The sequence below is a fragment of the Microcoleus sp. genome, from assembly GCF_041354475.1.
Classification (GTDB): Bacteria; Cyanobacteriota; Cyanobacteriia; order Cyanobacteriales; family Microcoleaceae; genus Microcoleus.
Genome location: NZ_JBGJZU010000039.1, coordinates 1 through 54955, shown reverse-complemented (window position 1 = coordinate 54955; position 54955 = coordinate 1). Strand labels below are relative to the sequence as shown.

General features: G+C 43.6%; 48 protein-coding genes and 4 tRNA genes. 26 read left to right on the top strand and 26 right to left on the bottom strand.

The window, feature by feature from the left end:
* The first annotated feature begins 544 nt into the window (after positions 1-544).
* The 4 genes from rsfS (at position 545) to ACBR23_RS15945 (ending at position 3101) form a co-directional block, all read left to right on the top strand.
* Complete coding sequence (gene rsfS, locus ACBR23_RS15960; RefSeq protein WP_371116442.1) at positions 545-970, top strand: ribosome silencing factor; 426 nt, start codon at positions 545-547, stop codon at positions 968-970.
* Between the two features lie 326 nt (positions 971-1296).
* A complete protein-coding gene (locus tag ACBR23_RS15955; RefSeq protein WP_371116441.1) occupies positions 1297-1797 on the top strand; it encodes a CGLD27 family protein in 501 nt (166 codons plus the stop codon).
* Between the two features lie 158 nt (positions 1798-1955).
* Positions 1956-2909, top strand: a complete 954-nt coding sequence (locus ACBR23_RS15950; protein WP_341736090.1) for an asparaginase — start codon at positions 1956-1958, stop codon at positions 2907-2909.
* A gap of 115 nt (positions 2910-3024) precedes the next feature.
* Positions 3025-3101: transfer RNA gene (locus ACBR23_RS15945), tRNA-Met, on the top strand.
* A 74-nt stretch (positions 3102-3175) separates the two neighbouring features.
* On the opposite strand, the gene ACBR23_RS15940 is transcribed toward ACBR23_RS15945, so the two are convergent.
* Both ACBR23_RS15940 and ACBR23_RS15935 read right to left on the bottom strand, forming a co-directional pair.
* Positions 3176-3364, bottom strand: a complete 189-nt coding sequence (locus ACBR23_RS15940) for a DUF2949 domain-containing protein (RefSeq protein WP_371119910.1) — start codon at positions 3362-3364, stop codon at positions 3176-3178.
* Positions 3365-3553: 189 nt separating this feature from the next.
* A complete protein-coding gene (locus tag ACBR23_RS15935; protein ID WP_371116439.1) occupies positions 3554-3958 on the bottom strand; it encodes a hypothetical protein in 405 nt (134 codons plus the stop codon).
* A 401-nt stretch (positions 3959-4359) separates the two neighbouring features.
* Between ACBR23_RS15935 and ACBR23_RS15930 the strand changes: the two genes are divergently transcribed.
* Positions 4360-7212 carry a PAS domain S-box protein gene (locus tag ACBR23_RS15930; RefSeq protein WP_371119909.1) on the top strand — a complete coding sequence of 951 codons (2853 nt, stop codon included), beginning with the start codon at positions 4360-4362 and terminating at the stop codon, positions 7210-7212.
* 21 nt (positions 7213-7233) lie between these two features.
* Here the strand turns inward: ACBR23_RS15930 and ACBR23_RS15925 are convergent, their stop codons facing one another.
* Positions 7234-7827: a rhomboid family intramembrane serine protease gene (locus ACBR23_RS15925; protein ID WP_340519656.1), complete on the bottom strand. Its 594-nt coding sequence runs from the start codon at positions 7825-7827 to the stop codon at positions 7234-7236.
* 271 nt (positions 7828-8098) lie between these two features.
* Here ACBR23_RS15925 and ACBR23_RS15920 point away from each other — a divergent pair, with 271 nt between their 5' ends.
* Complete coding sequence (locus ACBR23_RS15920) at positions 8099-8293, top strand: hypothetical protein (RefSeq protein ID WP_371119908.1); 195 nt, start codon at positions 8099-8101, stop codon at positions 8291-8293.
* A 116-nt stretch (positions 8294-8409) separates the two neighbouring features.
* On the top strand, positions 8410-8787 hold the full coding sequence (locus ACBR23_RS15915; RefSeq protein ID WP_371116436.1) for a Mo-dependent nitrogenase C-terminal domain-containing protein: 378 nt from the start codon (positions 8410-8412) through the stop codon (positions 8785-8787).
* A 212-nt stretch (positions 8788-8999) separates the two neighbouring features.
* Here the strand turns inward: ACBR23_RS15915 and ACBR23_RS15910 are convergent, their stop codons facing one another.
* From ACBR23_RS15910 to ACBR23_RS15900, 3 genes are all read right to left on the bottom strand, one after another.
* Complete coding sequence (locus tag ACBR23_RS15910; RefSeq protein ID WP_371119907.1) at positions 9000-9458, bottom strand: hypothetical protein; 459 nt, start codon at positions 9456-9458, stop codon at positions 9000-9002.
* 469 nt (positions 9459-9927) lie between these two features.
* Positions 9928-10146, bottom strand: a complete 219-nt coding sequence (locus ACBR23_RS15905; protein ID WP_371116434.1) for a hypothetical protein — start codon at positions 10144-10146, stop codon at positions 9928-9930.
* Positions 10147-10177: 31 nt separating this feature from the next.
* A complete protein-coding gene (locus ACBR23_RS15900) occupies positions 10178-10399 on the bottom strand; it encodes a helix-turn-helix transcriptional regulator (RefSeq protein WP_340519645.1) in 222 nt (73 codons plus the stop codon).
* 216 nt (positions 10400-10615) lie between these two features.
* On the opposite strand from ACBR23_RS15900, the gene ACBR23_RS15895 reads away from it, so the two are divergent.
* Together ACBR23_RS15895 and ACBR23_RS15890 are read left to right on the top strand one after the other, a co-directional pair.
* On the top strand, positions 10616-10789 hold the full coding sequence (locus ACBR23_RS15895; RefSeq protein ID WP_371116432.1) for a hypothetical protein: 174 nt from the start codon (positions 10616-10618) through the stop codon (positions 10787-10789).
* A 199-nt stretch (positions 10790-10988) separates the two neighbouring features.
* The gene (locus ACBR23_RS15890; RefSeq protein WP_371116431.1) at positions 10989-11630 is read left to right on the top strand and encodes a Uma2 family endonuclease; all 642 of its coding nucleotides are present in this window, start codon (positions 10989-10991) and stop codon (positions 11628-11630) included.
* A gap of 42 nt (positions 11631-11672) precedes the next feature.
* Here the strand turns inward: ACBR23_RS15890 and ACBR23_RS15885 are convergent, their stop codons facing one another.
* Genes ACBR23_RS15885 through ACBR23_RS15875 form a run of 3 tightly spaced genes read right to left on the bottom strand, consistent with a single transcriptional unit; the run spans position 11673 to position 12634 of the window.
* Positions 11673-11852: a hypothetical protein gene (locus ACBR23_RS15885; protein ID WP_371119906.1), complete on the bottom strand. Its 180-nt coding sequence runs from the start codon at positions 11850-11852 to the stop codon at positions 11673-11675.
* Between the two features lie 14 nt (positions 11853-11866).
* Complete coding sequence (locus ACBR23_RS15880) at positions 11867-12178, bottom strand: hypothetical protein (RefSeq protein ID WP_371119905.1); 312 nt, start codon at positions 12176-12178, stop codon at positions 11867-11869.
* A 3-nt stretch (positions 12179-12181) separates the two neighbouring features.
* Positions 12182-12634: a DUF1778 domain-containing protein gene (locus ACBR23_RS15875; RefSeq protein WP_371116429.1), complete on the bottom strand. Its 453-nt coding sequence runs from the start codon at positions 12632-12634 to the stop codon at positions 12182-12184.
* 79 nt (positions 12635-12713) lie between these two features.
* Here ACBR23_RS15875 and ACBR23_RS15870 point away from each other — a divergent pair, with 79 nt between their 5' ends.
* On the top strand, positions 12714-12974 hold the full coding sequence (locus ACBR23_RS15870; RefSeq protein ID WP_371116428.1) for a DUF433 domain-containing protein: 261 nt from the start codon (positions 12714-12716) through the stop codon (positions 12972-12974).
* Between the two features lie 246 nt (positions 12975-13220).
* Here ACBR23_RS15870 and bchB read toward each other — a convergent pair whose 3' ends face one another.
* Complete coding sequence (gene bchB / locus ACBR23_RS15865; protein ID WP_371119904.1) at positions 13221-14747, bottom strand: ferredoxin:protochlorophyllide reductase (ATP-dependent) subunit B; 1527 nt, start codon at positions 14745-14747, stop codon at positions 13221-13223.
* A gap of 687 nt (positions 14748-15434) precedes the next feature.
* Between bchB and ACBR23_RS15860 the strand changes: the two genes are divergently transcribed.
* The 4 genes from ACBR23_RS15860 to ACBR23_RS15845 all read left to right on the top strand — a co-directional run bounded on the left by ACBR23_RS15860 (position 15435) and on the right by ACBR23_RS15845 (position 23650).
* A complete protein-coding gene (locus tag ACBR23_RS15860) occupies positions 15435-20951 on the top strand; it encodes an AAA family ATPase (protein ID WP_371119903.1) in 5517 nt (1838 codons plus the stop codon).
* Between the two features lie 360 nt (positions 20952-21311).
* Positions 21312-23132, top strand: a complete 1821-nt coding sequence (locus tag ACBR23_RS15855; protein ID WP_341736077.1) for an ABC transporter ATP-binding protein — start codon at positions 21312-21314, stop codon at positions 23130-23132.
* Between the two features lie 297 nt (positions 23133-23429).
* Positions 23430-23514 (top strand) — tRNA-Tyr (locus ACBR23_RS15850).
* Between the two features lie 64 nt (positions 23515-23578).
* Positions 23579-23650, top strand: a tRNA-Thr gene (locus ACBR23_RS15845).
* Between the two features lie 128 nt (positions 23651-23778).
* Here ACBR23_RS15845 and ACBR23_RS15840 read toward each other — a convergent pair.
* The 3 genes from ACBR23_RS15840 to ACBR23_RS15830 all read right to left on the bottom strand — a co-directional run bounded on the left by ACBR23_RS15840 (position 23779) and on the right by ACBR23_RS15830 (position 27433).
* Positions 23779-25026, bottom strand: a complete 1248-nt coding sequence (locus ACBR23_RS15840; RefSeq protein WP_371116425.1) for a URC4/urg3 family protein — start codon at positions 25024-25026, stop codon at positions 23779-23781.
* Positions 25023-26105: an adenylate/guanylate cyclase domain-containing protein gene (locus ACBR23_RS15835; RefSeq protein WP_341736075.1), complete on the bottom strand. Its 1083-nt coding sequence runs from the start codon at positions 26103-26105 to the stop codon at positions 25023-25025. The genes ACBR23_RS15840 and ACBR23_RS15835 overlap by 4 nt, the downstream gene beginning before the upstream one ends.
* Positions 26106-26185: 80 nt before the next feature.
* Positions 26186-27433 (bottom strand): GTP cyclohydrolase II, encoded by a 1248-nt coding sequence (locus ACBR23_RS15830; RefSeq protein ID WP_371116424.1) that lies wholly within the window; start codon positions 27431-27433, stop codon positions 26186-26188.
* Positions 27434-27765: 332 nt separating this feature from the next.
* Between ACBR23_RS15830 and ACBR23_RS15825 the strand changes: the two genes are divergently transcribed.
* Both ACBR23_RS15825 and queC read left to right on the top strand, forming a co-directional pair.
* Positions 27766-29100, top strand: coding sequence for a cytosine deaminase (locus ACBR23_RS15825; RefSeq protein WP_371119902.1), 1335 nt, complete (start codon positions 27766-27768; stop codon positions 29098-29100).
* A 154-nt stretch (positions 29101-29254) separates the two neighbouring features.
* Positions 29255-29929, top strand: a complete 675-nt coding sequence (gene queC, locus ACBR23_RS15820) for a 7-cyano-7-deazaguanine synthase QueC (protein ID WP_371119901.1) — start codon at positions 29255-29257, stop codon at positions 29927-29929.
* Positions 29930-30248: 319 nt separating this feature from the next.
* Here queC and ACBR23_RS15815 read toward each other — a convergent pair whose 3' ends face one another.
* Together ACBR23_RS15815 and ACBR23_RS15810 are read right to left on the bottom strand one after the other, a co-directional pair.
* Complete coding sequence (locus tag ACBR23_RS15815) at positions 30249-31712, bottom strand: hemolysin family protein (RefSeq protein WP_371119900.1); 1464 nt, start codon at positions 31710-31712, stop codon at positions 30249-30251.
* 192 nt (positions 31713-31904) lie between these two features.
* Positions 31905-32597 carry a hypothetical protein gene (locus ACBR23_RS15810; RefSeq protein ID WP_371119899.1) on the bottom strand — a complete coding sequence of 231 codons (693 nt, stop codon included), beginning with the start codon at positions 32595-32597 and terminating at the stop codon, positions 31905-31907.
* A 181-nt stretch (positions 32598-32778) separates the two neighbouring features.
* Here ACBR23_RS15810 and ACBR23_RS15805 point away from each other — a divergent pair.
* Positions 32779-32851 (top strand) — tRNA-Ile (locus tag ACBR23_RS15805).
* A gap of 257 nt (positions 32852-33108) precedes the next feature.
* Here ACBR23_RS15805 and pyrR read toward each other — a convergent pair.
* From pyrR to ACBR23_RS15785, 4 genes are all read right to left on the bottom strand, one after another.
* Positions 33109-33642, bottom strand: a complete 534-nt coding sequence (pyrR, locus tag ACBR23_RS15800; RefSeq protein WP_341736069.1) for a bifunctional pyr operon transcriptional regulator/uracil phosphoribosyltransferase PyrR — start codon at positions 33640-33642, stop codon at positions 33109-33111.
* Between the two features lie 41 nt (positions 33643-33683).
* Positions 33684-34769, bottom strand: coding sequence for an adenosylcobinamide-phosphate synthase CbiB (gene cbiB / locus ACBR23_RS15795; RefSeq protein WP_371119898.1), 1086 nt, complete (start codon positions 34767-34769; stop codon positions 33684-33686).
* Between the two features lie 22 nt (positions 34770-34791).
* Positions 34792-35187: a GFA family protein gene (locus ACBR23_RS15790; protein ID WP_371116416.1), complete on the bottom strand. Its 396-nt coding sequence runs from the start codon at positions 35185-35187 to the stop codon at positions 34792-34794.
* A 115-nt stretch (positions 35188-35302) separates the two neighbouring features.
* Positions 35303-35746 carry an RrF2 family transcriptional regulator gene (locus ACBR23_RS15785; protein ID WP_371116415.1) on the bottom strand — a complete coding sequence of 148 codons (444 nt, stop codon included), beginning with the start codon at positions 35744-35746 and terminating at the stop codon, positions 35303-35305.
* A 264-nt stretch (positions 35747-36010) separates the two neighbouring features.
* Here ACBR23_RS15785 and ACBR23_RS15780 point away from each other — a divergent pair, with 264 nt between their 5' ends.
* On the top strand, positions 36011-36400 hold the full coding sequence (locus ACBR23_RS15780) for an AbrB family transcriptional regulator (protein WP_096832251.1): 390 nt from the start codon (positions 36011-36013) through the stop codon (positions 36398-36400).
* Between the two features lie 301 nt (positions 36401-36701).
* Here the strand turns inward: ACBR23_RS15780 and ACBR23_RS15775 are convergent, their stop codons facing one another.
* The 4 genes from ACBR23_RS15775 to ACBR23_RS15760 form a co-directional block, all read right to left on the bottom strand.
* Positions 36702-37805 carry a site-2 protease family protein gene (locus ACBR23_RS15775; RefSeq protein WP_371119897.1) on the bottom strand — a complete coding sequence of 368 codons (1104 nt, stop codon included), beginning with the start codon at positions 37803-37805 and terminating at the stop codon, positions 36702-36704.
* Between the two features lie 200 nt (positions 37806-38005).
* Entirely contained in the window at positions 38006-39226 is a 1221-nt protein-coding gene (locus tag ACBR23_RS15770; protein WP_371119896.1) for a flagellar assembly protein H, read from the bottom strand.
* A gap of 102 nt (positions 39227-39328) precedes the next feature.
* Entirely contained in the window at positions 39329-40906 is a 1578-nt protein-coding gene (locus ACBR23_RS15765; protein WP_371119895.1) for an AAA family ATPase, read from the bottom strand.
* Positions 40907-41048: 142 nt separating this feature from the next.
* Positions 41049-41333 (bottom strand): DUF2470 domain-containing protein, encoded by a 285-nt coding sequence (locus ACBR23_RS15760; RefSeq protein ID WP_371119894.1) that lies wholly within the window; start codon positions 41331-41333, stop codon positions 41049-41051.
* Between the two features lie 108 nt (positions 41334-41441).
* Between ACBR23_RS15760 and ACBR23_RS15755 the strand changes: the two genes are divergently transcribed.
* Positions 41442-42866, top strand: a complete 1425-nt coding sequence (locus ACBR23_RS15755) for a GUN4 domain-containing protein (RefSeq protein WP_371119893.1) — start codon at positions 41442-41444, stop codon at positions 42864-42866.
* Between the two features lie 278 nt (positions 42867-43144).
* A complete protein-coding gene (locus ACBR23_RS15750; protein WP_371119892.1) occupies positions 43145-43357 on the top strand; it encodes a type II toxin-antitoxin system HicB family antitoxin in 213 nt (70 codons plus the stop codon).
* Positions 43358-43501: 144 nt separating this feature from the next.
* Here the strand turns inward: ACBR23_RS15750 and ACBR23_RS15745 are convergent, their stop codons facing one another.
* Together ACBR23_RS15745 and ACBR23_RS15740 are read right to left on the bottom strand one after the other, a co-directional pair.
* Positions 43502-43903 carry an HNH endonuclease gene (locus tag ACBR23_RS15745; RefSeq protein ID WP_341731950.1) on the bottom strand — a complete coding sequence of 134 codons (402 nt, stop codon included), beginning with the start codon at positions 43901-43903 and terminating at the stop codon, positions 43502-43504.
* A complete protein-coding gene (locus tag ACBR23_RS15740; RefSeq protein WP_371119891.1) occupies positions 43903-44262 on the bottom strand; it encodes a hypothetical protein in 360 nt (119 codons plus the stop codon). The genes ACBR23_RS15745 and ACBR23_RS15740 overlap by 1 nt, the downstream gene beginning before the upstream one ends.
* Positions 44263-44545: 283 nt before the next feature.
* On the opposite strand from ACBR23_RS15740, the gene ACBR23_RS15735 reads away from it, so the two are divergent.
* A complete protein-coding gene (locus tag ACBR23_RS15735; protein ID WP_371119890.1) occupies positions 44546-44833 on the top strand; it encodes a DUF433 domain-containing protein in 288 nt (95 codons plus the stop codon).
* Between the two features lie 2 nt (positions 44834-44835).
* A complete protein-coding gene (locus ACBR23_RS15730) occupies positions 44836-45198 on the top strand; it encodes a DUF5615 family PIN-like protein (RefSeq protein WP_371119889.1) in 363 nt (120 codons plus the stop codon).
* A gap of 72 nt (positions 45199-45270) precedes the next feature.
* Here ACBR23_RS15730 and ACBR23_RS15725 read toward each other — a convergent pair whose 3' ends face one another.
* On the bottom strand, positions 45271-47445 hold the full coding sequence (locus ACBR23_RS15725; protein ID WP_371119888.1) for an SPFH domain-containing protein: 2175 nt from the start codon (positions 47443-47445) through the stop codon (positions 45271-45273).
* A gap of 867 nt (positions 47446-48312) precedes the next feature.
* Here ACBR23_RS15725 and ACBR23_RS15720 point away from each other — a divergent pair.
* Genes ACBR23_RS15720 through ACBR23_RS15705 form a run of 4 tightly spaced genes read left to right on the top strand, consistent with a single transcriptional unit; the run spans position 48313 to position 54624 of the window.
* Positions 48313-49977, top strand: a complete 1665-nt coding sequence (locus tag ACBR23_RS15720; protein WP_371116403.1) for a sigma factor-like helix-turn-helix DNA-binding protein — start codon at positions 48313-48315, stop codon at positions 49975-49977.
* 4 nt (positions 49978-49981) lie between these two features.
* Complete coding sequence (locus tag ACBR23_RS15715; protein WP_371119887.1) at positions 49982-51433, top strand: DUF1822 family protein; 1452 nt, start codon at positions 49982-49984, stop codon at positions 51431-51433.
* A 28-nt stretch (positions 51434-51461) separates the two neighbouring features.
* Complete coding sequence (locus ACBR23_RS15710; RefSeq protein WP_371119886.1) at positions 51462-53843, top strand: CHASE2 domain-containing protein; 2382 nt, start codon at positions 51462-51464, stop codon at positions 53841-53843.
* A gap of 34 nt (positions 53844-53877) precedes the next feature.
* Positions 53878-54624 carry a DUF928 domain-containing protein gene (locus ACBR23_RS15705; protein ID WP_371119885.1) on the top strand — a complete coding sequence of 249 codons (747 nt, stop codon included), beginning with the start codon at positions 53878-53880 and terminating at the stop codon, positions 54622-54624.
* The last annotated feature ends 331 nt before the right edge of the window (positions 54625-54955 follow it).

Here is a 54955-nt window from a genome sequence, read left to right as displayed (position 1 = left end):
ATTTGAATGCAGCCATTAATTTATCGCGGTTGGCTAAACCGTGAAAGCTTGCCCAGGGATAGCCGCTCCCATGCTCCCAATGAAGCAAGAAGCAAATGTCTAGACTTGTCTAGGATTTGTATAGCAGCGAAAGAAACAAGAAATTTGACGGGGGAGTCGATCGCACCAATCACAAGTTAAAAGCAAAATTTACAAATTGAAGCTGACAGGTAGTTGCAGCTTAACACCAGCTTTCAATTTTTGGTGACTGATTGTCTATTATAATAAGTAGCAATTATCTCAAAAAACGACTACCCAAGACAGTCTAATGCTCAAAGGTCAAAAAATACTCTGTCCCCAAAAAGATCTGTGAGCGTTAACAGAATCTACCAAAATCATCGTAGAACAACTGCTGCAATTATCAAACAACCTGTTGAAAGTTGTCACCTATGAGACCCACAGAAATAATTTACTGATGGTCATCCACTCAAATCAAGAAATCGAAAGTTTCATCAAACTCAAGGGAGATCGTCAATTAGCCCTTACTTAGGAACTTAAACACTGAATGTCAGATAGAACCCAACTCGAATATACCTTGGCTCAGTCTACAGCCACTCCAGGTGCATCCCCAGACCCAACCCGCCCCCTAGCTTTGACCATTGCCCGTGCTGCCGAAGACCGCAAAGGGGATGATATTGTCTTGCTTCGGGTATCAGAAGTGTGCTACTTAGCAGATTACTTTGCGATCGTCACCGGATTTTCCAACGTGCAGGTACGAGCTATCTCCCAAGCGATCGCCGACCAAGTAGAAGCAGAATGGGATCGCTTGCCACTGCGCATAGAAGGGCAATCAGATGCCAGTTGGGTAGTGATGGACTACGGCGACGCGATCGTACACATCTTGAAACCTCAAGAGCGTGAATTCTACAATTTAGAAGCGTTCTGGGGACACGCCGAACGCATTGACTTTTCTGTCGCGCCGAGAGGTTGATTAACAGTAAGACTTTTTCTGACATTTGGTAACAATCACTTACATTTGCCCAAGGTCTTGATGTCATGTAGAATGAATTTAGCCGCTCGGATTTAGGTGAAAAACCTTGGTAGTAAGCAACCTCTATCTAAATAAGTTGCCTCTACAGTATCAAAGCAAATAATCAAAGTGGCTAAATGCGGTCACGCGAAAACCAAGCTGAACGCTCATAGTACAAGTGCTTGTAGAGATTTCTACGGGCATTGGTTGATACGCCTTAGTTGAGAACTGATCTCAACTTATGTATTTGTTAGCAAACGTTAGCAAAAAAGTATCGGATAGCTAATGTGAAAGACACTTCTGTTTCTATTTGTCCTGTTCCCCAAGAACAGCGACCACTCAATGAATACCAAGAACTCAAAGAGTCCTGGTTTTTTAGTTGGGCAACCCTGAGTTGGCGGCAGTATTTGACAAAACTGGCTTGGGTGTGGGGTTGGAGTTGCTTGGTATCCGGGCCGATAGCTGCTGCTAGTTTTGTTCCGGTCAAGTATCCAGTTCAGTTTGCCCTTAGTGGTGCCGCTGGTGCCACTTTTATTCTAGGATTAGCTTTGCTGCGACTGTACTTGGGTTGGTTTTATGTGCGATCGCGCCTTTCTAACCCCACAGTCGTCTACGAAGAATCCGGCTGGTATGACGGTCAATCCTGGGTGAAAACTCCTGAAGTCTTGCTTCAAGACCAGTTAATTGTCAACTACCAGCTAGAACCTATTCTGAAGCGTCTGCGGCAGACATTTTATGGTTTGACGGTATTCCTGGTTGCCGGGGGAGTAATTTGGAGTTTTTTGTAATCGGCAATGGGTTCTGGGGGATTATTGAGTTGTGAGCGATCGGTTTTGGCTGCAAGATCCAATTTGTAACTGACAAATCGCAACTGATAAATTACACTCACAATTCATAAATTCCTCAAGCCCAATCTAAAATCTAAACTCTAAAATCTAAAATTGATATGACAAGGGGAAAACGAACCCAAGCTCCAGAACTGGAAGTCAGACTGCTGCGCGAAGGTATTGTGGAATCTAAGCACCGAGTCCAGGCTGCTGTCTGCGACAATCGCGGCCGCGTTCTGTCCGTTGCTGGTAACTCGGAAACGGCAACCTTTGTCCGTTCTTCACTCAAACCTTTTCAAGCTTTGGCGGTGACAGCGACCGGTACTTTAGAACGCTACGAACTCACGGATCGAGACTTAGCGATTATGTGCAGTTCTCATCAAGGTACGATCGAGCAATCACGACAGGTGTTTAACGTCCTATGGCGCTGCGACATTGACCCTTCTAAACTGCAATGCCCGATTCCTGAAGGTAAAAAGAGTTCCCTGCAATACAACTGTTCCGGCAAACACGCCGGAATGCTGGCAGTGTGTCAGCAACTGCACTGGCCGCTGGAAACTTATTTGCGGCGCAAACATCCCGTCCAGCAGCTTATTTTGGGCAAGGTGGCTGACTTACTGGCAATGCCAGCCGAAGAGTTTATCAGCGCTCGCGACGACTGTGGCGCTCCTACCTATTTATTGCAGTTGGGGCAAATGGCTGCTCTCTACGCTAAGTTGGCCAGTGGTGACAATGTGGATATGGAGCGGATTGTTCGCGCTATGACTCACCACCCGATGATGGTGGCTGGTGAGGGCAAATTTGACACGGAACTGATGCGCTTGACTCAAGGGGAGTTGGTGAGCAAGTCCGGTGCCGAGGGCGTGCAGTGCATTGGCCGGGTTGGCGAAGGTATGGGTTTGGCAATTAAGGTAACAGATGGGGCAAAGCGGGCTAAATATGCTGTGGCGATTCACTTGCTCAAGCAGTTGGGGTGGATCACCGCGGCGATCGCCGAAACTCTTTCGGAAACTTACATGACTCTGAGTGAATTCAAGCGCTTGGAGGTAGTCGGGGAAGTTTCCATGCTCTAAAAGTGCTGATGGCAAGCCGATTTGAGCAACCCCACCCACCCTCTCAAAAGTTTTTTTGATTTAGGGGTTGCTATTTTCCTAAAGGTATGTTTATATTAGAGAAGAGACAAAGCGACGCGGGATAGAGCAGCCTGGTAGCTCGTCGGGCTCATAACCCGAAGGTCAGTGGTTCAAATCCACTTCCCGCCACCAAATTAAATAAAACAATCCCCTATAACCCAAAAGGTTATGGGGGTTTTGTTGAATGAGACAAATAAATTCGATCGCTAAATCTGCTGGGCTTGCTGCCAATCAAAAATCAGGTTGAGTTGTTCTAGTGTAACCAGCCCGTACTGCCACAGAACCAGAGGCAGTTGACCGGCATCTTGTTCGCCGTGTCGCAGAGCTAGTGCGATCGCCGAATGGGATATCGCCAACTCCCCCTGCAAATAATCGATCAGTTGAGCCTTTCCCATCACCTTCACCGCCAGTTTTATACGCTTTTTGTAAATATATGTACCTAATCGGGCTGAATCAGAGATTTAGTTATCCTGATTCTCGGTGGATCGAGGGGAGTTTGGTGTGATGAGAAGTGCCTATAAATTGTGATATAAATGGTCACAAAAGGCGATCGCTATCACCAAAAATCAAATTATTGCAAATTCCTACAATCCTAGCTGAATCTGAACTCCCCCTCCAGTACCAGTGTCACTAGGTTTGGGAGGTAAAGGATTTGCTTGGCGCTCGGCATCGGAAGGAGTGGCGATCGAGTCCAATTGGCGATCGCTTTTGATCCGAAAAGTGTTGCTCCAGCGACTAGCTCTGATACCCAAATTACCCACGGTTTGTGGTTCACCAATCCACTGTTGGTAGTCAGAGTCAAGGGTTCTATCTTCCACCGTCCTCAGCGAATCTCCCGATAAAGTCGTTTCTGAATTTTGTGGCACTATTCGGGGTCTTTGTTGGGCTAGAACCGGCAGAGTCATACCGATTAACATGGAGCTCAGTCCCACAACAGTGCCAAGAGTAGCCATAATTACATTCACGATCGCTCCTTGTGCTAGTTGCATCCTATTATTCTGATTATATCCAGTTTAAAAAAATTCATAAACTGTCGAATTAACCAGCATCAGCCAGAAAGCCAAGCTCATAGTCCGCGGGGGGAAGCTATCCTGAAGGCGCGCCTTCTGGAAGGGTAGTCAGAAATCGCCCCTGTTGCGAAAGCGGGCGATCGGGTTAAGATAATGGTGACATAAGTAGCAAGGGTGCATCTCAATTTTGCAAATATATTCCTAGGGGCGAATTTAATCCGTGGTGCAAAAATATGAGTTTTTAACAGCAAATTACCCGAAAAAACTCTTTCAATTTCAAAATCTACCCTACTTAGGTTGCAGTTTACCGAAACATTGTGGGTTATTAAAAATTTAGCTTCATCATGCCAATCAGATATCTGACCAACCAGATTGTAACAATGTTGGGCAAAGTACCAATTCGGATCGTCCTGGTTGTGCCTTTTGCCCTCCAGACTTTTGCTGCTGTAGGTCTAACTGGGTGGCTATCGCTGCGGAACGGGCGCATAGCAGTCAACGATGTGGCTGCACAACTGCGGGCAGAAGTTACATCGCGTATCCAGCAACATATTAATAGTTATATTGCCACGCCACACCAAATCAATCAGCTAAATATTGATGCCATCCGTCTCGGTATTTTAAAAGTAGATGATTCCGCTAGTTTGCAGAAATACTTTACCAAACAAATCCAAGCCTTCGATAAAATTAGCTATATTGAATTCGGCTCAGAAAAAAAAGATTTTATTGGAGTAGAACGCCTCGCTGATGGTAATTTACAATTTCAGATTTCTAACAAATCTACTGCCTATCACTTTCAGAGCTACGCAGCATCGGAGTTAGGGACACCAAGCAAGCTGTTAAAAAGTAGTCCCAACTACGACCCTCGCATCCGCCCCTGGTACACAGCACCATTGGAAACTGGCAAACCGACTTGGAGCAAAATTTATACTTATTTTGACTCACCAAAACTAGCGATTACGGCGGCTGCACCGGTTTACGGCGAAGGGGGCGAACTGATTGGAGTAGTGGGTTCAGACTTGATACTTTCCCATATCAATAAATTCTTGAATCATCTAAAAATAGGTAAATCTGGAGAGACTTTTATTGTAGAAAGGTCTGGAGAATTGGTGGCAAATTCCACTCAGGAACCGCCATTTATTGTTAGTAATGGTGTGGCAAAACGGATTAGGGCAACGAGCAGCAATAATCCTTTGATTCGATCGACTGCTCGCTATTTGACCAAGCGCTTCGGGGATTTGAGGAAGATTAATGACACTTACCAGCTAGATTTTGCCATCGACGGGGAACGGCAATTTCTACAAGTAACGCCGCTTGCTGATGAGAGAGGGCTCGACTGGCTGATTGTGGTGGCGGTTCCTGAAGCCGATTTTATGGAAAAGATTCACAGCAACACTCGCGACACTGTGTGGCTGTGTTTCGGTGCTTTGGTGGTGGCGATCGCGATTGGTGGCTTAACTTCGAGGTGGATTGTGGTCCCAATTCAGCGTCTGAGTAAGGCTGCGGAGGATTTGTCGCGGGGAGAATGGGACTCGACGGCACTAGAACGGCAGTTGATGGCATCTGTCAAGCGCGAGGATGAGGTGGGTGTTCTGGCGCGTTCTTTTCATCGGATGGCGGGTCAGTTGGAAGAGTCTTTTACTACTCTAGAAGATCGGGTGGAATCGGCGATCGCGGACAAAACTCAATTAATTAGCTCTCTCAAAAACTCGCAGCAAAAACTCGCTATTCACCTGCATCAAACTCCTTTAGGGGCTATTGAATGGAATCTCAATTTTGAAGTAGCGGAATGGAATTTATCAGCCGAAAGAATTTTTGGCTACAACCGTTTGGAAGCTATGGGAAGTCACGGAGTCGATCTGATCGTTCCTGAAAGTGCTAAGGAGTACGTCAGGCAATTATCTATCACTTTGTTAACTAATCAAGGAGGAGTTAGTAGCATCAACGAGAACGTCAGAAAAGATGGTAAAGTTATTCTTTGCGAGTGGTACAATACTACTTTGGTGGATACTGATGGTTGTATAATCGGAGTAGCATCGCTGGTTCAAGATGTGAGTGATTTTCACAATGCTATGGCGCAGTTGCGGGCTAGCGAGGAGCGGTTTCGTCAGTTGGCAGAAAATATTCACGAGGTATTTTGGATTAGAGAACCAAATCACCAGCAGATAGTTTATGTGAGTCCAGCTTGTGAGAAAATATGGAATCGGAGCAGTCAGATTTTGTATTCTGAACCCACATCTTTTTGGGATGCGATTCATCCAGACGATCGCGATCGCATCTATGCTGCTTTTGAGAAACAGGTGCGGGGCGATTATGATGAGGAATATCGAGTAGTGCGATCGTCCGGCTCAGTCTGTTGGGTACGCGATCGGGCTTTTCCAGTACGAAATGAAACAGGAGAAATTTACCGCATCGTCGGCATTGCTGAAGACATTACCCAGCGCAAATTAGCAGAAGAATTCCAAAAAGTCGCTCAAACTGCTCAAGCAGCCAACCAAGCAAAAAGCGCATTTTTAGCCAATATGAGCCACGAATTACGAACTCCCCTCAACGCGATTATCGGCTACAGCGATCTACTCAAAGAAGATGCTGAAGACTTGGGTTGCGAAGATTTTATCCCTGACTTGTTGAAAATTCAAACTGCTGGGAAACACTTGCTATCTTTAATTAGTGACATTCTGGATATTTCTAAGATAGAAGCAGGGCGAATGGAACTATATTTAGAAACTTTCAGCCCTGCTCATTTAATTGATGAGGTAGTTTCGACAGTCGATTCCTTGGTACAGAAAAATTCTAATAAGTTTGAAGTAGATTGCGATCAAGAGTTGGGAGTGATGTATGCTGATATTACCAAAACTAGGCAAATATTACTCAACTTGCTGAGCAATGCAGCCAAATTCACTAAAGGTGGCAAGATTAAAATCAGCGTTGAAAGAGTGAAAAACCAAAGCTCAAAGCTAAACAAACAAGAAGACTCTAGCGAATGGATAGTTTTCCGCGTAGCTGATACAGGTATTGGTATTCCCCCGGAACAATTACAGCATTTATTTCAAGCTTTTATACAGGGCGATGCCTCCACCACGCGCCAGTATGGCGGCACAGGTTTAGGATTAACCATTAGTCGTCACTTTTGCCTGATGATGGGTGGGGATATTCAAGTCGAAAGTCAGTTAGGTTGCGGTTCTATTTTTACAGTGCGCTTGCCCGATCGCGTTACATTAAAAAGAGAGAGTTAAAGTCATGACTACCAAAGGATTTTAATTTTTAATTTGAGGTTTTTGTCGCCCCAAAAGTTGGGCGGTTAATACACCCCCGACAAACCCAAAAAAATGGGCTTGCCATGAAACTCCTGGCTGAGATGGTAATACTCCCCAAATTAAACTGCCGTAGAAGAAACCAACAATTAAAGATAGTAAAATTGAAGTAAAGCTACGCTCAAAGTAGCCTCGCAGCAGCAAAAAGCCGAAGTAACCAAAGATTAATCCGCTGGCGCCAATATGAACGGAATTGGGCGCGCCGGTTAACCAAACTCCCAATCCGCTAACTAGCATAGTGACGCCACTGACGACAAAAAAATCGCTAACTTCTCGTAGCATAATCAACCAACCCAATGTCACAAAAGGAACGGTATTGGCGGCTAAGTGGGCAAAACTGCCGTGTAGAAAAGGCATTAACAGGATGCCTTGAAGTCCGTCAAGGTTGCGGGGGCGCACTCCGTAGGAATTGAGCGCGCCTCGGAAGACAAATACATCGACAATCTCTATCATCCAGAAGAGGGCGACGCAGCCACCGAGAATGGCGACATGACTTTGCAATTCCCTGGTGATAGTTTTGGTATTTGGGTTGCTCATGGTTGGTGAGGGTGATGATTGACGGCTATCTATAATTGTAGGATTTTTTGAGCGATCGCTCCAGGAATAGTTAAGGCTGGGTTTCAAAGAATTTTGTAGCCAGACTCATTTGTAACTCTTATCACTTTTATCTAAAATTCCGCATTTTCACGTATGGAATAATTCACAGAAATCAGTCAGAATTAAAAGAGAACTACAAAAAGTGAGTCAACCGAATGTAGAAAGTAAAACATCAAAGGCAGAATTTCTAGCCCATAGATGAATCCTTGGTGTGGAAGTAAGGACACTTATTCGATCGCACACTCTGTCTGAAAAAAGTATTGTATTAGACAATACAACGCAATGGTCAGCAAGCCGAGCCCAAATTTTTCCTGCTACTTTCAGCATAACTGCTTTGGTGCGATCGCCCGTACCTGCAACTAGCTCTAAAATTCAAGGAACTAATTTTTTAGCCAAAAGTCATTAATTCAAGAAGTTCAATCCGGTAAAGCAAAACGGGATGCTGTAGATACTGATTGTAGATAATCTCCTAACTCTACAGAGAGTTCTTGGCACCTCGTTGTAAAAGAGGAACAGATCAAAATGAATGTATTTCAGCATACAGTACCCCACCGCACTCTGCCAATTTGGGTATGGGTTGGTAAACAAGAAACCGCCGTTAGTGTCGCTACAAATCCTCAACCTTACGGTAAAAAACCGCGCTTTGACTTATGGCATCCGCTGAAACAGTGGCTGGATAGCACCGAAATTAAAAGTCAAAAATTGGCTCGATTGTTGTGTAAGTTTATTCCGTCCCAGTGTCCCTTTGAGCGAGAAATCAAAGTTGGCGATCGCACTTTATTTCGCATTCCGCCGATGTGCAAGTTAAACCCCCTTTACGAACAAGTGGTGGGGATGCGGTTTCGAGCTTTGTGTTATTTGGCTGATGAGTGTGGCGAGGATGTGACTCCCTATTGTTAATTGTGTAACAGCGTCAATTTCTAACTCTATTTTATTTTTACTCTCCCTATTCCTTGTTGGGGAGGTTTTTTTTATTTTAAGTTTTTTTATTTTCAGATTATTCGGCGATTGAAATCGCTACTACACAAACAAAGTCGGCCTACGCCGACTAAGAGATAGATCCCCGACAACTTCTGGGAAGTCGGGGATCTAACATATCTCGCGTTTATCTACTAAAAGGAGCGAATCACTCGTTGTTCGAGAAAGAGTTTGCCATTTTTATAGACACTGAGGCTGGCTCCTGTAACAATGTAATCGTAAGCGCCATTTTTTGCCACGTAACCAGTCCCCTCTTCACTACGAGCACGCAGGGCGATCGTGCTGCCGTTACTCTTTTTCACGCCGTAGTAATATAGTTGATTTGCTTTGTTGTAGCACAGATAAATGCGAAAGTTGCTCGTCTCGTAATAGTGTTCCACTTTCTGTCCTTTGCGAACACAGAAATCGCTCACCAGTTTTTGTGGAGTGGATGCGTTAGCTATTTGTATTGTTTCAATTGGAGACTGAGTGTGAGACGCTGTTGGTGCGGTGGGATTGTTCGATTGTCCGAGAGCAAAAGTGGCCGCGGGATTGCTGGCAAATAACATTAAACCAAGTAAGCTGGTTTGTGTGACTCTTGCTGTGAAGTTCATAAGTCATTGCTTTAAAATATGTTGATGGGTCTACCCTAGATAAGTTGGATTGATTTGCGCGATCGCACATTACAGTTTTCACAATTGGCCTAAAGGAGGAAATGCCTTGATGTAATTTCTGTTTTCGCTGAGATATTGCACGATTCTCAATAAGTTTTCAAGGGCGAGTTAGAATCCCACGGTATTCGAGGAGGGAACGTATAGTGGAAATGGTCGAAAAGCCCGTTTTTGAGAATGGTGTTCTGCTGTGAGTTTCCCCACAACCGACTAGCGGGTGGACAATTTGATAACTGGCACTGCTTAATTTAAGGTGGCTGTGGCTGGGATGATTAATCGAAAGGCGATCGCCCGAACCAAGCAGAGAAGTGTTTTAAATATTGTGCGCCAACTGCGGGCGCAGATGCTAATTTCTATGAATTTCGATAAGTGCGATCGTCCGCCACGCACCCGCAACCCACGAGGGAACTGTTTACGTGTCGTTTTTGGGCTTTTCCGGCCCAGAAGGTAGATCTCCCTTTTTTTTGGCTTCTAACACCGCTGTTTCAACGATAAAAGCTATCAAACTAGCTGTGGGTCTACCTTGTCGATCGGCCCACAGTTCTAAGGATTCATATATGTAGTCGGGGAGTGTGATGTGAACGCGCTTGCTCACTGTGAATACTTGCTTTTTGCTAACGCTCCCAATCATACAAGTTTACGCCGATCGTACAAATTATATTTCAGGTTCGATCGGGATTGTCCTCTTCGTAATCCATTAAGTCTCCGGGCTTGCAATTTAGTGATTTGCAGAGAACGTTTAACGTTGCTGCGTCTATTCTGGTCAGGTAACGGCGAGTTTTGAGCCGAGAAATAGACCTGGGATTCATGCCCGTGAGGAGGGCCAGTTCTTTGTTACTGATATTCCGATCGGCCATGACAACTGCTAATCTCCACCGAATCACTGTTTAATTGCTCACAACCTTTGCAAGGCAGATGCTAGCACCTTGTAGGTCAAATTTTTTGCTGTATAGACTGTTACAGTTGTATAATAGACCGCTGCGGTTGTCAAATTGTTTTATTTGGATTAAACTAAGTATGCAAAAGTCAAAAGCCAGTCCGATGCTTTCCGAGGGCTCAGGACTGGCTATGGCTCCCATTAACAAGGAGATAAATCTATTATGCGGTATGAAAAACGTCTCAAGCCGTGGATCGTGGTTCGTTTGCTTCCGAACCTACAAAGAATCGTTATCGGTCGCTTTCGCAGTTGGTCAGATGCAGAGGGTCATTTGCGAGTTCTCAAACAACTGCTTCCTGCTGCTCGATTGACCTTAGTTTTCGATCCGATCGATTAATTTTGGTTGGGAGTTATTGAAGCGCGATCGCCCGCTTATTTGAAAAGGGCGATCGTAGATGTTGGAATCTGATCGAGAACAGGCAAGATGCCTGTTCCACAAAAAATGGTTTTTGTTGTGGGGTGGGCATCCTGCCCGCCCGTACTTTCGGGCAATGTTAAACTAGACACAAGATATGAATTGAGTTGAGGAAAAAACCGTGGTAGCTATTCTACAAGTAACAGAACAGCCAACAGCACAACGCTACTTCACTCCAGAAGAATATCTAGCCCTGGAAGAAGCAGCAGAGTACAAAAGTGAATATCGCGACGGAGTAATTATTCCCATGACAGGTGGAACTACAAATCACAATCAAATCGGTGGAAATATTTATATCGCATTAAGTCTGGGTCTCAAAAAACAGGACTATCGAGTTTTCTTCGGTGACGTGCGTCTGTGGATGACAAAAAAGCGAATTTATACTTATCCCGATGTGATGGTAATTCCGGGTAAACCTGAGTATTTCAATAATCGCAAGGATATTGTGATGAATCCTCAAGTGATTATTGAGGTTTTATCGAAATCTACGAAGGCTTACGATCGCACTGACAAGTTTAAGTTGTATCAAACGATTCCCACATTTCAAGAGTATATTCTGATTGACCAATCCCAGGTTTATGTAGAACAGTATTGCAAGTTGGCAAACAAACGGTGGTCGTATAGTCAGTATGATGAGGAAGATGCGGCGCTAGTTTTTAGTTCTTTTCAGGTTGAAGTAGCGCTGGCTGATGTTTATGAAAAGGTGGATTTTGAGGCAGAAAAGGAGCCAGAACATGAGTCTGAAGAGAGTGGGGAGGCATAAGTGCGATCGCGCTTCGTTTGAAAAGGGCGATCGCTCGCTTGTTTATTCAAGCACTTTGATGATGGTGGCGATCGGGATAAACAGTGAAAGTTCATCATCCTCTAAAGGTATGAAACCGTATTTCAAATAAAAATCTTTAGCTTGCTGATTTTTACTATCGACTATCACCGCAAATATCCCCACCTCAGAGGAGAGGCGAACTGAAGAGCGAAATGACTCCATTAACAGTTCTCTTCCTAATCCTCTCCCTGCATTGAGATAGCCACAGCAAGTTTGCCTAGACGTATTGCTGGTACTGGATAGCGAGGTAATCCTCTGCGATAATTTTCAGGTAAAGATTCGCGTTTAATTTCAGCCGTACTGACCGAATAATAGCCGGCTACATCTCCAGTTTCATCTTCTGGAATTGCCGCAAAAGTTTTAGCAATTCCTCTTTTATCATTCTGTCGGGCATATTTTTTGAGGTACTCATTTAACTCCGGTATTCCGCAGTCAAAAGCTTCTCTTTTTAGTCGGCTATCATCTATTGTACAAAAAATCCATTTCATTGTTTACCAGTTCCCGTACTTTTCCTGATGCTCTTTGATAGCTGCTTTGAGGGCGGGGTTGGGTTCCGGTGGATTTTCGATCGCAGATGCAAAGATTTCCCAATCGCGATCGCTCAACACAATTTGCTCTACTTCTATAGGTGGCTGTTTGGCTGCATTTAGAGCGATTTCTAGGAGATATTCGCCTAGACTCATAGACTTGGCGGCGGCTGCTTTTTCTAGGATTTCTTTGTGTGTTTGACTGAGGGTTAACTCTATTTTTGTTGGTGTATCGGTTGGTGTTGACATTGTTTTGTTACCAAATAGCGATCGACTAATTTTAGTGTAGCAATATCGGTCGGAGTAAGATTGCCTGATCTGATATTCTAGCAAATGGGGAAGCGATCGCGCTTGCTTGGAAAAGGGCGATCGCTCCGACAAGAGTGTTAAACTGAATCTAGCGGTCGTGTTAAGCAAGGAAAAAATAGCCGTGATGCCTATACAATAAAAAAATGTTGCTCAAATGAATAAATAATTAATATCTAATTGAAAAGACATGACTCAAAATAATTTACTGTCTCGCATTTCAATCGACTCGAATATCTGCTTTGGCAAACCCTGTATTCGCGGCCATCGCATCTGGGTTTCTCTGATTCTTGACTTTCTTGCTAGCGGCATGACTTTGGAAGAATTGCTTGAGGAATATCCGGGAATTGAACGAGAAGATGTTTTGGCTTGCATTGCTTATGGGGCTGAGTTGGCAAGAGATTGTTATGTCGAAATTCCTCTGGCTGAAAAAAAGGTAGTTTTAAAGTGAAGTTAAAACTTGATGAAAATTTGGGCAGCATCCGCGTTGTTTCGATTATATCGTTTACGATTGGATCGGAATGATTTAACCGCAGAGAGCGCAGAGGACACAGAGGAAGAGAAGAGAGAAATGAATAATTCCGATACTAGCGAACTAAGATAATTCATCCGTTACATCCGTTACAAAATCCGTTGCCGAACTTCCTTCTGCTATAAGCAAGGGCATCCACAAGAGATGCCCTCACCGCAATCCAAACTACGCCCCGACAGCTTCCTTCGCCGCGTAAAGCACCTCAGCATTAATCTTCTCAATCCCTCGTTCGCGCGCAAACTTCTCAGTATTCCGCTTCACTTTTCCGCGCACAAAACCAGGGATTTTATTCAACTCAGCTTGTCCATCCTTCGTCCAAGCCATATCAGAATCAGCCGAAATTCCCTTAGTAATCACTTCCTTCGTATCGTGGCCACCGAAGATTTCCAGCAAGTGATCTTCCATGCCCAAAGTAAAGGAATTGTAGACCAAATCTACGCACTGATTTGTGCCTTCGTAACCCAAAAATGGCTTGTAGCCGATCGGGAAATTTTGAACGTGAATCGGCGCAGCAATTACGCCGCAGGGAATATCCAACCGCTTACCGACGTGGCGTTCCATTTGGGTACCGAAAATTGCCGAAGGTTCCGCTTTGGCGATCGCATCTCCGATCGCCCCGTGATCGTCGGTAACAATCACCTCATCGCAATACTCGCTTACCTGTTCCCGGAACCAATCAGCATCGTGTTTGCAGTAGGTTCCTGCCCACACAACGTGGATTCCCATCTCGCGAGCCAAAATCTTCGTCATGGCTGCTGCGTGGGTATTATCGCCAAATACAACGGCTTTTTTGCCTGTTAAGTTTTGACAGTCGATCGACCTGGAAAACCAAGCAGCCTGAGACACAAATCTTGTTTGTTGATCGATGAAATTTTCGTAATCAACATCGGCACCTTGGGCATTCAATACTTGCTGAATTTTGCGAATACAACGGGCCGTTTCTACCACACCCATGGGGGTAATATCCACCATCGGCGTGCCGAATTCTGTTTGCAAATACTCTCCGGCCATCATCCCTAATTCGCGATAGGGAACCAGGTTAAACCATGCCCGCGGCAGTCTTTTTAAGTTATGAACTGAAGCGCCTTCGGGAATAACTTCGTTGACTTCGATGCCCAAATCTGTCATCAAACGCTTCAACTCGGTGCAGTCGTGCTGGTTGTGGAAACCCAGGGTTGACATTCCGATGATGTTGACTGATGGTTTTTCGCTTTTGGTTTCTACTAAATCGCCTTTTTTGCGGGCTTTGCTGATGTAAAATTTGACGATTTGTTCTAAAGTGCGATCGGCTGCTTGGAGTTCGTTTACCCGATAGTGGTTAACATCAGCCAACAACACATCGCCTTTGGCTTCCAATTGAGCTCGCTCCACGAAGTTTTCTAAGTCTTCTTGCAGAATGCTGGAGGTGCAAGTGGGAGTCAAAACGATTAAATCTGGGTGTTCTTCTCTGTCTTTACGGGTGATATTGTCCACCACTCGTTCCTGGGAACCGCGGGCGAGTACGTGTCTGTCAACGACGCTGGTGGTGACTGGGGTGAAGTCCCGTTCTCTTTCTAGCATGGAACGCATGACGTTGAAGTAATCGTCTCCGATGGGTGCGTGCATGATTGCATGGACGTTTTTGAAGGAACTAGCAACGCGCAGGGTGCCAATGTGGGCTGGGCCTGCGTACATCCAATAAGCCAATTTCATAGGTATTTTTCCTTGTGCTGGTTGAGAGTTGCTCGATCGGGCGATTACTGCTAAATTTTAGGGTTGTTTTCGATTCTCTCACCGAATGAATCCTTTAGAAATAGTGAGTTTCTCTAGATTTGTTGATTTGGGCGATCGGTCAAACCCTCTTCCTGCTAAGGATTTGACCCCTAAATAAAATAACTTTGCTCGGCTTTTATTGCAATAATTCTTAATGTTTTGTCAATTTTCGTTAACAGCTAGGCAAATTCAATTCCTATAACCTAGATATTAAATGCTTACATGATTCCTCACAGCTAGATATTAATCAATTTAATTGATTTTTTAGAGCCTACTATAAATACTATTAATATAGTAAAATACGCATTTATTTGAAAATTTCTTCCATACTGACGCAAAAGCTGCAAGTCTTGTGATTAATCATACAAATTCCTGAAAAATCCGGTTGGGGCGGGGAAGTCCAGAATCATTGTGCAGCGAGTATACAGCAATAATTTCATTCTTTAATCTAAAATACTATGAACTCTCTATGGCTGACTCCTGTGGATGCCAAAATCCCTACGGTGGGAGGCTACCGGTAGTGGTTTGCTGTCAAGGCCCACTTTCCCACGCATCCCAAAAAACAGCTCTTGAGTGATAATGGAGAGTAATATTAACTTAGCACACCTAATTTCAGAGAACCCAACTATGATGGCAATTCCCGGCGTTGCAGTTCTCGCTCTCATTTATGAAAGCAGCACATCCCTGGTTTACCGCGGCCGGGATGAGCAGAACAATCAGCCTGTTATTATAAAACTTATCAAAGAAGACTATCCGACTCCAGAAGAGCTGAATAGATATCGGCGCGAATATCAAATTACTGCCAGCTTAAAGTTAGACGGAGTGGTAACAGTCCACAAGTTGCTATCTGTGAGAAATAGTTTGGCAATGATTTTAGAAGATTTTGGCGGCGAATCTTTGAGAATCTTCATGGCTTCCCAAAAATTCACAATTTTAGGATTTTTAACTACGGCTATCAAAATTGCTGAAACCTTGGGAGAAATTCACGCTAAAAATGTAATTCACAAAGATATTAACCCCGGTAATATTGTTTTTAACTCAGCTACTGGCAAAGTCAAACTCATAGATTTTAGTATTTCCACTGCCAGCGAATTGGATAACATTCCCAATAAAGACCCTAATTTTTTAGAAGGTACTTTAGCCTATATGTCGCCGGAACAAACCGGTAGAATGAACCGGGTAATAGATTATCGCACCGACTTCTATTCCTTGGGTGTCACCTTCTATGAAATTCTGGCAGGACAACTCCCTTTTAACACAGCCGATCCCATGGAGTTGGTTCATTGTCATATCGCTAAACAGCCAGTACCTCTTAAGGAAATTGCACCGGAAATCCCTCAAGCTGTTTCAGATATTGTGATGAAATTGTTAGCCAAAACTGCTGATGAACGCTATCAAAGCGCCTGGGGACTGAAAGCAGATTTGGAATCTTGTCTGTTTCAGTTGCAGACATCGGGGTTGATTTCTGAGTTTACTCTCGGTAGTCAAGATATTTCTGATAAATTTAAAATTCCTCAAAAACTCTACGGTAGACAGCGAGAAGTAGAAACTCTTTTAGCAGCATTTGAACGGGTGGCAGCCACAAATTATCGCTCTTCCCGTCGCACCGAACATTCTCAAATTGCTGTGATTAATAAAGATGTAAAATCCACAGCAGAAACTTCTCAATTATTGCTAACCCGAAGAGAATATCATAAATCCCGCAGCGAGATGATGTTAATTGCTGGTTATTCCGGTATTGGCAAGTCCGCCATGGTGAAAATTTTAGAAAAACCGATTACTTGCAGACATGGATATTTTATCTGGGGTAAGTTTGACCAGTACAAACGGACGATTCCTTACTCGGCGGTTGTGATCGCTTTTTCAGAATTGGTGCGACAGCTTTTAACTGAAAGTGAAACCCAGTTAGCAGTGTGGCGGGAAAAACTTCGCAGCGCTTTCGGCCAAAATGGGCAAATTATTATTGATGTCATTCCCGAAGTAGAACTGATTGTGGGACCTCAGTCTCCTGTAGTTGAATTAGGGCCAACGGAGTCTCTAAATCGCTTTAATCTGGTTTTTCAAAATTTTATTCGCGTATTTTGTCAGCCAGAACATCCCCTGGTAATTTTTCTGGACGATTTGCAGTGGGCTGATTCGGCGACTCTCAAGTTGATCGAGTTGATGATGACAGATGAGGCTACGCAATATCTGTTTTTAATTGGGGCTTATCGCGATAATGAAGTCAGTCCCACTCATCCTTTAATGATGACTGTCGAGACGCTGCGAAATCAAGAAGCAATTGTCAATCAGATTGCTTTATTGCCACTGGGAGTGGATAATATAACTCATTTAATTGCAGAGACTTTGCATAGCGATCGAGAATCTGTCAAACCTTTAGCTGAACTTGTTGTCAGCAAAACTGATGGCAATCCTTTTTTTGTAAATCAATTTTTACACACATTATATCAGGAAGACTTGCTGGTTTTTCATCCGCCTCTGTCGGGAAATAAAGGCGGCTGGCATTGGGACATAAATCAAATAGAGCAGTGCGCCATCACTGATAATGTGGTAGATTTGATGGTGCAAAAGTTAAGAAAACTGCCTAGTTCCACTCAGCAAGTTTTGCGTTTAGTAGCTTGTTTGGGTAATGAATTTGACTTAAACACCCTGTCTTTAATTAATGAAAAAGAAGCTTCAGAAACTTTTTCCCATTTGTTACCAGCTATTAAGTCGGGATTGATTTTGCCAAGTTCGGAGTTGGAAAGTAAGTCCTTAGATTATGTGATGTTTCCGCTGTTGATTCTCAATTATAAATTTTTACATGACCGGGTACAACAAGCAGCCTATGCTTTAATTGATGATTCGGAAAAAAAAGCTGTTCACCTGAAAATAGGTAGGCAAATATTAGAAAATACTCCCACTGAATATCGGGCTGACAGAATTTTTGAATTGGTAGATCACTTGAATGTGGCTCGAACTTTAATCGGGGAAGATAAAGAATTAATTGAACTGGCGACGTTGAATTTAGATGCGGCGAGGCGAGCCAAAGATGCCACAGCTTATGTTTCAGCTTTGCAGTATTTAACCGCAGGTATGGACGGCTTGACGGAGGATATTTGGGATTCCCACTATGACTTAGCCTTTGCTTTGCATATGGAACGAGCAAATGTTGAGTATTTAAACGGTTATTTTGAAAAATCCGAAGGGTTTATCAATATAACTTTACAAAAAGCCCGATCGCCTTTAGAGAAAGTAGAAATTTACAACCTACTGATCGTACAGTACACCCTGCGCGCCAAGTACGAGGATGCAGTCAAAGCGGGCATCAAAGCCTTGAACTTGCTGGGTATCGATTTGCCCCTAGATGGGCTGCAAACCGTGATTTCTGAAGAATTTGAGGCAGCCAAGAGCATTTTGGGCGATCGCGAAATTGCTTCATTGATTGACGCCCCGGAAATGACTATCCCAGAAAAAAAAGTTGCCGTTAAATTAATCACAAATTTACTAACATCAGCCTACCTCAACAATCCAGATTTGTGGAAAGTCAGCGTTTTAAAAGGACTAAATCTTTCTCTCAAATACGGTTTAGTTCCCGAAGCATCTCTTTGTTACGCAGGTTATGGTATGTTTTTGAATGCGGTTTCAGGAGATTACAAAACCGCCTATCAATTTGCCATGCTGTCGCTGAATTTGAGCGAAAAATCTGGGAACTTGGGTCTAAAATGTCGAGCCTGTTCATCCCTAGTCAGTATTTTTCATTACTGGTTCAATCATATCAAAGAAGCTTACGCAATTAGTAATGAAGGATATCAAGCAGCCTTAGAATCTGGGGATTTAGAATATGCAGGTTATATTCTGTCTAACCGCATCGCCAATTATTTCTTTCAAGGCAGAGATATTGCCCAAGTGCTCGCAGATACCAAAGGATATTTGCAATTTAGCCAAAAAACCAAAAATCAACTGGTAACTGATACATTATTAGGAGTTGAGTTAATCCTCTGTAACCTCAGCAAACTCACTACTGACAAACTGGTTTTTGAGAACGAAGAAATTACCGAGCTTGAGTATGTATACAATTGTCAAGCCCATCAAAATTTGTACTCGCTGTGCTTGTATCAAATTCGTAAATGCCAGGTATTGTACTTGTATGGTAACTACAAGGAAGCATTACAATTAGCTTTGGAAGTAGAAAAGCAGCTTTCCTTTATTACAGGAGCTATACCCGCCACCGAATGGAATTTTTACTTTTCGTTAGTGCTAATCGCTGTCTATCCCAATGTTTCTAAGTCAGAGCAAACGCTGTATTTAGAGAAGTTAGAAAAGAATCAAAGAGAGATGAAAATTTGGGCAGATAACTGTCCAGAAAATTTTCTCCACAAGCACGTTTTAGTGCAAGCAGAAATAGCCAGAATTTCCAAAAAAGACTCAGAAGCTGTCGAATTGTACGACTTCGCCATCACTTTAGCTCAAGACAATGAGTTTGTCCAAAATGAAGCCTTGGCTAATGAACTAGCAGCCAAATATTGGTTAAATAAAGGCAAATATCAATATGCTAAAATTCACTTACGGGATGCTCATTCCTGCTACCAACGCTGGGGTGCCGCGCGAAAAGTAGATGATTTAGAACAAAAATATCCCCAGTTGCGGGAAATGACACCTCTCAACGGCAATTTTGCCCTCAACCAAACTACCACAACTATTCATACTTCTACTGGTAGCGATGCGAGGGCCTTGGATTTAGCAACAGTAATGAAGGCTTCTCTAGCAATTTCTAGCGAAATTGTCTTGGATAAGTTGCTGGGTTCTTTGATGAGGATATCGCTGGAAAATGCTGGTGCTCAATTAGGTTTTCTGATTTTAGTCAGAGATGGAAAACTTTTAATTTTAGCGAAAGCTTCAGTATTTGCCGAAGATGTCACGATGTTGCCATTTACGCCTCTTGAGGAATGTCAGGATTTACCTGTGACGGTGATTAATTATGTGGAAAGGACTCGCTCGGACTTGGTGTTGAGCAATGCGGCGACTGAGGGACTATTTACGGCAGATCCCTACATCGCCCAGCACCAACTCCAATCTATTTTGTGTACTCCCATTGTGAATCGAGGCAAACTAATCGGCATTCTTTATTTGGAAAATAATTTGACTATCGGTGCTTTTACTCCTCACAGATTGGAAGTTTTAAGGTTGCTTTCTTCCCAAGTTGCTATTTCTTTAGAAAATGCTCTGCTTTACAATTCTGTGGAGCAGAAAGTCCAAGAGCGGACGCAGGAGTTAAATGAAAAGAATGAGAGTTTAGAACAAACTTTGCGCGAGCTAAAACTCACTCAAGCTCAATTGATTCAAACCGAAAAAATGTCTAGTCTGGGGCAAATGGTGGCGGGTGTAGCTCACGAAATTAATAATCCTGTAAGTTTTATCTATGGAAATCTGACACCAGCGGGCGAATATGTCCAAGATTTGCTGAAATTGATTGAGCTTTACCAGCAGCACTATCCAGATCCTAGCGATGAAATTATGGATGAGATTGAAACTATTGAACTGGAATTTTTGATCGAAGATTTGCAAAAGTTGCTGGATTCTATGAAGGTGGGGGCTGAAAGAATTCGCGATATTGTGTTGAGTTTGCGGAATTTTTCGCGCCTAGATGAAGCGGAAATGAAGTCGGTTGATATTCATCAAGGGATTGACAGTACGGTGATGCTGTTGCAGCCTCGTCTGAGAAAGGAGGGCGGGCGTTTGGGGATTGAGGTGATTAGAAATTACGGGAATTTGCCGCTAATTACTTGTTATGCGTCGCAGTTGAATCAGGTGTTTATGAATATCTTGACCAATGCGATCGATGCGCTGTTGTTGGTCAGAGATAGCCCGGAAAATTATCAAAAAAAGCCTGCTATTACGATCGCCACGGAGGTGACAGATCGGAGTTCGGCGATCGTTAGAATCGGGGATACGGGTCCTGGGATGACGACGGAGGTGCTGCACAAGATTTTTGACCCGTTTTTTACGACTAAACCTGTGGGTTCTGGTACGGGTTTGGGATTGTCTATTTGTCACTCCATTGTGGTGAGTTCTCATGGTGGGAAATTGACTTGTGTTTCTGCACCGGGAGAGGGGAGTGAGTTTATTATTGAAATTCCCATCGCCCCACGGCAAGTGATCTAAAAAACATAGCCCATAATATCAAATCCTCTCTTCATCGGAATTATTCATCTCTCTTGTCTCTCTCTGCGTTCTGGAGCGTCCTCTGCGGTTACATCATTCCGATGCAATCGAAAACCATATAACAACAGGCTTTATCCCCCTGCTGGCACTGGAAAGTCGGGGATTTGAGCATTTTGACAGATGACTTAATTTGACTTAAAACCGAAAATTACCATAAATCACTCGATCGGGTGAGTCCCTAGCATTCGGCGAACAGGGATGCCCGATCGCTCACTTGTGTAGTACACTTGTAACTTAGCTACCTACAGAGTACAGTTTCAGATTTAAGTGTTTGCAAGGGTTCTATCTCAACAAAAATTTATGGCCAGCTTTCGGGACATCTTAAAATACTACAGCCACTACTGGAAAATTTCAGTTTTGAGCATAGGCGCATCCAGCCTTTTGGCACTAGCCGATTTGCTTGTGCCCTACGCGATCGGTCAAACATTAAACGTATTGTCGGGTAAACCTACAGATAATGTTACCCAAAAACTGATCTCCGCGATCGCCTCTGTTACCCAGCAACCAGTCAACCAAACATTATCACTAGCCGTCTTGCTGGGGTTAATTTTTGTGGTAAGTGTAGTAAAATCACCGATCGAACCTTGGGTAGGAAATTGGTTCCACTGGGTAATACCATTGACAGCGAGGCGCGATCAAATGAGAAATGCGATCGGCAAAATCCTCACCTTACCCCTAGAATTCTACGACGAAAACAACGCCGGACGGATTTCCAGTCGCATCGCCAAAGGCGTCGCTAACTACACCTGGACCTACCCAGAAATTGCTGGGGAATTCATCCCCGAAGTCGTCCGCTTAATAGGCATTTTTGCAGTCATCTGGTTAATGGAGTGGCGAATTGGCTTATTAATTTTGCTTTCCTTCCTCTTGATCCTCGGTTTCACCCTCAAAGGTTTGCAAGAGGTTACTAAGCGGGAAGAAATTCTGGATGAATACATCGAAGATACCGAAAGTCGCAACTCGGAAATTATCACCAACATCAAAACAGTCAAAGCTTTTGCGACAGAAACAGAGGAACTAAAAAGGCAAACCACCAGACTCGATCGCGAATTAAAAGTAGTGATCCACCGCATTCACAAAGGATACGTCACCCTGGGGACATACCAGCAGACATTTGTCCAGTTGTGTTTGTTTTCTGTTCTCGGTTTTAGCCTCGCAGCCACGGTGGGAGGCAAAATTTCCATCGGATATTTTGTTACCATCTACACTTTGGCAAGCATGGCCTATTCCCAACTACGGCCGATTAGCATTATCGCCGAAGTATTTGCCCGCCGCTATGCTTCCATGATCCGGTTCCATGAGTTTATGGAAACGTCAGAGGGTGTAGATGCGATTAATTTAGCAGAAAATGCTAGAGCCGCACAGCCACCTTATAAATTTACTGGTAAGGTTGAGCTTAGCGGTTTGACATTCGGTTACGACAGTGAAAAACCTGTGTTGCAGGATTTGAATTTATTGATTCATCCCCGTCAAACCATAGCATTAGTAGGGCGATCGGGTTCGGGGAAATCGACTTTAGTGAAACTGCTGTTTCGCTATTTTGAACCCAACTCCGGGCGGATTCTGATCGATGGGGAAGACATTCGCAGCTTAGATGTGACTCGTTACCGCCAGCGTTTAGCCATTGTTCACCAAGAAGTAGACGTTTTTAACGGTACTTTGCTCGAAAATCTGACTTACGGAAACAGAAGTGCCACTTTCGAGCAAGTGGAGGATGCTTGTCGCATCGCCAAAGTAGACGATTTTGTACAGTTGTTGCCCCACGGTTACTATACCGTGGTTGGGGAGCGAGGAATGCGCTTGTCCGGTGGTCAGCGACAGCGATTGGGTATTGCTAGGGCGCTGTTAGTGGAGCCGGATGTGTTAATTTTCGATGAGGCTACTTCGAGTTTGGATTATGAAAGCGAGCGATCGATCCAGATAGCCATGCGAAATATCCTCGGTACGCGCACTACCATCATTATTGCCCACCGACTCAGTACCATTCGTGAAGCCGATGCGATCGTCGTACTCGATCGCGGTAGAATCGTCGAAGTTGGCAGCCACAACGAACTTTTGAACCAACAAGGCATTTACCGGAGGCTGCACTCCCTGCAAGAAACCGGCCAGTTGCTTGATTAGTCAACGGATTTGGGAGCATCCCGATTTGGTAAGGGCGAAGCCTGACGGCTGTAAATCTCTGGTTATCACTAATAAATTGTCTGCGGTCATGCTATAGCCCCTACGAATATATTTGGAAAACACAGATGCACCCAAGGGTTTTTGATTGGGGATTGAAATTTCCCAATTCCCGATCCCGGAGTTACGGTGTCCTATAGCCCGTGCTTTACTTATATATTCCACGTATCTGATTAGTATTTTAAATGTATTGTTGCAAACCCAGAAAATAGTGATAGGGTATTTAACTGTGGTGCAAATGGGTCGATGCCCGAGCGGTTAATGGGGGCGGACTGTAAATCCGCTGGCTACGCCTACGCTAGTTCAAATCTAGCTCGGCCCACCACTTTTTAATTAAAAGTTAAAATTTAAAAGTTAAAATTTTTAATTTGATATTTTTAATTGTCTATGCCCGTATAACTCAGTGGTAGAGTACCTCCTTGGTAAGGAGGAAGTCACGAGTTCAAATCTCGTTACGGGCTTACTGCGTCCTAGTATATCTGTCAACGGTTTCAGGATCGCCAGAAAATACTTTTTCGGCTCCACTTTGGTGCTAATGGTTTTATCCATACTGTACGAGTGCAAGTGGAATCGATGGGATTTTTTCGATTCAAAACACTGTCCCGTCGCTGGTTATCTGAATTGGCGGCACTCCACCAGCCCTCAATTCTCCGGCGATTTTCCGCCCCGCGCCCCAAGTTCCTCCTTGCAAAATCTTCACCAGCGGCAAATCAGTCGCACTCAAATCCAGCTTTTCTCGAATAGCTGTGGCAATTTGATCTAACAGATGCACCGTGAGCGATCGCCATTCTACTATCACCTCCGAACCCGGTAAATAACTCTCGGCAAAAATCCCTAAATCTTTTGCCTGCAATAGCCCAATATCCAAACAAAAACCGCCGTTGCGATACTCAGACAATCCCGTTAACTCATCTAATTCCACGACTTCTAAACCAAGCTCTTGTAGCGGTTCCAACAGAGAGTAAGTTAACCACTGGGAAAGTTTGTGAAACGGCACAAATTCAGAGTGCTGATATTCTCCCAACAGAGCCGGATGTGGCCAAACATCGCCTAAATTCACACCTCCAATTACATATCTCCCAGGCCAAATTTCCCCAAATCCTGTCAAAACAGCGCTCAAAACTTCCTGGGCCTTGATAGTTTTGAATCCACCAGAGTGAGTATCCAGCAAGTATTTTGCCAAATTGCCAGGGCGCGGGTTTTCTGGGCCAAACAATAATGGATGTTGGCAAATCGCCTTTCCCAAACGCTGCAACAATTCTAATCTACCCCCTAAACCAACTAGCGGATTTTCTCGACTTACTTGAAATCCAGTCGCTAAGGTTTCTAAGGTTAATTCAGAAAGTCCTAGAGCATCAGCTTGCCACGGAAAATCGGGATTGCTGGAAAAAAAACCTTGACAAAACATCCGAAAAGTGGCTACGGCTAAGCCTTCGGAACGGCGGTAAATCTGTCCTGTTTCGGCTTCGCAATAGTGCCAATCTGCACCCGCACCGGCATCAAGCAACACACTGATAATTGCTAAGTCAAATTTGATTTGAGTCTTTTCCAGGAGTGTAAATGGTGCTATTGCTAGATCTAATTGAGCGAGTCGGGGCTGGTTTCCCACTTCAAAATGCCGCCAGCGACTGTGAAAGGGTATCTGGAAATCGGGATAATGTTCCCTAGTTGTCTCCATCACATAATTGGCAGCTTGGTCGAGTTTGGTTAAATCGATGCGGAAATGGCGGAGTTTATCTTCGGAGGCTAAATTAAACAGCCGATCGCACTTGTGGCGAATAGCAGCAGGTGTCCTCAGATATTCCACGGTTTCTAACTCTATACTATTCAAGTTCATATAACTAGGAAACGGTAAACATCATTTTCTTTAAAAAAGTCAAACTGACTATAATCTAAAATATTATCTAATATAACATTTTTATCTATTTTAATCAATTGATATTCCCACTTAGAACCGCTCACTTCCCGTTTGATTCTTTCAGAAACTATCACCGAATTTTTATCATATTTCGGAGAAACTATTTTGCTTAAATCTTCCAGTCTGTCAGCTATGTTAATATCTTTACCGTAGGTACAAGACCGAAATATATACAAATTTCCCTTAGCAATTCCCACCGACAACCCACAAGGTATTTGATGGGAATCGATAAAGATTTTCCAATTTTTACACAAACTTTCCATGGCAGCCAGGGCTGAGTGAGATTCGGGGAAAGTGAGCAGGTGTGAATCGCCAACTATACTCCGAATTGTGCCACCGTATTCTTCGCAAATTGTTTTTTCAAAAGCATCAAAATTGGTGAGTAAATATTCTACATCTTTGATGGAATTAGATTCTTGATAAGCAATAAAACCTCTCAAATCAGCTTTGATGATGGCTTGATTTTCTACAATTCGCGTCTTATGACTTTGGTCAACTTTGTAGACTCTTTCAGGTTCGCTCATCCCTTTCAAAGAAAACTCATTGACGAAGGATGTTTGCACTTCTGCTTTATTGAGGGCTAACCAAGCTGCTTGGGATAAATATATTTCATCCTGGGGAGTAACAGATTCTATGCGAGCTGTTAAATTTACTGTATCACCAAAGATATCTTTATCTTGGTGTAAAACATCTCCTAAAGTAATTGAGACGCGAATCGCCAATCGTTCGTCATTGGATTTGCTAGATTGTTGTGCTCTCAATTCTTGCTGCATTTCTATGGCGGCCATAGCTGCGGCTGTGACACTAGGAAAAATCAGCCAAAATGAATCACCTTCTCCTTTAATCAAACTGCCTTCATTTCTGGTGCTAATATCTAAAATAAAAGTTTTGTGTTCGTTCAACAAGCTACTTAATTCCGACTGAGATAATTTTTTTACTCTGACGGTATATCCGCAAATATCTGTTTTTACTATCACAGTAGAACGTAAATTAGCCATAACCTGCCTTGATCGCTCAAAAAAAAAATAGCAATGAATTTGATTTGACCAAGACGCGATGAATCGCGCTCGATCTCACTTCAATCTTCCAAATCTCGTCCTTTAGTTTCTGCGAGGATTGTAGCATCTGGTACTCCCGATGGAGTGTAGTAGCCAGCAGCTTTTTTGGCGATGATTTCTACTTGTGCATCTGCGGGAATCCGATCTTCGGGAATGGGGATGCGATCGACTACTTGAATGCCAGAATTGACAATGGCATTGTATTTGAGATCGCTCATCGAAACTAAACTGTCAATCCGAGAAATTCCCAACCAGTGCAAAACATCTGGCATTAGTTCTTGAAAGCGCATATCTTGAACTCCAGCAACACATTCAGTGCGAGTAAAATACTCATCAGGGCGATCGCCTCCTGTTTGCCTTTTTCTCGCATTGTACACCAAAAACTTAGTTACTTCACCCAAAGCTCTGCCCTCCTTGCGAAAGTAAAGAATTACCCCCGATCCCCCTGCTTGTGCTGTTTGGATACACATCTCAATTCCGTGTACCAAATAAGGACGACAAGTACAAATATCAGAACCAAAAACATCTGAACCGTTACACTCGTCATGTACTCGTACCGCTAACTGCTTCTGTGGGTCAGAAATATTAGCTACATCCCCAATAATATAAACTGTAGTTCCCCCAATCGGCGGCAAAAAAACCTGCAATTCTGGTCGCTTCACTAAGTCGGAAAACATTCCCCCTGTTTGCTGAAACAGCACACGGCGGAGAACTGTTTCTTCCACACCAATCCGATGGGCAATTCCCGGCAAATGCCAAACCGGATCGATCGCGATTTTGGTTACTGCCAAATTTCCGCCAGCTTTCACAATTTTGCCATCAATGAGTACCCGATTTTGGGCAATAGCATCTTGAAGTTCGGGCAGATTAATGTGAGCTTTTGTCACTGCAATTGTCGGTCGAATATCGTATCCCTGCTGATAAAACGAGGTGTAAATTTCGCTAACCAAAGCGCCAAAAGGATCGAGAGAAACAATCAAGTTAGCATCACCCCAACTGGGGTGGGGTCCGATGTCGGCGGTGGGAGACGTGTTAGTAAAATCGGGGCGGTGATTTGCTTGGAGTGCCCCCTTGGCTACAGCTAGCGCCCGATAGACAGAGTAGGAACCGGAGTGAGTGCCGATCGCATTGCGGTGAGAGGATTTGCTGAGACTAGCAATCACCGGCCCTCGTTTCAGCGGATCGATTTCTCCCCAATAAATAGGAAGAGGTTTTCTGGGAGATATCTTGGGGTGGGAACTTAAAAATATATCCTTGGGTGTTGACACAGTTTTTCTGGCTCTGGTTATGGATGCTGCTAAAATCTAAAATCGATTGACTAGGGAAATTTTCTCAAAAATTAAAGATTTTTCATTTGTGCTTCAGCGCTCTCCGCTAAACTGCCAATAATTAAGGTACATACTTTATCTTAGTTTATCTAGTAATTTTATCTAACTTTTGGCTGATTTTTGGGCAGAAAAATACAGCCAAATACAGAGGGTGCTGAAAAATTAACAAACAGATAAACCGGAAAATTATAGAGGTTTACAACTCCTGAAATAGTTGCTATAGTTACAAATGATAGCACTAAATTATCAATAAATATTAACTCATAGATTGAATGTTGCCAAGTACATCTAATTATTTTCTAAAAAATGCTTGCGTGCCGATGTCTCTGTTGGAGATTCCATCGATCGCACTCAAGTCCGATCCAGTCGCAGTCACAGAGACTGGCGAGGGTTTGTGTATAGTGGATGTGGAAATTAGCGCTGGGGCGATCGCTCAAATTACCCCCTCCGGTAAGGAACCTTTATCAGAAGTTGCAGATATCCCAGTGGTAGATTGTCGAGGAGGCCTAGTTTGGCCTTGCTTCGTAGATATACACACCCATTTAGACAAAGGTCATATTTGGGAAAGAGCACCCAATCCCGATGGCACATTTGCCAAAGCAATCTTGACAGTGGGCGCTGACACTCAAAAAAACTGGAACCCAGAAGACATTTATCGGCGGATGGAGTTCGGGATCGAGTGCAGTTATGCCCACGGCACCAAAGCCATTCGCACCCACATCGACAGCGGAGGCGAACAGGGAAACTTTAGCTTAGCAGCATTTGAAGAGTTGCGGACACAATGGGGCGATCGGCTAATGTTGCAAGCAGTTTCCCTAGTCTCCCTGGAATATTTACTAACACCAGCCGGGGAAAAATTAGCCGATAAAATGGCAGAAATTGGCGGTATTTTAGGCGGTGTTGCCTATATAAATCCAGACCTAGACCAACAACTAGATCGAGTTTTTGCCCTCGCCCAAGAACGAGGCTTAAATCTGGATTTCCACACCGATGAAAATGACGACCCAGAATCAGTAACATTGCGACAAGTAGCCAAAACAGCCATCCGCCATCAATTCCCAGGTAAAATCATCTGCGGACACTGCTGTAGTTTAGCCGTCCAACCCCCAGAATTAGTAACAGAAACTATCACCTTAGTCAAGGAAGCCAATATTGGCATTGTCAGCTTACCAATGTGCAATCTTTATCTCCAAGACAGACAATCCAAGCGGACACCGCGCTGGCGGGGAGTGACGCTGGTGCACGAACTCAAAACAGCAGGAATTCCCGTTGCTTTTGCTAGCGACAACTGTCGCGATCCCTTTTATGGATTTGGCGACCACGATGTTTTAGAAGTCTTCAATATGGCAGTCCGAATCGCTCACTTAGATAGACCCTATGGAGATTGGCCCCGTGCGGTGACAAAGACTCCGGCAGATTTAATGGGATTGCCTAAATTGGGGAGAATAGCAGTAGGTTTACCAGCAGATTTGATTTTGTTTAAAGCCAGGAATTACAGCGAATTATTATCTAGATCCCAGCGCGATCGCACAGTGTTGCGACAAGGCATTAAAATAGATACAACCTTACCAGATTACCGCGAACTAGACGACTTGCTAGCAAATTAAACTTATAACAATCCTCACATCAACTGTCAACTATTTCTCTTCTCTTCTCTTCCTTCGCGTCTTCGCGGTTCGTTAAAATCCATCGCTGTAATCTTGTCAATTCACAACTAATTTGATATAAATGTAAAGGCTAATTTAATGGAGGTTATTTTAAATGAAAGCAGTTATTTTATTGTCGGGAGGACTGGATTCCTCAACTGTTTTATATCAAGCCAAAGCCGACGGCTGCGAATGTTACGCGATTTCCTTTGACTACCAGCAAAGACATCGGCGGGAGTTGGAATCAGCAAGGGCGATCGCACTTGCGGCAGGTGTTAAAGCACATCAGATAGTCAACTTTGATTTGACACTGTGGGGAGGTTCGGCGCTGACGGATAATCAGATGGAATTGCCGATCGATCGCACTCTCACAGAAATGTCCCAAAACATCCCGATTACCTACGTTCCTGCTAGAAATACCATTTTTCTCAGCTTTGCCCTCGCCTACGCCGAAACCCTAGGAGCTCAGCGAATTTATATCGGTGTCAACGCTTTAGATTATTCCGGCTATCCCGACTGTCGCCTCGATTACATCCAAGCCATGCAGGAAGTATTTCGGTTAGGAACCAAGCAGGGAAGGGAAGGAGAAGCTATTAAGATTATAACACCTTTGATTGAACTTAAAAAAACCGAAATTATTGAATTGGGTAACAAATTAGGAGTGCCTTGGGAGCAAACTTGGTCTTGCTATGCTGGTGGCGAAAATGCCTGTGGCGTTTGCGATTCTTGTCGATTGCGGCTGGCGGCTTTTGAGGAATTGGGATTGCAAGATCCGGTGCCTTACGCTTAAATATGACTTACACATGATAGTCAGAAACCGGGTTGTTTCGAGTCTCTTCGCTGCCGCCCGCCGAAACGGTAAAAACCCGGTTTCTAAGCATCGCAGCGGGTGGTGAGAAACCTGGTTTTTTTGCGAGAATAAATTACAGATGGCAGAAGCAGCAAAAAACCCGGTTTCTTTGTGGTTTATTGATTGTTAGTTTATTTTCAATACTTCGGACACTTTTTAATAGGCAACGGTAGAATGCGGGTTTGGGGTTCCAAGTTCGCCGCGATCGCCAACGATAGAATGACGGTTTCAGGCGTTTATCTAAAAACTGTCCGGACTATTAACTAAAAGATTCTGAACTATGAGCTTTCGCCACACCTCTCAACCCGCTATTCGATCGCCCTTTCCTCACAACTTCCCCATCCACTGCTGCAACTTCACTCAAAGCTCGATCGCCCGTAGCCTCTTCCAACAACTGAATTTGAATTTGATCTAACCGCGGCCCGCATACAGAAACCACCGCGAGTTCCACATTTTCGCTGCGCCACACTTCCCCCACCGCCGGCATTCTTTGCAACTGATAGCTCAAAAAACCTCCAATGGTTTGATATTCATCAGTTACTGGCAAATCCAAATTCAATATTTGATTCACATCATCTACATTTAACTGCGCTTGCACCAAAAAAGTGCGATCGTTCAATACTTGCAAAGCTATTTCTTTACTATCTTGCGATTCGTAACTGCGGCCGATAATTTCTGCAATCAAATCCCTCAGCGTCACTAACCCGGAAATGCCGCCAAATTCATCAACGACGATCGCAATTTCTTCCGAGGAACCCTGCATCAAAGGTAGCAATTCTCCCAACAGCATCATCTCCGGCACAAACCTCACCGGACGCATCCACGTTACAATTGGCGTGTCTGGTGATAACAAACCTTCGGCTAGGGGTTTAGCAAGTTGTTTGAAGTCTATCACCCCGATAATATCATCGAAGGAATCTCCTGTAATCGGATACCTAGAATGGTTGGAAATCGTAATTTCCGAGAGCAAAGTTTGAAAAGTAGCAGTCTTGGGAAGCGCGACAATACTTGGCCTTGGCACCATCACTTCTTGTACCCACACTTCCCCAAACTCAAATACGTTGTTGAGCAATTCTCGTTCTTCTGCTTGCAAGCCGCTTGACTCTGTGGAAGTAGCGATAATTAATTGTAGTTCTTCGGGAGTCACTGGCCGATGGGTGACATCGTATTCAATGCCCGCAAGCTGCAAGAGCCATCGAGTCGATTTATTGAGCAAGGAAACAAATGGATTGAATAAACGAGCAATCTGTAAACTGGGAGTGCCTAGGCCTCTTGCTAATTGTTCGGAATAAAGTAAGGCTACAGATTTCGGCACCAGTTCGCCGAGTACGATTTGTAGATAAGCCAGCAGAAAAAAAGTGACTATGGATATGCTAAAAGAATGGGCGATCGATTCCTTGATATAAGTTGGCAGTGGCAAAAAGCGGATGGAAACTCGGATCAGCACGGCGATCGTATCTTCCCCAATCCAGCCGAGAGCTAAACTAGAAAGAGTGATTCCCAACTGCATAGTTGAGAGCAATCGCTCAATACTTTGGATCAAAGATTGAACCGTCAGAGCCGGAACATCCCCCGCCTCAACTAACTGATTAATCCGCGAACGACGCACCGTTACCATCGAAAACTCAGCCGCCACAAAAAAAGCATTGATCGCTATCAGCAGCAGCACTGATAGCAACCGTGACAGCACTTCTGTCCAAGTCATAGCAGGCAACTCAGCCATCTCCTACACTCTCCTGACCCAGGCCTGTGGGAGTGATACAGATCCTCCATAGCAAGCTAAAATTGTTGACAATCCCCCTAACACGAACACAACAGGGGCAAGCATCTGCAAATATTTTCCCAATATTGAATTACTCAGCGCTCACCTGGAGTACCAGGTATAGCGGGGGAATTCCCCGCGCTGTAAGTTAATTCACTTCGGCACTGGAATGCCCGCTATTTGCAACTGAAGTTTTTGAGCTGGATAATCTGTCAGCGTCAGCGAAATTTCTTTAGCATTTTCCAGCAAAGTCGTGGGAATGCTAATCGTCCCGTAAAATACCTGCCCGTTGGGGGGCAGTTCCCCAGGCAAATCCTCGGCCGTCGCACTTAGGGGCTGGCCCTTGTTATCAGTGACGCTCAAGAAACTGTATAAAAACTTTACAGCTTGGGAGCCTTCGTTCTTAATGCTCACGTCTAGCAGCATGGAGTTACCTCGCTGATTGGCCGCACTCACTTCTAGGGTGATTCCCCCGTCGCGACTGTTCATGGGAAACTTGGTGCTGGGATTTTTGTCAGTGGCTGGTTTTTTGGCTGTAGCTGTTTTAGAGCTAGCCTTGTCTGTTTTGGTATTCCCTTGACCCGCTACTTTCTCAGGATCGCGACCTTCAATCCGTGCTTTGACGGTTTTGAGAATGTCTTTTTCTTTCAAAATGCTCACTTGGTCTTTGCTAGCTGGATTTCCCTGTTTGCCGCCTGCATTACTGCTGGGGCGAACGTCTGGTTGAGTAGTTCCTTTCAACGCTTCCCGACCTAAAGTAAATCCGAAAACAGAACTCGTCACACCAGCTCCCAACATCATAGTCAGTAGAATCAGAGTCAGCACTACCGTCGAATTCAGTACCATTACCTGTAAGTTCTATGCCAAGTCTTAGAAACTGCTTTGTTTGACCGATCGACTCCAACTTCGGGCTGATGGCGATCGGGCGTTGCAGATCGAAGATTGTGATTTTTGTTCTCTAGTTTTAACACGGACTGGGAAATTATGTTATAATTCATTTTAAGTTCGATCGCACCAAGCGATCTAACGGCAGTTGGCCGAGCGGTTTAGGCAGCGAACTCATAATTCGCCTCAGGCAGGTTCAACTCCTGCACTGCCGATTTTGACAATACTTCGACTTCGCTCACTCAGGTTTGGGCAAGAGCCATTAATTTATCGCGGTTGGCTAAACCGTGAAAGCTTGCCCAGGGATAGCCGCTCCCATGCTCCCAATGAAGCAAGAAGCAAATGTCTAGACTTGTCTAGGATTTGTATAGCAGTTACCGTTTCCGTTAGACCAGGGGTCTGAGAAACCAGGTTTCTGCCGTCTCCTATCACTTTGTGTCTGTTGGCGCTCAGCAACGGGTCGATCGGCATATCAACCTTTAATTAACTCCACTCCGTCGCGCCCATCAATTTCTTGAACGTATACCTTAACTTGTTCTTCCTTGGCTGTGGGCAACTTTTTACCCGTGAAATCCGGCTGAATCGGTACTTCTCGGTGTCCGCGATCGACTAACACTGCTAGCCAAATTTTCTCCGGTCTGCCATAATCATTTACGGCATTCAAAGCTGCTCGAATCGTTCTACCTTTATATATAACGTCATCTATCAATACAACAGTTTTGCCTGTCAAATCGAAGGGAATTTCGGTTTTGGCTGGTGTCCGCATCGCCACTCGATCCAAATCATCTCGGTAAAACGTAATATCCAGAGCACCGACGGATACTTTGACTTGTTCGAGGACTTCAATTTGAGCCGCCAGAATTTGAGCTAAAGGTACGCCTCTAGTATGAATACCTAACAAGACTAATTCTCTTGGGTCTCCCGATTTTTCCACTATCTGGGAAGCGATGCGGGTAAGAGTGCGTCGCACTTCATCCGGCGATAAAATTTCAATAATTTTAGTCATTGGTGGCTGTTGCTAATTTTTGGCTGTGGGTCGATCGACAGTTAGCGGACAAAAACGAAGGCAGCATAAAAGAGCAATGATAATCCCAACCAAATCAGAAAGCAATACCGAGTTAATTGCAATGCTTGGTGAATATGGTGCACTGTGATAGGTTGATTCGGGTCCCCTAACAGGGGTTTGTGTTTAACAACTCCGCGATAGGAATTTGTACCTCCTAGTTGCACTCCCAAGATGGCGGCGTAGACGCATTCGCTCCAACCGGAATTGGGACTGGCATCTTTTACCGCATCTCTTTGACAAATTCTCCAAATGTACAGGGGTTTTCCTGATATCGCAGCTAAAGTCATCACTGTTAATCTGCAAGGAATCCAAGTCAGGACATCTTCGAGTTTGGCACTAAACCATCCTAAATCTGTGTAGGGTGCTTCTTTGTAGCCCACGGTAGAATCTAATGTACTGGCTGCTTTATAAGCGATCGCCAAGGGGACGATGGTGCTCATTGACATGGAGTAATCCGCGATCGGCAAATCCCTAACACTTAATAATAGATATAGATGTGGCAGAGCGAACCCAACTAAGGCATAAAATAGGGGAGCACTCACCCCATCCACGGCATTCTCTGTTACAGTTTCTAACAATGCTCGCAGAATTTCTGGCTCGGATAAGTTTTCAGTATCCCGACCGACATAAAGACTCAACCTTTCTCGCGCCTTGACTAAATCTCCTAGATTTAGAGGTGCCAGCACATCCTCCGCAGCAGCCCTCAAACTCCGACCAGCAAAACAGCTTGCGAGTAAAATGGTCTGTAAAGCAATCCCCAAAAGAGGATGCACCCAACTAGCAGCTTGCACCATCGACCAACTGACAGTATAACTGCCTACAATCAACCCGATCGCTAGTATTGTACCCGCAGCGCGAAGCAACAGTTTAGGGCGATCGCTTGGGGGACTATCGCCCAAGTTCGGTTTTGTACCTGGGGGATTATTCCAGATATTAAAGACCAGTCGAGTATAGCGGTCAATGACCCAACCCATAGCCTGTACAGGATGCGGCCAACCCCAAGGATCGCCTATGGAGTAATCTAATACAGCAGCTAAAATCAAAACAGCCAATTCATCCGGCATCATTTATATATAGACAGTTTTAAGTTCACAGATTGTTTTCGTCCCGCAGTAGGTGCACGTTCTGCTCCCAATTAGCACCATCAAAGGGTACGATCCGAAATTGAGTAACTGCATCGGAGTCTAGACAGCGGACATTGACATCAAATTGATCGGGATGCGATCGGGGGCGATAAAACGGATGAATACCACAAATCCGGCAAAAAATATGTTTGGCAATGCCCGTATTAAACGTATAGGTTGTCAAAACATCTTCGCCGCTTAGCAACGTAAAATGTTCCGGTGGTACAATTAGGTGCAAAAATCCCTTCTTGTGACAGATAGAACAGTTACAATCAACAGCTTCGTGTTTTTCCACCGCGACTCGGAAGCGGACAGCACCGCAATGACAGCCACCTTCGTAGATAACAAGTGTCAGATCCATATTTACTGGCAATCTTATTTTTGAACCGATCTTAACATTCTTGGTAGTTAGGGCGTTTTTAATTGCCCAAACCATTGATTTTATTGAATTGTCATGATTCCTGATTCCTTAGCATCTAAATGATAAAGCTAGTTTCTTCGCCAAGAGCAGCTTGCCAACTTCGGGCATCATAGTATAAGTCTTCCAGAGAAATACTGTACAGCGCCAGCACCAGTTTTTTGTGCAGTTGGTTCCACAAACTGAATGTTACCCAGTCCTCTGCAAGGCAAGCATCAGGAGAATGGCGACGTAAAGGTTCAATAGTTTCCCCTACAGCCTCTAAGATTTGTCCTAGAGAGATTTGAGCAGGTTGGCGGGCTAATTTGTAGCCTCCTTGTGAACCGCGAACTGATTGCACTAAACCGGCTCGTCGCATTTCAATTAGCAATTTTTCGAGATAGGGAGCCGGTAACTCCTGTCGTTTAGCTATCGATTTTACCGATGTCGGCCCGAACCCAGGTTGCAAACTTAGATCCAGTAGAGCTTTGACACTGTAGTGTCCGCGTGCAGTTAACTTCATCGGATTTTAAGATGTGGGGCATATATTCAGCTAGCTGATAGCTGATAGCTTATGCTACAGAGTTTAGAGATTGCTCGCAATCGACAGCTACTCCTCAAGAAAGACTGCACATTGTTAAAAATATTTAGATAATAGTGGTTAACAATCGAGCCAATCGGTGTAATATGGTTTTACGACCAGCTATAAAGCTAAAGTTTCTTGGCCAAATCAAAAATCAACCGAGAAAAAAACCGTACACCAGTTGAATATTTCAGGACTCAGTAGATGGTTAAAAAGAAAAGTATCGAACCCCTAGAAGGCGAAGGTCTGATCAAAAAGGTTAAAGACCTAGAGAACCTTACCAAAGAAGAAAAAGCAAGAGCCTGTGGCTACTACACCGTTACCAAAAATGGAGTAGAACGGGTCAACATGATGAAATTCTTGAATGCTCTGATTGATGCAGAGGGCATTCAGCTAGATGGTAAGCAAAACGGAAATGGACGGGGCGGACGCTCGGCTAGCTATCGGATTAGCGTTCAATCTAACGGGAACTTACTGATTGGAGCGGCTTACACCAAACAGATGGAACTCCAACCAGGAGATGAATTTGAAATCTCTTTGGGACGCAAGCACATTCACCTGCGCCAAATCGATCAAGAAGAAGAAGTAGCTTAAGCACTTACTTTTTGATTTGACTTGCTGGGACTGGTTGATTGGAGTTCAAGCAGAGGTTTTGCTCTGAAATATTTCTGTGTGGCTAAATCTGTGACTCTAAAACAGGATAGCTAGAGATGGCAATGGCTCGACAACAGCCACTGCCACCATTTATCAGATCCGAAATTAGCTATTTTCTCCCTCGCTAGATCCAATTGGAACAGCGAGGTTTTTCCGCGTATACAACCTCGCAGAGGTGGATAAAGTGTAGTAGGGAAACGGGAGTGCCGTGTCCCTAGGGGGAGTAATTGAGGCTCACTTATTAAGCTGGGTTTGCCGCAGTTCGTCTTTGCAAGAGTCGGGCAATTTCAGCTTTTTCTACCAGTCCGACGAGAACACCGTTGCCGCGAATCACAGGGAGTTCTTGGACTTTGAGTTGTTCAAAGAGAGTGACGACTTCTAGGAGGGATTGTTCTGGTTCGACGGTGGCGGAAAATTCGATCGGCTTGAGGAGTTCTTTCACTTGAACCGAAGGCCAGTTACCGGTAGGAATTGTTTTGAGATCGTCAAGTTCGATCGCCCCTACCAATTGTCCCGCATCATCTGTTACCAGATACCGACGCCAGTTTTGAGCGTTACCGATGACGTAGTTGTTGGCAAATTCTCTGAGAGACAAGTTTTCTGAGACGATCGGGCTTCCAGCAGTAACAGCATCTGCCGCTGTCAGCCCAGCCAGTTGATTTTGGACTGTGGCAGATTGTGCAGATTGACCAGCATTTTGCAACAAAAACCAACCGATTACTAAATTCCAGATGTTGCCAAATATTCCTGTAGCAATGGCGATCCAACCAATGATTTGACCCACACGGCTAGCAAAAATGACACCTTTGTAAGGGTTCCCTGTAATTTTCCAGACAATCGCTTTGAGGATGTTACCACCATCTAGGGGCAAACCAGGAATCAGGTTAAATAGAGCTAAAGCTAAGTTGATGGAAGCTAAAAGTTGGACGATAGCCGCTGCGGGGCCTGTGAGACTAGCACCAATGCCGATCGCTGCTAACAAACCCGATAATAATAGACTAACTAACGGGCCTGCGATCGCCACCCAAAAGGCCTGGGCCGGAGTTTTGGATTCTCTTTCCAAACTAGCCAATCCACCAAACAGAAATAGCGATATGGATTTCACGCCAATTCCCTGTTTGATAGCAACCCAACTATGTCCCAATTCATGGGCTAACACCGAAGCAAATAACAGCAATGCTGTGAATAATCCCAGCATCCAGGGCGCTAGGGGGCCCAAGGTAGGAAACAGAGCAGCTAGTGCGCCACCATACTGCCACGTTACTAAACCCAGGACTAAAAACCAAGATGCGTTGATGTAAAAGGGAATTCCAAACAGGTTGCCGACGCGAAATGTACCATTCATAATGGCTACCTCTGATATTATGGGGCAGAGTTTTTTCTCTCTGTTTCCTTATAGTAACGAAATGTAACGATGATGTTAATCTGTCCATGGGCGTGGTATCCGCCTGGGTTGGTTCGGTAAAGAGCGATTAGAGGCGTAGCGATCGCCCTTGGACTGAGAAAGTGCGATCGCCCTTGACGACTACTCAAACAGGTTTGAGATTAATCAGGTATCTTGCCCAATCTTTCCCTCAATTCATCAGCCGATAACTGCGGCAGTTGCTCTACAAATAGTGCCAATTCTGCTACAGACAAGGCCAATAAATTAGTGATGGCGATCGGCAAAAGATCGCCCAATTCATTTGAACTCATTTTCAAGACACTTTCAGCTAATAATTTCACCGCTGATTCTCGCCCTGATACATCGACTGTCAGCATCGATAGTGCCAGTAACAACACGGTAAAATCCGTTGCAGACAACTTTGATATGGGAGCTAGAAAAACCGTCATTTTTGGGTTTAATTCTCCAAACCTGACTTGCAGAAAATTTTCTAAGATTAAGCGCTGTTGTTCTTGTCTACCTCGTTCTAGCCCTTGTTCTAGTCCTTGTTCTAGCCCTCGTTCTAGCCCTCGTTCTAGCCCTTGTTCTAGCCCTCGTTCTAGCCCTCGTTCTAGCCCCTGTTCTAGCCCTCGTTCTAGCCCTCGTTCTAGCCCTTCTTGTCTAGCTTTTTGCTGTGCTGCTTCTATTTGTTGCTGAAAAAGTGGTGCAATAGCCATAATTAACTCCCGCTCTTCTGGCTCTAATTCCTGTGGGATATCAGTTACTAAATTTGACTGTAACCGATACAATAATTCTAGCGCTATCATCCGCAACGGATCGTCCGTTGGTAAAGCGCTCAATTGAGCGATCGCCCTTTGCTGCACTTTACCTTTGCCCAAAATCCTCAACCACAAGGTTTCTGGAGTTTCTGGCAACTGGTGAATAGCCACAATGGCAGTTCGCAAAGACTCACCAAAAAAATAGATTCCCTCCATCCAATTCTCTATGTCTGGCTTGGCATTAAAGCTATCCACCAATGCTTTTGATGCTGTGGGCATCAAAATCCACAGTTTGGGTAACTGAGAATCATCAAGGCGAGTATTTTCTCTTCTAGATTGTCGCTCTAATTCACCTCGCACATCCAATAACTTGCCCAAACAGCTACAAATTTCGCTGACGTTGGCAGGATTCCGAAACGGTTCAATAATAGCAGTTGTAGTTGCCATTTTTCCCAACAATCCCAGAGTTTTTAAGTATTCTGGATTTTGGGTGATGGGAGTGAAGTAAACATCAATTTCTCGGACTTCGGAAGTTACATCTCTGCCGATATTGACTGTTCCAATGGGTGACAGAAGTTCTTCCAGGTATTCTTTCGCAAAACGATCGTGAATAAATCGCGTCATAAAAATTAGGATTAACTTTTTAATTATAGCATACTTGACTTAATCACCATCGAATCCATCCCTTCTCCCCGGCTGACTAGAGGGCTTCAATTCATCAACTAATTAAGTATGATTAGAAGCTGTTCTCGCCCCTATTTCCGCAGCCCAACGCTTCAAATCTTCGATTTGCGATCGCGCGATGGTAGCTAGAGGTACTGTCTCCTCGATCGACTTCAACATATCCTCCGTGGTCAAATCTCGTCGGTGGCCGTTGACTAAAGTCCCAAAAGCTCGATACAATCCACCAATTACAACTTGCTCAATTTCTGCACCACTAAAATTCTCAGTCCGCTTAGCCAAAATCCCCAAATCAAACTCTCGCCAAATAGTCGATCGCAACCGCTGTAAATGGACTTGAAAAATATCTTGCCGCTCCAATTCTGAAGGCAAATGCAAACAGAAAATCTCGTCAAACCTGCCCTTTCTCAGCAACTGGGCGGGCAAAATCCGCACATTATTTGCAGTTGCGACAATAAACACCGGACTGGTTTTTTCCTGCATCCAAGTAATCAAACTACCCAATACCAGACGCGATGTTACCGAATCGCCATCGCCGCTAACAATATTGCCGAAAGCATTATCTATTTCATCGATCCACAAAACGCAAGGGGCGATCGCCTCTACCAATTCTATCATCTGTCTAACCCGACTTTCGCTATCCCCGACCCTGCCACCAAACAATCTCCCAGTATCCAACCGCAACAGTGGCAAACGCCATTCCGAGGCGATTGTTTTGGCTGATAAAGATTTGCCAGTACCTTGAATTCCCACTAACAAAATGCCCTTGGGATTTGGTATGCCATAGCTGCGCGCTTCCTCAGTAAAAGCATCTTGCCGCATCTTTACCCACTGCTTCAAATTCTCCAATCCGCCCACATTTTTGAGAGATTCTCTGGAATTGACAAACTCCAAAATTCCCGTTTGGCGAATGGCTTGCTGTTTCTCTTCTAAAACTCCATCAATATCTGACTCATTAATCTGCTGTTTTGCCGCCAACGCTTTAGTTAAAACCCGCCCAATCCGGGCGCGACTCAAACCTTGACAAGCTTTAACTAACTGTTCCCTTCCTAAACCAGTAACTTGCAACTGTTCCGGCTGAGACACTAGGTGAGAAATTAAACGATCGATTTCCTGAACATTGGGCAACGGGAAATCAATTACTGTCACTTCTTCCTGCAATTCTTCTGGTAATTCCAGGGCGGGAGAAGTCAGAACAATAGTTTTTTTGCTGCGCTTCAATTCCCGCGTTAAATTGCGTAATTCTCGGACTACCGGCACATTTTTTTCGGTGTAGGGATATTTCAAAATTGGGTGCAAGTCCCGCAACACAAATATGGTATATTCTTCTACAGCAGTTTTGCCGATGCGATCGAGCGCCGCCATCACCGAACCTTTCCCAGAACCGTTATCTTCCCAGCCGCGCACGATATCCCAGAACAACACCCGGCGCGCGGGAGTTACAAACAGCGCTACTTGAGCAATTACTGCTTCGACAGGTTCCTCTTCTGCACCCACAATATACAGCAGCGAGTAGTGGGCGCGAATCATCAAATCCAGTCGTTTTATCAGTGCCTCGAAAGGGTTATTGCGATCGCAATTAACCGCATCGCCTACTTTTATTTGAATAGAATCTGCTGTCATTTTATTTAAAATCTTAGAGTCAAGTTTAAGTTTGATTAAAAATACAGTTCGTAGTCAGGACTTTAGTCCTTATAAACTATTTTAAAAAGACTAAAGTTTTCACTACGAACTTTAAAAGTATAACAGAATAGGAGACTGTTGGCTATTTTGCCACTTTTCGAGCTTGTTTGATCATTTCAATCAGAGTGTGGTGAGCATCTTCAGCATCTTTCAAAGTGCGATCGAATTTAACTCTGACTGGCAAAGTTTCGCCATTGACTTGGGCGGTTAAATCCATGCCATTGGCATCAATAGCCAGCATTTGAGCCGATGTAGCATCTGGTTTGTCGCCAAATGCTTGAGCATAAAGCACTACAGCGCTAGCATGGTCTTCGTTCATGTGGGTGCAGATGCGATCGCTAATCTCAGTGGAAAACTGTTCTGACATGGGAAATTCCTCATATGCAATATTATTTAATTGTACTGCGAATCGTGGTTGACAAATCACTTCGCAATTTGCTAAGATTAAATTAAAATAAAAAACTCTAGCGCTTATATGAGCCAGTGTCTAAACCCTGATTGCCTATTCCAAAACCCATCCGGCACTACAAACTTTTGTCAAAAGTGTGGTAATAAACTGCTATTGGGCGATCGCTACGGAGCCCAAAAAATTATTGGGCAAGGAGGATTTGGGCGCACTTTTTTAGCCGTTGACGAGTATAAACCATCTAAACCTCCCTGTGTTATTAAACAATTTTACCCCCAATTTCAAGGCACTTCTAGTATCCAGAAAGCTGCTGAGTTATTTGAGCTTGAAGCAGTACGCCTAGAACAGTTGGGTAAACATTCTCAAATTCCCGACTTATTAGCATATTTTAGTCAAGATGGACGGCAGTATTTAGTCCAAGAATTCATCGACGGTGAAAATTTAGCCGAAGCACTAGAATCTGAGGGATATTTTAGCGAAACGCAGATTCGCGACTTGCTTAATAATTTATTGCCAGTATTCGAGTTCATTCATTCCCGCCAAGTTATTCACCGGGATATCAAGCCAGAAAATATTATTATTAGGCAAGATAGGCAACTGGTTTTAGTTGACTTTGGAGCCGCAAAATATGCGACACAAACGGATTTAGCGGTAACGGGAACGAGAATCGGGACGGCTGGATATACGGCACCAGAACAAGCCAACGGTAAACCGATTCATGCTAGTGATATTTATAGTCTGGGTGTGACTTGTCTGTGTCTGTTAACTCAGGTTGAGCCGATTGATTTATTCGATGATAGCGAGTTTGAATGGGTGTGGCGAGAACACTTAAAAACATCTGTCAGTTCGGAACTGGGTCAGATTTTAGATAAAATGATACAACCTGCTATTAAGAAACGTTATCAATCTGCTACTGAAGTGTTGCAGGTTCTTGCTTGTCAATCACCTCAACCATCACCTCAAGTATCTCCTCCGCCACCAGACTCCCTGAAATCAGCGCGAGGTGTTGACTATACTCGTCTCCGGGATTTATTGGCGGCGGGGAAGTGGAAAGAAGCGGATGAGGAAACACTCAAGGTGATGTTAAAAGCTGCTAGACGGGAGAAGGAAGGCTATTTTAATAAGGAATCGATCGAGAATTTTCCTTGCGATGATTTACGGACGATCGACCAATTGTGGGTAAAATACAGTCAGGGTCACTTTGGCTTTAGCGTCCAGAAAAAAATCTGGTTGGAAGTAGGCGGTAAAGTTGATTATGACACTGAATGCAAGTTGGGCGATCGTGTCGGTTGGAGAAACAGAAGAAAGGGGAAGAAAGGTTGGTTGGAGTACGATGACCTGACGTTTAATCTAAAGCAAGCACCACGAGGACACCTCCCGTCGTGTGCGCGTGTGTTTGCGTGGGGGGGAGAAGGATTCGGTTGGGTTGTTGGGGTGTTGGGGTGGTTTGGGTTGGTTGTGTGGTTCTCTCTTCTTTCGCATCAAGAGCTGTAAGCTCTAATTTATAGCAATTTGATCCCCTTTTTAAGTATTTATTCTAGAACCTTTTTCTACGAAGTTATCGGCTTTTGGTCATTTCATTACCTGCTACGCGGGGGTTTACTCTTCAAACAACAGACTCGCGAAATTCGGGTGATAGCAATTGGCCAACACAAACTGTTTGGGGCTCAGAAACCGGGTTTTTTACGAAATATTTGGTTGTAACCAGCAGATTCGGTAAAAACCCGGTTTCTTTGGTCAGTGCGTAAGTCCTAATCAAAATTCGAGGCTAAATGATGCGTTATGCCATCGTCATTGAAAAAACACCCAATAACTATTCAGCTTATGCGCCAGATTTACCCGGATGTGCAGCCACAGGCGCTACCCTTGCGGAAGTACAGCAGCAAATTAAAGAAGCGATCGAATTTCACTTAGAAGGATTGCGAGAGGACGGTTTACCCATTCCCGAACCAACTACGCTCTGTGACTATGTAGAAGCAGGGTAGTAGGGCAAAATATGTCATAAATTAAATCTGCAAAATTCAAGGATAATAAATTTATGCTATACTCAAACTCTAATTTTTAACCCCAGATTCACCTATGCCAACTTTAACTGATGTTGGCACTTTGATTACCCGCGATCCGCAAAGTTAGGGAAATAAACCTAAACGAATCCATAATTGTCGCGCTATTAACTGTGCTTGAGAATTCATTCCCAAAGCTGTAACTGTTACTCTGCCTACTGGTGTCATTCCTGCGATCGCACCTGACTCAGCTTGCACTTGAAAATTCTCTTCCCACCTATTTTCTCTTGGGTGAAACAGCGAAACTTCTGTATTAGATGTAGAATCAATTCCGCTTGTATTAGTTCCTTTCCGCAGATTGCAAGAGCGACAAGCTAATGCTAAGTTTGAAATCTCATTATTACCGCCTCGATAAAGTGGAACAATATGTTCAATCTCGAAAGGAAAGTTAAATACGATTTCAGGTGCGCGGCAATATTCGCAACGATGAGCAGCGCGATCTGCTACTAAATTGTAGTTAGGATTCATCAGATCGATTGTTGTACGAGAACTTCTGTCCGAATAGTAGCAGCTTTAAGTTCGGCTTCGACAAGACTTTCTAATTCCGCTTGTTGTTGGGGAGAAATAGTTTGTCCTCGATCGCGCGCTGTACGCCACAAATTCATTAATTCTGATAATCTTTTTTGTTGCTGTATAGTAAAGAATTCATCAGGATTAAACCTTTGAATGACTATTAATGCGCTGAAGTCCGTTTCGCCTAACAAAGAAGTCAAAGCATCTAAAGCTTGACCCGCTGTTTGACCGACAGATTGCCGATCGCCCGCAATAGCGCGATAGGATTTCTCACCGTTGGTATTAAGTACAGGCAGGATAGCTACCGTAGTCATATCTGAGTGAAAGTTAGTTACTAATTTAGTATAACCTGATTCCCTACAATTATAACTAAGTTTATCGCTCGTAGATCGATCGCCCGCTCTCAAGGATTTGTAATTGCAGTTAAAAAAGCCTAAAATTAGTTAGATCGATGCTATTGAAATCCATAGTTAACATAGCAAATCCTTCTGCTTCTTATCTTGTGGAAAACTTAGGAAAGGTTGATTTGATTATAGCTTAAAAATTTAATACATTTATGCTATACTGAAATTATAATTTTTAACCCCAGATTCACCTATGCCAACTTTAACTGATATTGGCACTCTCATCATTTCCACACCAGAAACCTGTGGAAATCGCCCCCGCATCGCAGGGACTAGAATCACCGTTCAACGAATCGCCATTTGGTACAAAATGGGGATGAAACCAGAAGAAATTATTGCAGAAATTCCCCACTTAAATTTAGCACAAGTTCATGCAGCACTAGCTTATTACTACGCCAATAAACAGCAAATAGATGCTGATATTGCTGATGAAGACGCTGAGTGCGATCGCTTAGCCAATGAACACAAAGCGGGGAGTTAATCTTGAGCAAAATTCGTTTATATTTAGATGAGGATATTTTGGAACGCTCCTTAGTAAAAGCGCTCCGAAATGCAGGGATTGATGTAGCAACTACTGCTGAAGCGAATAATCTCAGTTGTACTGATGAAGAGCAATTAATATGGGCAACTGCCCAAGGGCGAGTTATCTATACTTTGAATGTGGGAGACTTTTGTCGCTTGCATAAAATGTATATGGAACAAGGCCAGGAACATTCAGGAATTGTGATGGGAAGACAAAGTTATTCGATTGGGGAACAATTGCGAGGATTTTTGAGGTTGATTTCTGCAAAGTCAGCAGAAGATATGATCGCTCAGCAAGAGTTTCTAGGAAACTATATGGACTAGCAATTAGAACCCCGACTTCTTCAAGAAGTCGGGGTTATGAGTATTCTGGTTGGTGACTACAAACTGTACAACCTAACTAAAAGAGCGATCGTCAAACGGCAATTCATCAAACAGCGAATCAATATCAGGCTCAGACTTAGCAACTGACGCATGAGTAGAAGACTTTGGAGGCTTCACCGAAGGCACTTTTGCCACTGGTAAATTTGTCGCAGGTTCCAAAACAGCAGGCTCAGATTTTGGTAACTTAGCTACAGGTAATTCCCCACCATTTTCACCATTTTTGCTAGTTTGATTCCACATCATCATTCCCAGCAAACCATCAACCAAACCACCACCGCTACCATTTCCGCTTACCGCCACATCCGGTACAACTCGTACATGGCGATCGCCTATAATTTGCATTAACTGTAAAGCAGTATAACCAGAACCCCCCAAAGCCACAACACCAGCGTGATAAGCCTCAGCTTGAGCATTTCCCCTCACCCGAATCGACTCAGCTTCACCTTGAGCTTGTTTCACCTGAGAATTCGCTTTCAACTCAGAAATCTTCACACCTTGTTCCGATTTCACCATCTCTTGCTGAATCTCAGCCAACGCCGTTTCCCGCACCAATTGTTGCCGCTGAGTTTGCGCCAATTGCTGCACCTCATAAGTCTTACATTGTTCTTCCGCAATTTTGCGATCGGTTTGAGTTTGCATCAACTCTCCCGGTGGCAAAATATCCCCAATCAAAGTATCAATTGCTTGCACATCATAGGTACGCAAAGCCGCTTTGATATACTCCGCAGCTTCCGCTTGCCGATCGCTCCTTGCAGATAGAAAATCCAACACAGAATAAGCTTGAGCCGAATTGCGGAAATAATTCCCAATAGTCGGCTGCAAAACGTGGTCAACTAAATTCTGCATCGAACCCACGCGAGAGATGACTTTCGGAGCATCCAAAGCACCGACGTGAATAATTTGAGCTACTTCTAAATCAAAGGCAAAACCGTCTCTAGAACGCACTGTCAAAGATGAAAGTTGAGAATCATAACTGTGCCGTTCTGTCTTGCTAGACCAATTCAAAACAATATTAGTAGTCGGCACTAACTCTACCTTCAAAATGCGAGTATTCAGCGGATGTTTCCCCGGATAAAGAGGTGTTACCCAAACCCCTTTATTCCCGACATTTACTAAATTGCCATGAGTAAAAGCAGCGCCACTCACATCTTCTGACGTTTGGCCGACATAGGAAATAACTGCGCCGACATAGCCGATCGGGATTTCGGTCATCGCAGCTTGTTCCACCCCCACAAACCAAGGATTCAAGTTCCACGAACCGGAAAGCAAAACCTGTTCCTGCAAACCGCGCCGCCCCCCGCCAGTGATGAATTTCTGTGCGTTTTGGAAGTTATCGTGATTCGGAATAATCGGGCCAGCAATTTCGCCATCTTGGATCGGAACACCGTCATAGGTTGTGACAATTCCCACTTTATCTGGAGCAATTTTGTACAGCTTTAATAGTTCTGCTGTCATCCCATGCTTGGGAGCATTTGCTCCCGTAATTATCGTAAATAATGCCGTATTAATTCGATAGCTACCTCCCGTTAAAATTCCCAATTGTCTACCTTTTTCGCCACCGCTCTTCAGGAATTTACGAGCATCTTGAAAATTGTCAGATTCCGTGACTTTGCCGAGGATGCGCTGTGGCGGAATTGACTGACCACCTGCTGCGATAATTAAGGCAATTTCACCTTGGGGAACCACTGTTAAGGATTCTTTGCGAACATTGTATTGCAAAGGCCAATAACCCCAGTGCCAACCGGGAGGTAAAGTATCAGCTTGATATCCCGCTTCTCCGTTTAGAGCAATTAAATCTCCGGGTGGTAAAGCCTTGCCGCCGAAGCTAAACTTTTTACTGACAATGCCCACTTCGCGATCGCCAATTACTACCAATCCACCAAAAAATAATGGTATGCAAAGAACGATCGCACCACCTACGACAATTGGTACAATTGAGCCAAATAAGTCCATCTGTACTGTCTGCACAGCGATAGTAGTTTGAGGTTGCTGTTTCGATAGTAACCCAGGTTTAGCTACTAGCTGCGTCGAAATTTGACTGGTAGGGGGGATATCGCTAGCAGCTAATACGGGCGATGCTTTTAAACTGGTTGTTGCGCCCACAGCGACAGCAGCCGCCACAGCCGCTGCTAATTGTTTGAAAACATGAACTTTAATTTTTGACTTGGGTTTAAATAAATCAAGCATTTGTTTAATATGGGCTAGATTGTCCTATTGGTTCAAGCTTAGCCTCGATCGCAAAGTTTGACCTAAAACTTAAGCATCTGTGTTTTGCAAATATATTCTTAGGGGCGAAGCATGACCGCTGTAAATCTCTGGTTAAGTAGAAGGAAGAATGAAGAGGGAAGAAGGAAGAAGGAAGAATAGCAAGCTAGTAAGCTTTTGAGCGATTTGGATCTTGCATTTAATTAGGTGGACTTACTTATCACTAATAAATTGTCTGCGGTCATGCTTCGCCTATGCAAAATCGGGATGCTCCCAGGGGCGGGCACTCTTGACACCGCCCCTACTGAGGATGAAACAGCCCTGGGGGATAGGCGGATAATGGGATAGGATTTGACCTGTTTTGAGATTTAAAAAAGATTTTTATTTTCAATAAGTTGTATTTATTGAAAATAAAACTCAATCATTCATCTCTTGAAAATCATATATTGAAAGGGTTTCAGCCTCTGGAAGCAACCGAGTGATGCACTCAATACTGCTTCCTCAGAGAAAGTGCTAACGCAAAAACTTAGAACAACCCTCATAAATTTCGAGGGACGATCCCAATAAATTAATAAGACACACAGCACGCTCTCCCAACCACTATGCTCAAGCTACTCCCAAAGTCGATCGCTCCCTCACAAACATCTGGGCCCTGGTACAGGCGATCGACCTTTCAACAGAAAACAAGTACATCAATCCTAGGACTCATCCAATCAGTCAGAGAAAAAACACTACGATAAATCTTTAAGTCGCTTAAACTAAACTGGAGAAAGACTCAAACCGGCAAATATTCCCTCCCCTGCGTCAGACTTAAAATCTTTCTTTATTGTGATTGGAGAATCGACCAAAATGACCACTTACTCTCATCGAGAAACCATTCCCATATTACCAGAGCGTCGAAATAATACCGAGGTTTTTTGTACCTATCTCATGCTCGATAACCAAAACTGTCCCCCACTGATTAAGTGGCAGAATATTCCGGCTCTCAAACGCAATTTTGAGTTATACCAAAAACACAACCAGACATTTAGACAGTTGTTATCTCAGCCAAATACGATCCAAAGTCTCTCAATGTATTGGCGGAATATAATAATTAATTCTGCGCCTATACTTGAAGAATGGGAACCTAAGAACAGCAGAAAATTAGCCTTAGATCATTTAGCTAGTTTATTTGAGAAAAACTGCTATTATGCCAGCAAAAAAGTATGGTTAAATTCACAAGACCGCTCTTGGGAGGAATATCTATCTTCGGCTCGCATTTTTGTTTATAGTTCTGATAATCTCGTCAAAGTGTTAAAGTCTTATGACGAAGCTCAGGCTACTCTAGATACATACATTCAACAAACCTTAATTAAGGAGATTAAAAACCAACACCAAATATGTAAATTTTCCCGGTGGCGACTGGTAGTTAAAAAAAGCGATAAAGAGCTGCGGCAAGCACTGCAAATAGCCGGATATCAGGAACCTTACATTTCTCAATGTATCTTTGCACGCAAATACTTTCAACAAGTTTATCGCTTTAACAAAGTTCAAAATCCCGCCCTCCGAAAATTGGGGGATAAATGGCTGGAGCCTGACAGCGAAGACTTTCAAGCTGCCACAGAATGTTATAATGCAGAAAAGTCTCTCTCTTGTGCTCCCCATGAAGTTTCCGCAGGCTCAAGTATTAGCACAGAGCAAATGCAAGCTTGGATGGAAACCTCCATTGAGGCCTTAAAAAAATACGATCAAGTTATTATTTCTAGCTCTGAAAATATTCAGAATGTATCCCCAATAACTCAGCCACAAGATAGCGACCAATTATGGGATGCCTCAGAGCTAGAAATAATTAGTCTGGAAGCTGAAGAATCTGATTCAGAAGAAAATCCCCTATTGAATCAAACTAAACTGGATTTCCATGAAGAACTCGATCGCCTAAAACCGGATCAACACAAAATTCTCCTGCTTTATTACGGTTTAGGCTTGAAGCAAAAGCAACTGGAAACTCAATTAGGAACGAGCCAGTCCGCTATTTCTCGTCGTCTTAATACTATTAAGAAGCAACTCTTAAGAACCTTGATTCAAAAATCACAACCCCAGGCATGGGTAAAAAATTATGTAGTTGAATGGTTACATAAAGATTTCCGCGCCCCCCGGCACTCAGATTTAATTGAAGCAGCCTTAGTTCAAGCAACAAAAGAACTGACAGTGGAAGCTCAGCATATTTTGTTTCGGCGCTACGGTCAACAGCTCAATGAACAGCAAATTGCCAGTCAATTCGGTCTTAGTTTATTAGATGTGAAGACCATAATTTCTGAATCTCAGGAAAAGTTACAAGCCTATTTAATCAAGGAACTGCCTCATTGGGAAAAAGAATATGTCGAAGAGTGGCTCAAGAGTTTTTATTACTCTCTGATTTGCCTAGCTCATGAGCATCTAAATCTATCTTTAGAGATGGCCTATGACTGGGAAACAATTGATAAGATAGTCGAAGAATCGTTGAAAATTTTAATCTCTCAGAAAAAAGGGGAATAAACTAATGTTTGACTTAACCAAATTACAACCAGTTGATTCTAATGATTCTTGCCTCGTGCGGTTGACAATTGACCAAGCAGACATAGAGACTGCATGGCACGAAGCTCAAGAGCATTCTAATCCACTTTCTCGTTACAATGCTTATCTCAACAGTGTTTGTTTAAAGCCTTTTCTGAACTGGATTTCAGAAGTGTGGGCAGATGAAGATTTGCCTCAAATTTCTGTTTGGCAACGTCAGGATCTTGCTAGTATTTGGGAAGTTGTCAATGGCACTGCTATCGAAATTGGCGAAACTAGATTAGTGTTAATCCCTAGCGATGAGGGAGATTTGGAGGAATTTTGCGTGCCGCAGGAATGGGTTGATATTCCTAATTGGACTGCTGATTATTACCTGCCAGTGCAGATGAATTTGGATGGGGATGATGGGGAGTGCTGGATGGAAGTTTTGGGTTTTGCGACGCACCGCCAACTGAAGTATGAAGCTAGGTATAATGCGACAGATCGCACTTACGTTTTGCCAATACAGGAATTAACCAAATCTTTCGTTGTCATGGACATAACTCTAGGGTTGAATTTGCAAGCAGAAGTCTCACCTTTGCCCAGTTTATCCGAGGTGGAATCGACTCAATTATTACATACTTTGGGTAATTCAGCGGTGTATTCTCCCCGGCTGCTAGTTCCATTTGGGGAATGGGCATCTTTCTTGGCTAATGATGAATGCAGACAACAACTATATAATCTGCGTTTAGGAATTATTCAGGAACCAGTGGTGGTGGAAAGTCAATCACGTTTAGTTGAGTGGGCAAAGACTTATATTCAAGCTGGCTGGGAGACGATTGATGACATAATTGAGAGGTTGGGACTGTTAGATTCTGGCTTAATGTATGCGATGGAAGGTGAAGGTTATCGCTATGGTGATTCTAGCAGCCAGAAGGGAATTCCGACATTGCTTGACTTATTGCGCGATCGCCGCCATAAAAGCAATCAATTGCGGGCTGCGGAATTATTAGGTTGCGTTGAGCCTGGAAATCAGGAGGCAATTTCCGCACTGACACACTTGCGGGAAACTACCGAAAATGATGCCTTGAAGCGCCAAGCAGCAGTCAGTTTGGGAAAACTTGACCCCAAAAATGCCGCTGCGGGGGTGAGAATTGGTAAGATGATTGAATTAAAAATGGAGCTCAATAGCGATCGCGTGGTGCTAGAAATCACTCTGTTACCTGAAGGAAGTGATAAAACCAATATTTTCTTGCGGGTATTACCAGTGCGATCGAAAACTCTAGCGCCCAATCTGGAACTAATTATCCTAGATGAAGATGGCGAAGTTTTCTGGCAAGAAAAAGCACACCATTTCACCAATAGGTTAATGTATGAATTCAGAGGTGCGATCGGCGATAATTTCCAGGTAAAACTCGCTTGTGGCGAAGTTAGCATCACAGAAGATTTTACCATTTAACTAAATTAGGATCGGGAGGTAAAAAACTATGACCAAGCTTGTAATTTTGGAAATACGCGATGCTGACAATGAGCAACGCTATCCTGTCACCCTCAGAATTTGTGATAGCATTAATTATCAGAATTTCCAAAGTACAGTTAGCGGGAAATTTCCACCAGCTAAAGATTTGATAGAAAGCTATGATAATTTGAAGCGAAATCGCATGGATCGCGGTTTTGGTTCTTATCGCAAATTAGAAAAGCTCAAGAAAGCGCAAGTTACCAATGTTTCAGTGAAAGAATTAGCAGATGCGGTAGAAATAAGTGTAAATAATTGGCTAAATTTTCCAGATTCTGATTTTCAGGATGTCAGAGATTTACTTTTAAAAGTATTGAGTGCTCATAAAAATGATGTCAGGGTCATTATCGAAACAGACAATATTAGTTTATGGAGTTTCCCTTGGCATTTATGGAATAAGTTTCAAGAGTTTGAAATCGAGCCTAGTTTTTGTCTTTTAACTACTAATATGAATTCTGATTTAGGTCAAATAAATTATAAGAATAAAATTAGAATTTTAGTTATATTAGGAGAGGATTCAGATATAAATATCGCTGTAGATTTACAACTATTAGAAGAATCTATTGACCATAATAATGCAGAGATTAAAACTTTAACAGCTACTAATAGTAGCAAGCTTGATGACGAGTTATGGAAGCAGAATTGGGATATTTTATTTTTTGCAGGTCATAGTTATAGTGAAAATGATTACAGTCAAGGTAAGCTGGCTCTGAGTGAAACTGAAAGTATAGCGATTAAAGATTTAAAGTATGGTTTAGAAAATGCGATTAAGCACGGTTTAAAATTAGCAATTTTCAATTCTTGTGATGGCATGGGATTAGTCAAGGAACTAGCTTCCCTGGAAATTCCTGCGATAATTGCCATGCGAGAGCGAGTGCCGGATGAAGTTGCTCAGAAATTTTTGGAGCATTTTCTAAACGCATTTGCTAGAGAGAAGAAATCTTTGCGCGACTCTGTTATGCAGGCGCGGAAAAAGCTGCACGTTATGGATATTCAATATCCCTGTGCTAGTTGGCTACCGATGATTTACGAGCATCGCGCTGTGGAGCCTCCCACTTGGGATGAGTTGCTCAAGGGGAATGAGGAAGAGAGGCAACGTGTTTCGATTTGGCGCAATCTTCGGGCTCTGTTGGTGGCTAGTGTGTTAGTCACGGGCGCTGTGATGGGAGTGCGGTGGCTGGGATTGTTAGAATCTTTAGAATTACCTGCTTACGATTATTTAATGTGGCAACGCCAACCAGAGCCCATAGATTCCCGCATCACAGTAGTTGAAATCAGTCAAGAAGAAGTTGATAAGTATGGTGGCTATCCGATCAAAGAATCTGCTTTAGCAGAAATCGTCAATAAAGTAGAAAAATATAAACCAGCAGCCTTGGGCCTCAATATATCTCGTAATCAACCTAGAATCAAGGATAATCGGGATATCACAGCCCGTAAAAATTGGATAAAAAGTTTTCAAGAAAATCAAAATTTTTATACTGTCTGTTCTTACCAATCGTCAGCGGGAGATTATGCTCCACCTCCTGAATTTTCTCCGAAACAATTAACCGAACAAGTAGGGTTTGTTGATTTTTTTGATAATAATATTCAAGACAATAAATATCAGACAGTACGTCGCCAACTATTATCTTACGATCCAAATTATTTGCCTAAATCTTCTAAATGTAGTACACCCTATAGCTTTAGTTTTTTATTAGCATTTTCATTTTTATCATCCCAGAATCGACCATTACAAGTTAATGAAAATACTAAAAATTGGCAATTAGATAGAGTGATTTTTAATCGGTTAGCCTCACACACAGGAGGTTATCAAAGCCTTGATGGCAATAGTAGTCAAATTCTCCTCAACTACCGCGCTAATCGTAGGCCGGCAAAAATAGTTTCACTGACAGATATTGTAGAGGGAAAAGTCGGCGAAAGTGCCATCAAAGGTCGAGTGGTCATCGTCGGCTATACTGCGGGAGTAGCTAGGGATGATTTTAATACTCCCTATGGTCAAATGCCAGCAGTATGGATTCATGCCCATATGACAAGTCAAATTCTTAGCGCCGTGATGGATAATCCAAAACGACCTTTGTTATGGGATCTACCAAAGTGGGGTCATCTGCAATGGGGTGATGCAGTATTTGTTTGGCTATGGGCTCTTACTGGCGGAGTGCTAGTGATATATGTTCGTCCCCGGCTGTACTTGACAATAGTCACTTGTGCTGCTAGCTTGCTCTTATATTATATTTGTCTTGCGATTCTTAATCAGGGCGGATGGATGCCCCTAGTTCCCTCAGCCTTAGCTTTAGTAGCGACTGGCAGTGGATTAGTCATTTATAAAATATCTAAAAATCGACAGCCGGAATAAGTATCGTGGACAAAAACCTAACAACTAAATCTAAATGCGTAGGCTATATTTTCAACTAGCTTTTGCGACAGTTATTGCGCTGGCGATTATCACGATTTCTCCCATCTCTGTGCAAACCTACAGTGCGACTTTTTTGAGCCAATCCCCCCGAAAACCTCCTCAAACACCGCCACCACCACCACCACGGGATAATGAACCAAGACCCGGAACCGGACTTGACCCTACTAATCCATACTGCAAAAAGACAAGCAAGCCAATTACCGCTATTGTACCTGTTAAGAATCCGGTATACACCACTTCTGAATATCCAACTTTTTTGTTCTATATTCCCTACAATCCTGAAGATATAAACTCAGTTGAGTTTTCCCTGGTAAGTAGAGATGGAAAAAAGACAATTTATCGAAGCCCTATCTCTTTGCCAAAAACACCAGGAATTATTAGTGTTAGCCTACCAAAATCTCCAAAGTACGCTCTTGAACTCATAGAGTATTATCGCTGGTACTTGAAATTAAATTGTGAACCTTATAAGCGCTCTACAACTGACCTGCCTCTGAATGGGTTTGTCGCACGAGTACCACTCACCTCCGAAGGCGAACAACAAATCAATAAAGCAACACCTGATATTTGGTATGATTCAGTCGCCCGTTTAGCTCAGCGTTTGCTTGCAAATCCTAAAGATGAAACTTTGAAAGTTCAATGGGTTAAATTATTAGAATTTGGTGGATTTAAAGAGCTGGCTGAAGAACCCTTAGTTGGTAATGTGCAACTCTTGGAAAAATAACTCAATAAAGGTTATATCAATTCCGGTAACACCGGAATGATATAGAGGACACGGCAGTGCCGTTTCCCTACAAGATTATTTTGGGTAGGGACACGGTACTACCCATTGGTGTCAACTTAACGTCAAACCCCTTCAGAGACTACTGTTTGACGATTAAGGCCAGATCCCCCCTAACCCCCCTTAAGAAGGGGGGGACAGGAGTCCGATCAAAGTCCCCCTTCTTAAGGGGGATTTAGGGGGATCTAGACTCAGGTAAAAACCAGATTTCTCAGGGCTTTCAGGCTTAAGTTGACACCAATGGGTACTACCCATTGGTGTCAACTTAAGGTCA

Coding starts and splice junctions, on each gene's coding strand:
- ACBR23_RS15810 (WP_371119899.1), bottom strand. CDS start 32,597: ATGGTACTGAATTCGACGGTAGTGCTGACTCTGATTCTACTGACTATG.
- pyrR (WP_341736069.1), bottom strand. CDS start 33,642: ATGACTAAAATTATTGAAATTTTATCGCCGGATGAAGTGCGACGCACT.
- ACBR23_RS15950 (WP_341736090.1), top strand. CDS start 1,956: ATGACAAGGGGAAAACGAACCCAAGCTCCAGAACTGGAAGTCAGACTG.
- ACBR23_RS15750 (WP_371119892.1), top strand. CDS start 43,145: ATGATGCGTTATGCCATCGTCATTGAAAAAACACCCAATAACTATTCA.
- ACBR23_RS15930 (WP_371119909.1), top strand. CDS start 4,360: ATGTTGGGCAAAGTACCAATTCGGATCGTCCTGGTTGTGCCTTTTGCC.
- ACBR23_RS15825 (WP_371119902.1), top strand. CDS start 27,766: ATGTTGCCAAGTACATCTAATTATTTTCTAAAAAATGCTTGCGTGCCG.
- ACBR23_RS15855 (WP_341736077.1), top strand. CDS start 21,312: ATGGCCAGCTTTCGGGACATCTTAAAATACTACAGCCACTACTGGAAA.
- ACBR23_RS15765 (WP_371119895.1), bottom strand. CDS start 40,906: ATGACAGCAGATTCTATTCAAATAAAAGTAGGCGATGCGGTTAATTGC.
- ACBR23_RS15780 (WP_096832251.1), top strand. CDS start 36,011: ATGGTTAAAAAGAAAAGTATCGAACCCCTAGAAGGCGAAGGTCTGATC.
- ACBR23_RS15725 (WP_371119888.1), bottom strand. CDS start 47,445: ATGCTTGATTTATTTAAACCCAAGTCAAAAATTAAAGTTCATGTTTTC.
- ACBR23_RS15790 (WP_371116416.1), bottom strand. CDS start 35,187: ATGGATCTGACACTTGTTATCTACGAAGGTGGCTGTCATTGCGGTGCT.
- queC (WP_371119901.1), top strand. CDS start 29,255: ATGAAAGCAGTTATTTTATTGTCGGGAGGACTGGATTCCTCAACTGTT.
- ACBR23_RS15720 (WP_371116403.1), top strand. CDS start 48,313: ATGACCACTTACTCTCATCGAGAAACCATTCCCATATTACCAGAGCGT.
- ACBR23_RS15735 (WP_371119890.1), top strand. CDS start 44,546: ATGCCAACTTTAACTGATATTGGCACTCTCATCATTTCCACACCAGAA.
- ACBR23_RS15935 (WP_371116439.1), bottom strand. CDS start 3,958: ATGCAACTAGCACAAGGAGCGATCGTGAATGTAATTATGGCTACTCTT.
- ACBR23_RS15840 (WP_371116425.1), bottom strand. CDS start 25,026: ATGAACTTGAATAGTATAGAGTTAGAAACCGTGGAATATCTGAGGACA.
- ACBR23_RS15755 (WP_371119893.1), top strand. CDS start 41,442: ATGAGCCAGTGTCTAAACCCTGATTGCCTATTCCAAAACCCATCCGGC.
- ACBR23_RS15905 (WP_371116434.1), bottom strand. CDS start 10,146: ATGATTGGGAGCGTTAGCAAAAAGCAAGTATTCACAGTGAGCAAGCGC.
- ACBR23_RS15715 (WP_371119887.1), top strand. CDS start 49,982: ATGTTTGACTTAACCAAATTACAACCAGTTGATTCTAATGATTCTTGC.
- rsfS (WP_371116442.1), top strand. CDS start 545: ATGTCAGATAGAACCCAACTCGAATATACCTTGGCTCAGTCTACAGCC.
- ACBR23_RS15785 (WP_371116415.1), bottom strand. CDS start 35,746: ATGAAGTTAACTGCACGCGGACACTACAGTGTCAAAGCTCTACTGGAT.
- ACBR23_RS15885 (WP_371119906.1), bottom strand. CDS start 11,852: ATGGAGTCATTTCGCTCTTCAGTTCGCCTCTCCTCTGAGGTGGGGATA.
- ACBR23_RS15880 (WP_371119905.1), bottom strand. CDS start 12,178: ATGAAATGGATTTTTTGTACAATAGATGATAGCCGACTAAAAAGAGAA.
- cbiB (WP_371119898.1), bottom strand. CDS start 34,769: ATGATGCCGGATGAATTGGCTGTTTTGATTTTAGCTGCTGTATTAGAT.
- ACBR23_RS15940 (WP_371119910.1), bottom strand. CDS start 3,364: ATGGGAAAGGCTCAACTGATCGATTATTTGCAGGGGGAGTTGGCGATA.
- ACBR23_RS15710 (WP_371119886.1), top strand. CDS start 51,462: ATGACCAAGCTTGTAATTTTGGAAATACGCGATGCTGACAATGAGCAA.
- ACBR23_RS15770 (WP_371119896.1), bottom strand. CDS start 39,226: ATGACGCGATTTATTCACGATCGTTTTGCGAAAGAATACCTGGAAGAA.
- ACBR23_RS15775 (WP_371119897.1), bottom strand. CDS start 37,805: ATGAATGGTACATTTCGCGTCGGCAACCTGTTTGGAATTCCCTTTTAC.
- ACBR23_RS15860 (WP_371119903.1), top strand. CDS start 15,435: ATGATGGCAATTCCCGGCGTTGCAGTTCTCGCTCTCATTTATGAAAGC.
- ACBR23_RS15870 (WP_371116428.1), top strand. CDS start 12,714: ATGACTCAAAATAATTTACTGTCTCGCATTTCAATCGACTCGAATATC.
- bchB (WP_371119904.1), bottom strand. CDS start 14,747: ATGAAATTGGCTTATTGGATGTACGCAGGCCCAGCCCACATTGGCACC.
- ACBR23_RS15815 (WP_371119900.1), bottom strand. CDS start 31,712: ATGGCTGAGTTGCCTGCTATGACTTGGACAGAAGTGCTGTCACGGTTG.
- ACBR23_RS15760 (WP_371119894.1), bottom strand. CDS start 41,333: ATGTCAGAACAGTTTTCCACTGAGATTAGCGATCGCATCTGCACCCAC.
- ACBR23_RS15745 (WP_341731950.1), bottom strand. CDS start 43,903: ATGAATCCTAACTACAATTTAGTAGCAGATCGCGCTGCTCATCGTTGC.
- ACBR23_RS15740 (WP_371119891.1), bottom strand. CDS start 44,262: ATGACTACGGTAGCTATCCTGCCTGTACTTAATACCAACGGTGAGAAA.
- ACBR23_RS15835 (WP_341736075.1), bottom strand. CDS start 26,105: ATGGCTAATTTACGTTCTACTGTGATAGTAAAAACAGATATTTGCGGA.
- ACBR23_RS15910 (WP_371119907.1), bottom strand. CDS start 9,458: ATGAACTTCACAGCAAGAGTCACACAAACCAGCTTACTTGGTTTAATG.
- ACBR23_RS15925 (WP_340519656.1), bottom strand. CDS start 7,827: ATGAGCAACCCAAATACCAAAACTATCACCAGGGAATTGCAAAGTCAT.
- ACBR23_RS15705 (WP_371119885.1), top strand. CDS start 53,878: ATGCGTAGGCTATATTTTCAACTAGCTTTTGCGACAGTTATTGCGCTG.
- ACBR23_RS15915 (WP_371116436.1), top strand. CDS start 8,410: ATGAATGTATTTCAGCATACAGTACCCCACCGCACTCTGCCAATTTGG.
- ACBR23_RS15895 (WP_371116432.1), top strand. CDS start 10,616: ATGCGGTATGAAAAACGTCTCAAGCCGTGGATCGTGGTTCGTTTGCTT.